The following is a 56,325-nucleotide window of genomic DNA, read 5'->3' on the forward strand; positions in this document are numbered from 1 at the left end:
CAAGCATGCCCCCGAACGCGCCGCCCATATCGGCTTCACCTACGCCGACTCCCGGCTGCTCATCACCGTCAGCAATGACGGCCCGGCCACCGCCACCGCCGTCAACGGGACGTCCGGCGGTTTCGGGTTGCGGGGCATGCGGGAGCGCGCCCAGTCCATCGGCGGCGACCTGTGCGCGGGGCCCCGCCCCGAGGGCGGTTTCGAGGTCACCACCGCGCTGCCGCTGCAAGCGTCCGCCGCCGTCGTCGAAGGAGAGTCCCCATGACCGTGAAGGTGCTGCTCGCCGACGACCAGGCCCTGCTGCGGGCCACGTTCCGCATCCTGATCGACTCCTGCCCGGACATGGAGGTCGTCGGGGAGGCGTCCAACGGAGCGGAAGCGCTGGAGCTGGCCCGAACCCACCACCCGGACGTGGTGCTCATGGACATCCGCATGCCCGGGACGGACGGCCTGTCCGGCACCGCGGGGATCTGCGCCGATCCAGAGCTGGCGAGCACCCGGGTGCTGATCCTGACCACCTTCGAGACCGAGGACTACGTCGCTCAGGCGCTGCGGGCCGGGGCCAGCGGCTTCCTCGGCAAGGACGTCACCGCGGACGCCCTGCTGGTCGGCATTCGTACGGTGGCCTCCGGGGAGGCGCTGCTCTCCCCCGGCGCCACCCGCACCCTGATCACCCGCTTCCTCACCTCCCCGGCCCCCGGCACCGACCTGGCACCCCCGGAACGGCTGGCCGACCTCACCGGACGGGAACGGGAAGTGATGGCGCTGGCGGCCGAAGGCAAGTCCAACGCGGAGATCGCCGAGCTGCTGGTGGTCAGCCCGCTGACGGTACGGACGCACATCCACCGCGCGATGACGAAACTCAACGCCCGCGACCGGGCACAGCTCGTCGTCATCGCATACCAGACGGGCCTGGTGCAGGCGGGAGGGGACAACGGGGCCCCGCCGAGGCACAGGGGCTCCAGTGCACCTGACGGGATTCCTGGCTGACGGCGCGTCGGTACCGGACCGTTGCAGGTCAGAAGACTGTTGACGGTGGTGTGCGGGTCCGCAACCGTCCGACGTGCTCAACGTCAGCGACACCGTGGCCCGAGGCGACGCCGTCGCCCTCCCCCTCGCGGTTGTCCCGGCGCTCATGGTCGGCCATGTCGCCGCCCGCCAGGAGTGCCGGACGGCTGATGGCTCCCCCGCCTCTGTGAGGACGTATCAGTCCATCGCGTCACGCATGACCAGCAAGCTCCGGCGGTCTCCGACCCTTCCTGCCCCCGCTGCAGCCTCGCGCGCCGGGGTTCGGCGGCCCGCACGGCCGGGCGTGACACCGTCCGCTTCGGCCCTTTACAGCGGAGCATCCGTCTGCGCGCGTGCGGGGGTGGAGAAGGCGGCGAACGCAGCGTCCAGCAGGTCGCCGAGGTCTTCTTGGCCGCCGCTCGCGCTCCACTGCCCGAGGGCGATCCACAGGCATTCGAGTGCCGCTGCGGCGCGCACGTGGGCGATGACCGGTGACCGGTCGGCCGGGGAGGCCGTCTCCTGCAGCCGGGCGACGATCTTGGGTCGCCATTCGGACTGCTTCTCGCGGAGCCGTGCGCACAGGGCCGGGGTCTGGTCGACGAGGTCGAGGATCGTCGCGAGGTGCTGGACATCGCGTACGAGGAAGGTCGCGGCTGATTCCAGGGCGTTGCGCAGCCTGCTCCAGTCGTCCTCGTTGGCTCGGTCGGCGTCGAGCGCGTCGGCAATGGCGTCACCGAGGGGGTCGAAGACGAACAGGACCACATCCTCCTTGGTGCCGAAGTAGCGCAGGAAGGTGCTCCGCGACACTCCAGCCGCCTCGGCGAGGTCGGCGAAGGTGACCTGGTTGAAGCCGGTGAGGCAGAACCGGTCGAACGCCACGCGGGCCAGCTCTGCCCGTACCGCGTGACGGCCGATCTGACGGGTACCGCCGGGTGCTGCACTCATGGAGCCGAGTGTACTCCGCCACACTCAGTCGCTTTTCTGATACTCGATCCATAACCTGATACTCAGTGTCATTCATGACGCCGGGAGTCGCTACTCCTGCCCGCCGCGGCACAGCCATACCCCCGGCCCTCATACGAAGTGGAGCCATCCCATGAGCTACGACGACCTCTCCGCCCTGACGATCGACGTTTTGGACGGCGTCGCGACGGTGACCGTCGATCACCCGCCGCTCAATCTGATGGACGCGGTCCTGCTGCCGTCCCTGCGAGCCTTCGTCGCGCGGGTGCGTGACGACGCCGACGTCCGCGTCATCGTCTTCGAGAGCGCCGACCCGGAGTTCTTCATCGCGCACGGCGACATGGCCTACCTCACCGACCCGGACGCGTTGCCCGCAGCCACCAGCGCCGCGATCGCGGCCGCACCGGACACGCCCCTCCCCGAAGGCCTGAACATCCTCCAGGCACTGAGCGAGGAGGTCCGCTCGCTCCCCCAGGTCACCATCGGCAAGCTAGCGGGCTTCGCGCGCGGCGCGGGCAACGAGTTCTTCATGTACCTGGACATGCGCTTCGCAGCGATCGGCAAGTCGGGGCAGGGGCAGCCGGAGTCCTTGATGGGGATCCTCCCCGGAGGCGGCGGCACGGTGAACATGACGCGCCTGACGGGCCGAGCCCGCGCACTGGAGCTCATCCTCGGCGCCGAACTCGTGGGCGCGGAACTCGCGGAACGCTACGGCCTGATCAACCGTGCGCTGCCCGCCGAGGAACTCGACGCGTTCGTCAGCACCCTGGCCCGGCGGATCGCCGGCCTGCGACCGGAGGTCGTCTCCATCACCAAGGCCGCGGTCGACGCGATCGCTCCTCCGATTCCCCACGCGGCATACGCCGTGGAGAACGAGGGCTTGTACGCGGCGTTCGGCAACGACGTCACCGAACTCGCCCACAAACTGCTCGCCGCCGGCATCCAGACCCGTGAGGGCGAACGGAACCACGAGCGCATCGCCAACAGCATCTGACACCCGAGCTCTCGCCGTCGGTGCGCAGCCGCCTGACAAGCCATTCAACGAACCGGGCCGCGTTGAGCGCCCCACGCGGAACGGGCCGGTGACCTGCTGCTTGGCCTCGGCGGCGTCACCGGCCCGAGTCATACGCGGTCGCCGGCCTACTCGCTGCGAAGCGGCCGGTGCCGAGGGCGACCAGCCGACATGAGGCCGGTCCGTACCCAGATGGCCTTTCCATCTGGGCCGGCTGAGGACGGCGCTGAACAGGGGTCGGGCGGAGCGCCCTCGTATTCGACAACGAGGCAGGCAGCCGGCGCCCGACCCCCGGGCAGGGAACGCCGGACCACCACCGGCGATGCCCTTCAGCAGCCATGGGACGTATACCAATGGCCGAGCCCAGAAGGTCGGCCATCGCAGACTGCCGGCCCGCGACGAGTAGGCTGATCGTTCGACATCGGACCAGGGAGGTCGACGTGGACTATGGCGACAAGCTCTTCTGGCTCGCGGTTGTGATTCAACGCAAGTACGCACAGATCTGCGCCGAGTTCGATCTGACCCCCTCGCAGGCCACGCTGCTCTGCGCAGTCAGGAACGAGCCGCGACAGATGGCCGACCTCGCCGCGTCGTTGGGTATGACCAAGAACGCATTGAGCCAGCTGGTCGATCGCACCGCGCGGCGTGAGCTGGTCGGCCGGGCAAGCTCGGCGCAGGACCGACGGGTCGTCATGCTCAGTGCGACCCCCACGGGGAAGGTGCTGGGTGAGGCCGTTTACGCCGAAATCGCCAAGCGCCTGCCCGAGATCGCGAGGAACCTCGACGCCGACGACCAGCGCGACTTCGCACGCTTGGCCACCGCCGTCGTGGACACCTCGGACCTCTCTCCGCCCACCTCGGCCTGACCCGTCACGCCGTGAGGTCCCGATGCATCCATGCCTTGACGCAGTTCATGTCGTGAACTAATTTCGTTCACGACATGAACCAGTGAAGGGTGGCAGCGATGAGCACACAGAAGACCGGCACGATCGCAGTCTTCGGCGCGACGGGGCAGCAGGGCGGGGCGGTGGTCGATGCGCTGCTGGACCACAAGGCGCGGGTGCGGGCACTGGTCCGCGACCCGCAGTCCGGCCGGGCTCTGGCCCTGGCCGCCCGCGGCGTCGAGCTGGCGGCCGTCCGGGCCGACGACCCGGCGTCGCTGGCGACCGCGCTGGCGGCGGTCGAGGGGTTCTACTTCATGACCCCGGAGGCGAACAGCCTCGAAGAGGTCGAGGCGGAGATCCGCATCGGTACCGCACTCGTCGACGCGGCGGCCGGGGCGGGCGTCCCGCACGTCGTGTTCAACTCGGTCTTCGGAGCGGACCGGGAGTCGGGTGTGCCGCACCACGACTCGAAGCACGCGATCGAGGAGCACCTGAGGAAGTCCGGCCTCAGGGCCTCGATGGTTCGCGCGACCGCGTTCATGGAGAACTTCACGAACGTGATGGCACCGAGCCTGGAGCAGGGAGAGATCGTGCTGAGGCTGCCGCTGCCGGAGGACGTCCCCCTGAAGATGATCTCGGTCAGGGACATCGGCCGGGTCGCCGCCGCGCTCCTGCTCGACACCGCGCAGGCTCCCGGCGGAGCCGTCGAGCTCGTCGGCGACGAGCTGACGGGCCCCCAGATCGCCGCGGCGTTCGGCGCGCGCAGCGGGCTCCCGGCACGATACGAGGTCCTCCCGTTGAGCGTGCTCCCCACCGACCTCGACAGGGTGATGTTCCGCGAGTTCGCGAAGGCGGCCGAACACCCCTCGGGCCCGTCGGTGGTGCGCTCGATCGAGCCGGCCACCCTGGATCTGGCCGAGTGGATCCGGGCTTCCGGCTGGACCGCGCCGACCAACGTGGCTGGTTCCTGAGCCCCGGCCGCGACGCACGCCCCGCGATCGTGCCCACGCTCTCGGCGCTCTGGGCGCGGCAACGCATCCGCCAACGGTTGTGGACCAACGGCGTGCTCGTGGCGGCGCGAGGGATCCACCAGAGCTTCGGTTTCACCCCCGCCGACGTGGAGCGCCACCACAGCTACGGCCATGACCTCGTCGGCCAGAACTGAACCCTCGGCCTGCACCCCGACACGCCGGACTCTTCCGCGCGCCGCACAGGGCCCAGGAGAGCCGCCCGTGAACCGGCCGGCTCTGCCGGAGACGCCGCCACCGACCCGCCGCGACCCCGACGGCGGTCTCCCGCTGCACGGCCGGCGTTTCGACGACCCTGTCACGCTTGTCGACTCCGTCGACAACACCGCCCAGGGCCTGATCGACCTCTTCACCGAGCACGGCCGGTGAGCCCGTGACCGACGCGCCGCCTGGGCCTGCGCCGGGCAGGTCAAGCGCGTCCGACTTGCCATCACCGCAAGGTTCCGTGCCAAGCGCGAAGCTCCTGGCAAGACTGCCGGCCCAGGCGTCTCGCCACTGCTCCGCTCTCCTCAGGATGAGAAGCACATGATCACTGCACAACGACCGCCGTGCCGCGCCCTCCGCACCACGCACCCGGTGGCAACCGTCGTCCTCGCCTTCCTGCTCATCCTGGCCACCGCGGCCTGTTCCACGCCGACGACACGTCAGGACGTTCCCGCCCACGCCGCCGCCACACAGGACGATCCCCGCTTCGAGGGCACCTTCCGTCACGAGTTCGCCGAGGTCGACGCGTCCGCATGCACTACGTGACGGGCGGCAGGGGCACACCGGTCGTGTTGATCCACGGCTGGCCGCAGACCTGGTACGGCTGGTGGGCGATCATGCCGGAACTCGCCGAACACCAACGGCGCCGGGGGCGTCCGGGCCTTCAGAAGTTCATGCAGGAAATGGCGGAGGGGCTGGCCCGCCGCGCCGAGGAGTTCCGCGGCGACTGAGCGAAGCCTGGGCCGCCGGGCCCGCCGGGGCTCAGCCCACCGGCTTCGCGCCCTCCTCCGCTCGCCGCTGCGCCGGTGTCCTGGAGCGAGCGAGCCCCTCCTGCTCGTCCGGACACAGGCACTCGATCAGGTAGTCGCCCGTGTCCGGGGCACGGGTCACTCCGTGGGTCTCGCTGCCGAAGCCGGGGAAGCGGCGGTCGAAGGCTTCCAGGGCGCCGAGATAGCGCAGGAGGGGCCCGTTCTCCTCTCCCACGCTCTCGCCCGGCATGAGGACCGGGATGCCGGGCGGCGTCACCGTGACCATCGCCGCGGCGACCCGGCCCGGTGCGTCCGCCAGGCGGATGCGTTCCGTGCCGCCACGGATCAGCCGCTGGTAACAGAGCTGGGGCGGGGCCACCGGCTCCGGGAGTCGTCGAAAGGCAGTGTCGAGCAGCTCGACCAGGCGGGTCTCGCGCAGGTGGTCGTGCATCTCCTGGCAGAGGTCGCGCAGACTCCGCCCGGAGTAGCGCCCCGGGTAGGTGGCCACCGACGCGGGCAGCACGCGGTCCAACGGGGCGCCACCGTCGTAGAGATCCTTGAAGTCCATGAGGGCGTCCAGCAGCGTGCCCCACTTGCCCTTGGTGATCCCCATGGAGAACAGCACCAGCGCCGTGTAGCTGTCGGTCTTCTCCACGACGATGCCGCGGGTGGTCAGGTAGGCGGTCAGCACCCGTGCCGGGATGCCCCAATCGGCCATCGTCCCGGTCGCGTCGAGCCCCGGGCACGTGAGGGTGACCTTGATCGGGTCGAGCATGCAGTAGCCGTCGGTCAGGCCCGGGAAGCCGTGCCAGTCCGCGTCGGGTGCGAGGTGCCAGCAGGACGGCTCGGTCCGCAGCAGGTCCGCCGGAGCCTCGTCGAAGGGCAGCCGCGACCCGCTCCCGGGATCAGTCACCTCGTTCGGCTGCCACACACCGAAGAACCACGGCGGCCGGTCTCCGGCAGCCTCGATCCGACGCCCGATCCGCACCATCTCCTGGCGGAACCGGACCGCCTCCGACACCGCTTCGTCGACCAGCCACTGTCCTTGAGGACCGTCCATCATCGCCGTGGCCACGTCCAGTGAGGCGATCATCGGATACAGCGGTGACGTCGTACCGTGCATCATCAGCGCCTCGTTGAACCGGTCGTGCTCCACCGGTGCCCGCGGCGCGGTCCGGACGTGCACCATGGCTCCCTGCGACAAGGCCGCCAACAGCTTGTGGGTGGACTGGGTCGCGAACACCGTCGGCCGGTCGGGGCCGGGGAAGGACTCCTCGTTCACCGACATGCCGTACCGGCCCGCGTACAGCGGATGGAAGCGGGCGTACGCGAACCATGCCTCGTCGAAGTGCAGCCGGGGTGTGCTGGCCGCGAAGGCCCGGGCTGCCGTGATCGCGTCGTAACACAGCCCGTCATAGGTGGAGTTGGTGAAGACCGCGTACTGGGCGCGGGACGAGACCGCATCCCTTGCGAGGAGGCTCTCGGCGCTCCGCGCCGCCACCGAGTCCGCCGCGATCTCGGCCGGCGGCAGCGGCCCGGCCAGCCCGTAGCCGTTGCGGGTGGGAACGAGGTACACCGGGCGGGCGCCGGAGACGACGAGGCCGTGCAGGACCGACTTGTGGCAGTTGCGGTCCACCAGGGCGATCTCGTCGCCGGTCACGCTGAAGTGGCCGACCAGACGGTTGCACGTGGAGTCCCCGTGCAGGACGAAGTACGTGTGGTCGGAGCCGAAGACCCGCGCGGCATTGCGCTCCGCCTCGCCGATCGGGCCGGTGTGCTCGAACAGCGAGCCGAGCTCCTCCACCGAGATCGACAGGTCACTCCGCAGCAACCGCTCCCCGAAGTAGTCGTGGAAGGCCCGGCCCACGGGCGACTTGAGGAAGGCGACACCGCCGGAGTGCGCCGGAGTGTGCCAGGAGTACTCGTGCGCGTCGTCGAAGCGCCGCAGTGCCTTGAAGAACGGCGGAAGCAGGCCGTCCTGGTAGGCACGCGCGGCTGTGGAAACACGGCCCGCGATGAACGCCGGCGTGTCCTCCAGCGGCCACACGTAGCCCACCACGGCTTGGGACACCCACAGCGGCAGCTCACGCAGTCCCTCGCCCGCCATGACCAGGAACACCGGCAGGTTCTGGAAACGCCGCGCGATCCGGCGCAGCACCACGGCTCCGCCCGGCCCGTCCTCGGCCCCGGGCGGGAGCTCCCAGGCGACCATCGCTGCGGCCACGCCGGCCTCCGTCCTGAGCACCGCCTCGGCGTCGAGTGCGCTCACGGCCCGGCGGACCTGCAAGCCGCGGTCCCGGATCCCTTCGGCGATGCGCGCCAACTGCCCAGCGCCTGCGCCTCCTTCGTCCGGCCCTTCCGCCACCGCCATCAGGACCATGCCGTCGGTCATGCCGCCCTCCCCTCCCCCGGTGGCCCACGCCACCCGGGAACCAGTGTTCGCGCACCTGCTCACGCGAATCACCGACAGCCGGCCCAAACCACCCCATCAGGGCCCAGCGCGGACTACCGCTTGACGGGCGGATCAGTGTCGTCGAACGCTGCCGGCCCGACTTGATGGGCAAGTTGCTACTTGCCCATAGTGGCGTCGTGGCCGACGATCGCGGTCCTCGATCCCGGCGACCATCACCACCACGGCCACGAACCGTCCCCACAGGTCACGGGATACGGGGTCGCCGGAGCCGACGGTCGTCGCGGTTTCCACGGACCACCACGGGGCCCGCGGAAAGGTGGTCAGCTGCGCCCCGGCGCACCGCGCTCGGCGAGGACGGTGACGAATCCGGCCAGGAGAGACCGGACAGCATGCGCGGCGTGCTCCGCCACCGGCCGGATCGACGGTGCGGCAACGCGCCGGTGTCCGCCGGACCACCCGAACAGCGGGTGTCAGGTGGCGGGGCCGTGGTGGGTGTGCCTTCCCGCCCGAGATGCGGGCGGTGCAAGGCTTGCCTAGCGTCAGTGCGAGATCGGCTACGCGCGCTGGGAGAGGTCCATGACGGACGAGCAGTTGGAGCGGTTGGCGACGCAGGCGTGGCTGTATGGCTATCCGCTGGTGACCGCGGCGGTGACCAAGGACGTCATGACGGCGGTCGCCGCACGGGACGACGAGCGGCGCAAGGCCCCGGTCAACCAGTTCTGCTACATGCGCCACACGCCCGACGCCACCTTCACCGAGGTGGTCTCCCCGAACGCCGACACCCTGTACTCCAGTGCCTGGCTGGACCTCTCGACGGAACCGCTCGTCCTGAGCCTGCCGGACTTCGGGGACCGCTACTGGATGGTGCCGATCCTCAACGCGTGGTCCGATGTCGTCGGCGCGCCCGGCTGCCGGCAGGACGGGTCCACCGCCGGGCCCTTTCTCCTGGCCGGCCCCTCCTGGTCGGGCCAGGCGCCGCAGGGCATGACCGTGCTGAGGTCGTCCACGGCCATCAACTGGATCATCGGCCGCTATGCCACCGCCGGCCCCTCGGACGACGCGGCCGTCCATGTGCTCCAGGACGGCACCCGGCTGACTCCCTTGTCGCGGTGGACCGGAGATCCGCAGGAGTACACCCCTCCCTCCGACGTGAGCGTCGCCGGCGGGTTCGACGCGGTCACCGCACCCGTCAGCCAGGTCCACCGGCTCAGCGGTCGTACCTATTTCGCGCGGCTCAACCAGCTCCTGGTGGACAACCCGCCGAACCCCGCCGACGCCGCCTTCGTCGAGCGACTGTCCCGGCTGGGCATCTCCCCCGGAGCACGCCTCGACGACCAGCCGCAGGACGTGCTCGCCGCGCTGGACGCCGCGGCCGCTTCGGGCCCCAGGACGCTGCGGGGCTTCAAGTCGCAGGCGGAGGACCCCCAGAACCAGGTCAACGGATGGACCGTTCACCGCGGCCTGGGCGACTACGGGACCAACTACGCCAAGCGCGCCATGGTGACGTGGGTCGGCTACGGCGCCAACCTCGACGTGGACGCGCTCTACCCCCACGCCACCAACGACGGTGACCGCCGGCCCCTCGACGGCGCTCACCGCTACGTCCTCCACTTCGACGCGGGCCAGACCCCGCCCGTGCGGGGCTTCTGGTCGCTGACGATGATGAACGACCGGCAACTGTTCGCCGACAACCCTCTGGACCGCTACGCGATCGGCGACCGCAGCGGCATGCGCACCCACTCCGACGGTTCCCTGGACATCTACGTCCAGCACGACAACCCGGGACCCGAGCGCGAGGACAACTGGCTTCCCGCGCCCGAAGGGAGCTTCAACGTCTTCCTACGCCTGTACTGGCCGGACGAAGCGGCCCTCGGCGGAGACTGGACCCCGCCGCCGTTGCGACGAACCGACTGAGCGGAACAGGGCGCGCGGTCATGGTCCTCGATCTTCTGGTGATCGGTGCCGCCATCACTCTGGGGCCGCTGCACAACAGCGCTTTCATCCTGCTGCTCTCCTCACGCCGCGGTGTGCGCCAGGGTCTGGCGTTCCTCCTGTCGTGGCTGGCCAACCTGATCGTGGTCATCGCCTGCGTGCTGCTGTTGACCGGTGGCCGGCCGCCGGAGCACCACAGTGCGCCCTCCACCGCCGCGATCGCCGCGAAGCTCGCCATCGGTCTGGCGCTGGTGCTCTACGGCGCGCACCGACACCGGCGACCGCGGACCCCGCGCAGGCCGCCTCGCTGGGCCGCCCGCATCGACGACGCCTCCCCGGCCACGGCCGCCGGCCTGGCATGGGTGCTGCAGCCCTGGGCCCTGGTCGGCGCCGGTGCCGCCACCGCCGTCGACGCGGACCTCCCCACCTCCGCCGACTGGCTCGCCCTGACCTGCTACTGCCTGCTGGCCACGTCGAGCCTCATCGCCATGGAGCTGTACGCGCTCAGGTCGCCGCAGGCCGCGGGGGCCCGCCTGCGGGCCCTGCGCAGGTGGGTGGACCACCATCAGGAACGGCTGATCGTCACGCTCTCCCTGCTGGTGGGCCTGTGGCTGACGGTTCGCAGCGCCTACGAACTGGCGACGTGAGCGGAGCCGTCGGACCGGCGGTCATGTGAGGGCCCGACGCGCTCGCCCGATCGCGCCGCGCACGCCAGGTCGCGCAGGCCGTGGAACCGCAGGCTGTGGAACCGCCCAGCATCGGGTACCTGACCCGGTCGACGGCGACGTTGCGCCGGTAGTCACGGACCGCCCCCGGCCAGCGCGTGTCCTGGCAGATCACGGCGAACCGCGCGGACATGAGATTCCCCAGGTCCGCGGGCAGCTCGGGGAGAAGCAGGTGTCCGCCCGTGTCGACGGCCTCCCAGAACTCGGCGACCCCCCGTCACGGCGGTCCGTCGGGCGTGTAGCGCAGACCCCCTGCGCCGTGGAGTGCGGTCACAGCAGGTCCCGCGGCACCGTTTCGTTCCAGGTGCGGGAGAACACCCGGCGACCCGCCTCGTAGCCGTCGAGGGTGGCGTCCACGAAGAAGCTCTGTTCGTCGCAGCTGAGCCGGGTGTGGGTCACCACGCTGACGTCCCAGTCGTCCCGCCTGAAGCGCATGGTCCAGGTCGACTCGCCACGCGCCGAGGTGAAGTCGTCCGCCGTCGCCGCGTACCTTTCGTGGGCCCGGCGGCCGACGTCCAGGCCGATGTCGTCGCAGCGGATCAGACCTCGGTCCTTGACGATGTCCAGTTCGGCGTCGTAGCCGATCAGGTCGCGCCTCACCTCCCAGCGTTCCTCCGGAGGGGTCAGCGTGGTCGTCGTCAGCGGCGGTGTCCCCTCCGGGACGCCGAACGGGTCGGCAGGTGTGTCGTCGGGGCGGTGCGTCGGCCGGACGGGCAGAGTGAGGGTGCTGGAACGCTCGTGGACGCTCAGCTCGGCGGGCCTGGGCGGCGGCCAGGCGAGCGGCCAGTAGGAGGTGGACAGGGACAGCCGGATCCGGTGTCCGGGCGGGAAGGACTGTGCCACTCCGTTGAGCTGGACCGTGGCCCGGTAGCGGCGGCCGGGTTCCAGCGGCTCGGGCTGCTCGGTGCTCTCGCAGCGCGTGAGGTTGAGCAGCCCGTAGGTCACCCGGGTCGCGGCGCCGTCGGGGCGCACGTCGGACAGGCGAGCGGCCACCATGGCGACCGGTTCGGCGACCGACAGGTCGAGTTCCACGGTCGGTGAGCCGAGGATCTCCAGCGGTTCGGTGAGCGGATCGGTCTCGAAGACGAGGGAACCGCCGTCCTCTTCGCGCTGGTCGTAGGGCAGGTCAGGCGGCGCGTTGTAGGAGGCCCACTTGCCGGCGAACTGGCCGACGGACAACGGCGACCGCACGGTCAGCACGTCGCCTGCCGCGGCCGTCTCGCCGCGGTGGGACGGCTGCTCCACCGGGTCCTCGATGCGGTGCCGGCTGAGCGGGTGCGTGACCGGGTGGACGTTCGGCGAGGGCCAGGACGGCTCCGCCACCCAGCGTCCCGGCCGTTCCTCGTACGACGTGGACGGCGGCACGCTGTCCTGCATCCAGGTGCGCAGCATGGGGCCGTCCATGACCCCGTTGTCGACGCCCTTGAGCCAGTGGTCCCACCAGCGCACCACCTCCTGGAGGTAGCCGATGGCGGGGCCTGGTTCGCCGAGGTGGGGGAACTTGTGCGACCAGGGGCCGATCAGCCCCTTGCGGGGCGCGTCCAGGTTGGCGAGCAGCCGGGTGACGGCGTTCGAGTAGCCGTCGGCCCAGCCGCTGGAGGCGAGGACGGGGCACTGTACGGCGTGGTGGTCCTCGGCGACCGAGGCGTGCCGCCAGTAGTCGTCGCGGCGCTGGTGCCGGAGCCATTCCAGTACCCAGGGCCGGGTGTGTTCCAGGCGTTCGTGCCACATCTCGCGCCAGCGGTCACCGACCACGGCCGGGTCGGGCGGGCAGGTGGCGTAGGCGAACATGGTGCCCGCCTCGGCCAGGTTGTCGGACAGCATCGCGCCGCCCATGTAGTGCATGTCGTCGGCGTGCCGGTCGTCCGTGAAGGAGGCGATGACGATGGCCTTGAGGCTCGGCGGCTGCCTGGCCGCCACCTGGAGGGCGGCAAAGGCGCCCCAGGAGATGCCCATCATCCCGGTGCTGCCGTCGCACCAGGGCTGGTCGGCGAGCCACGCCAGCACCTCCTCGGCGTCGCGCTGCTCCCGTTCCAGGTACTCGTCCCGGAGCACCCCCTCCGACTCCCCGGTGCCGCGCAGGTCGACGCGGACACACGCGTAGCCGTGCCCGGCGATGTAGGGGTGGTGGATCGAGTCGCGGACGGCGGTGAGGTCCCGCTTGCGGTAGGGGATGTACTCCAGTACAGCCGGCACGGGTTCGTGGTCGGACGACAGGGGCCGCCACACACGCGCCGACAGGCGGACGCCGTCGGACATCGGGATGACGACGTGCTCTTCTTCCTTCGTCTCGTGGGGCAGTCGGGTCACGTAACGCACGGGGGGCGTACTCCTTATCGTCGCGCTCCGGCGTCGGGCTCGTCGAAGGTGAGCCCGAGGGCCGCCACGCAGTGGTCGTACTTCTCGCGCAGCTCCTCCTCGCCGTTCCCGCCGGTGAAGATGTGCGCGACCTCGTAGCTGTAACTGTCCTGCTGGGAGAGGTCGGACAGCCGCTGGCCCTCCTCCGGCAGGACGTGGATCCGCACGCCCGGTGTCTCCCGCTCGATCCGCGCGACCGTCTCCGGCGAGGGCACGTTGCCCACCACACCGTCCGTGAACCAGCGGTAGTACCACTTCGCGGCCATCGCGTAGGGCCCCTTCCGCTGCGGCATGGTCGGGTCGTTGCCCAGGGCGAGAGCCAGCATGGGGTGATGGTTCGGCACCCCGTCCACGTACTGGAACAGCTCTGCGTGCGACTGGGAGTGGCGGGGGTTGATCTCGAGTAGGCTGATCCTCTGACTGCTCGGGTCGTAGAAGTACTCCACGCTGAAGGTCGCCGAGTCGAAGCCGATGCGACGCATCACGCGCTCGGTGACGTCGTGCAACCGGTCGATCACCTGCGGGGGAAGGGTGGAAGGGTACTGGTGGCGCAGGAAGCACGCCGAATCCGGATAGTCGATGGAGTCAAGGGTGCCGTAGACGGTCACCTCTCCCTGGTGCACATAGCCCTCCACGGCGACCTGGATGCCCGAGCACTCCTCCTCGGCGAGGCACACCCGGCCGCCGACACCGTCCATCTCGGGCGGGAGGTCGATGCGCTCGAGGATGCGCTCGAAGGGGCGGCCGACGCGGGAGATGCCTTCCCGGATCTCCGCGACGGCCTTGCGGAACTCCTCGTCGTCGCCCACTCCGAAGGCGAGTTCGGAGGAGTAGGACAGCGCGGGCTTGAGCCACATCGGGAAGCGCACGCCGTCCGGTGGACGAGGCGGGTCGGCCCGCAGGTCGACGCGGCCGAAACGCGGGTGACAGTCGGTGACCTCCCGCTGTTCGAGCCGGCTCCAGTACTTGTGCTCGCACTTGACCACCGACTCCAGGCTGGTGGTGCGGGTGCCGTAACGCTCGCCGAGGATCGGCACGAGGGTGCTGCCCGGGAAGTCCCAGTACCCCACGATGGCGTCGATGCTGCCCTCGAAGGCATCCAGCTCCCGCTGGGCCTTCTCCAGGATGTCGGGCACCGAGACCTCACCGTCCTGGAGCTCCTCCACCGTCAACAGGCCGTGGAAGCGCAGTGACTGGGCGCCCGGGACGGCCTGGAGCGTCGGCAGGTTCGCCTCGTCGAGACCAACGACGAAGACGTTCTTCACATTCTCTTCAGACACGGTTCTCCTCTCAAGATCGACTGGGTACCCGTCCGCGCCCAGGACAACCTCCGGCCATCGCCGCCCGATACGTTTTTGCACCTTTCAAGCCCTTTGCCCATATGACCAGAACGTGCATATCGGCGAGGTCCGGTTCACTGGCTCGCGGAGTCCGACTCGACCGGTTCCCGCGGGGTACCGGCCCACGTACGACCGACGTGGTGCAGGCGGATCGTGGGGATTGCCGACGGGATCAGCACTGCTGCTCGGCGCGGTGACCGGGTTCGGGGTACGGGCGTCGCAGAAGGATCGCCACGGTGATGGCCTTCGACGCCTTCGGTCAGACCCGCATCCGGCTACGCCCGTGCCGTCCGATCACCCGAGGCGTCGCGGTACTGCTTGGGCGAGGAACCGACCACTCGCCGGAAGGCCGTGCTGAAGGCGCTCTCGGACTCGTAGCCGGTGGCGACGGCGAGTTGGGAGATCGAGCAGGTGTTGCGGCGCAGTGCGTCGCGGGCCAGGCTCATACGCCACTGGATCAGGTACTCCCCGGGTGGGGTGCCGAGCTGCTCCTTGAAGGCGGCGGCGAACGCCGAGCGGGACATGCGGGCGATGCCGGCCAGTTCCTGCAGGCTCCAGCGGTGTGAGACGTCGGCGTGCATGGCGCGCAGGGCCGCACCGACGCCGTCGTCACACAGGGCCCCCAGCCAGCCGACGGGATGGTCGGTCTGGTCGGCGTACGCGCGCAACACGTGCACGAGGAGAATCTGCACGAGGTGGTCCAGCACCAGGACGCTGCCGACGGTGCGGTTCTTCGCCTCGGCGCTGAGCAACCGGGCTACCTGGGCGAGCTGCCGATTGCGCCAGTGGCCGGCCCTGACGTGCACGAGCCGTGGAAGCACGTCGATCAGCATCGCGGCGTTGGCCTCGTCGAACCAGAAGCGCCCACCGCACAGGCCGAAGTCCGCATCCACCTCGGCGCCGATGCGTGCCTGACCCTTCACCGCGCTCTCCCACAGAACCTGTGCCGATGTCGGTTCGACGCCGAGGGAGCTGGCCAGCCGGTACACCGGCGGTTTGACCAGCAGAAACAGGTCACCCTCGCACAGGCGCACCGGTGCGCTGTCGTCCTCGAACACCAACCAGCACTCCCCCTGATCAACGCCCCCGATCGTCACATGCTCAAACGCCTCGAAACGAAGGGCCCACGGCCCGGCCGCCCTGAGGTCTGGGTAGACCTCCGTGCGGGGCCGCAGCAGGCCGATGGCACCGGCAATCGGGTCGCTGGACCACTGCGGCGACCGATTGCTGGACGATACGTAAGACTTCATGGACTTCACATTATGGATCGTACAGCCATGGGGGTTCACCATCGTTCTCATGACCACGCACCAGACCGCGCTCGTCACGGGCGCCAACAAGGGCATCGGCTTCGAGACCGCCCGCCAGCTCGCCCAGCAGGGGTTCACCGTCTGGCTCGGATGCCGTGACCAAAGCCGAGGCGAAGCGGCGGCGAAGGAACTGGCCGCCGACGGTGACGTCCGCTTCGTCCGCCTGGACGTGACCGACCTCGCCAGCATCCAGGCCGCCCGGGAGCACATCGCCGAGCAGAACGGCGCCTTGGACATCCTGATCAACAACGCCGGCATCGCCCTCGGGGATCAGGAGGGCCCGCCCAGCACTGTGGGGTCCGAGACGATCAAGAAGACGCTGGACGTGAACTTCTACGGCACGCTGCACGTCACCCAGGCATTCCTGCCGCTCGTACGCAAGGCTGACGCCGGGCGCATCGTGAACCTCGGCAGCTCGATGGGCTCGCTCACCCTGCTCACCGCCCCCGAGCAGCCGCTGGCACCCTTCGGCATGAGCTACGCCTACGCCACGTCCAAGACCCTCGTAAGCACCCTCACCGGCTGGTTCGCCGCCGAGCTGAAAGACACACCAGTGAAGGTGAACTCGGTGTGCCCCGGGTTCAACGCCACCGACCTCAACGGCAACACGGGAACACAACACCCGTCCGAGGGCGCGAAGGTCGTCGTACACGCCGCCACGCTGCCCGCAGACGGCCCCAGCGGCAGCTTCTTCGACGCCGCCGGCCCGGTGAGCTGGTGACCTCGACGTCGTGCAGGGCCCCAGGTCGGCTGACGTGAGCGGGCGGGGCGGAGTTGTCGGTATGTCGCGCCAATCGAGTTGAAGACTGCCGTCCGGCCCGGTGACAGGAGGCGTCGGATCGGCTCGGCAGCTGACTTCGGGGGCTGGATCGTGGAGCTACCGGCGGCGGAGCTGGCCGAACCGTTCACCTTCGTGGCCGTTATGGACGGTGTGCTCCGGCCGGCGCCGCGACGACGCGAGCACGTGGCCTGTGCCGGCGGAGACACGGTCCTCTGTGCCGGCGAGATCAGCTACACGCGCGAGGCAGGCCGGTGGGCCGAGTCTCCCCGCTGCCCGACCGCGGCCAGGGGGGAGGCGGGTGAGGATGCGGTGCCAGGTGCCGTTTGGCTGCCATCGGCGGAAGAGGGGGTGCTGGAGTCCGCGGCCTGGGAGTTGCAGCACCGCGGCGACCCCGGCCTGACGGACCTCGTCGACCATCTCGCCGAAGTGTTCCTGGACAGTGCCGAGGCGGGCATCGTCGACGTCGCCGTGGAGACGGGTGACGCCTCCCTCCTCGCGGCGTCCGCACACCGCTGGCAGGACATGGTGGCCTTCCGGACCTCGCTGACCGGCGGGCTCGGCTCGCGCCAGGTGGGCGAGGTGTTCGGCGAGCGGTACGAGCTGCCGCCGGACCTGTCGTACAACGAGACGCGCGCGTCGGCGGCGAGCATCCAGTGGAGCTGGCGGCTGCTGCTCGCCACCGGACAGGCCCGCCACGCCGACCTCATCGAGCGCACGCTGTACAACGCGTTCGCCGCGGCGCGCTCCGCCGACGGCAGGACGTACTACAAGGGGAACCCGCTGCAACGGCGCCCCGACCACGCCGAGGCGGTGGGTGAGGTGATCCGCGCTGCCGCGAGATCACGGTCACCGAGGCCCCCGCCGGGCCGTGGGCGCTCGCGCTGCGCGTCCCGCCGTGGAGCACGCGGACCCGGGTGGACACGCCGGAGGAGAAGGGCCTGGCGGTCACCGCCGATGAGCAGAGGTACGCCGTGCTGCGCCGGTCGTGGCACCCCGGCGTACACCGTCGTACTGCCTGGACCTGACGCCCCGGCTGACCCTGCCGCACCCGCGGCTCGACGCCGTGCGCGGCTGCGCGGCAGTCGAACGCGGCCCGCTGGTCTACTGCTTCGAGCAGATCGACCAGCAGGTCGGCGTCCCGGTCGACGAGCTGGCGCTCTTCCGGAACGCCGTGTTCGAGGAGGTCACACACTCCGATCTGGACGGCCTCGGCCCGACCGTCGCGCTGCGCACCCGGGCGGCAGCGGTCACGGGTGAGCACGCGGCGGGGCTCCCCTACCGCACCGCCGACGGGCCGCACGCCGCGGACACCGACGCCCCCGTCACCGCGGCGCCCTACTTCCAGTGGGACAACCGCGGCGACGGCGCGATGCGGGTGTGTATGCCGCTACTGGGCGGCTGACCGCAGCCGGTACCGGCCGTTCGGGCGCGTGCCGAACGACACGACGCATTCCTCCGGACGGTCGGCCTCGGCACCCTCGACCTCCACCGGGTGCGGGGTGCGGATCCGCAGCGGATTGCCGAGCAGGGAACGCACCTCGGCGTGTGCGACCCCGCCCGCCGTCCACCCCAGGTCGACCTCGAAGCCGCCGCGGGCCCGCAGACCCCGGAAGGAGCCGGAGGGCCACGCGTCGGGCAGGGCGGGCAGCAGGGCGACCTCGCCGGCGTGGCTCTGCAGGAGCATTTCGGTGATCCCGGAGGTGCCGCCGAAGTTGCCGTCGATCTGGAAGGGCGGGTGCAGGTCGAACATGTTGGGCGCGGTGCGGGCGGGGACCAGCAGGTTGGTCAGCCGCTTGTACGCCTCGGCGCCGTCGAGCAGCCGCGCCCAGAAGTTGATCTTCCAGGCGAGTGACCATCCCGCGCCCGCCTCACCGCGCAGCTCGAGCGTACGCCGTGCCGCCGCGGCCAGTTCGGGACGGGTGCGCGGGTTGATCTCCTCACCGGGGAACAGGCCCCACAGGTGCGAGATGTGCCGGCTGCGCGAGAGTGCAGCGTCCCCTTCGTAGTCCTCCAGCCACTCCTGGATCTGACCGAGGTGACCGACCCGTGTGGGGGCGAGCCGCTTGCGTGTGGCGGAAACGGCACGCCGCATGTCCGGGTCGACGCCCAGGGCCTCGGCCGCGCCCTCGAACGCGGTGAAGAGCTGCCGCAGGATCTGCATGTCCATCGTCGGGCCGGCGCTCATGCTGACGTTCTCGCCGTCGACCTCGTGGTGGCCCACCTCGGGCGAGTGCGACGGATTGGTCACCAGGTGGCCGGACTCGGGGTCCTCCTGCAGCGTGTCGAGGAAGAACTCGACGGCGCCCTTCAGCATCGGGTAGTGCTGCCGCAGTGTGCGCTTGTCGCCGGTGTAGAGGTAGCGCTCCCAGATGATGCCCGCCAGCCAGGCACCACCGGTGGGCCAGACCCCGTAGAAGGCGAAGTCGACCGGCGCGGTGCCGCGCCAGCCGTCGGTGTTGTGGTGCACCATCCAGCCCTTGGCGCCGTACATCTTCCGCGCGGTCTCGGCACCTGTCTCGGACAGGTCGGAGACGAGGTCGAACAGCGGGTCCCAGCACTCCGAGAGGTTGGCCGGCCCGGCGGGCCAGTAGTTCATCTCGAGATTGATGTTGAGCGTGTACTTCGACTCCCAGGCAGGATTGAGGCTGTCGTTCCAGATGCCCTGCAGATTCGCCGCGTATCCCGGGCTGCGCGAGCTGGAGATCAGCAGGTAGCGACCGTACTGGAAGTACAGGGCGGCCAGCGACGGATCGGTGTCCGGCTGCTTGCGCGCGATGCGCTCGTCGGTGGGCAGCAGGGCGGCCTCGGAGGTACCGAGGTCGATGTCGACCCGGCCGAAGAGCGCCGTGTAGTCCCTGATGTGCGCCTCGCGCAGCACCCGATACGGTTTGGCCGAGGCGCGCTGGAGATGGCGTCCCGCGGGCGTCTCCTGGTCGCCGTCCGCGTCGCGATAGCTGCGGTAACTCGTCCCCATGGAGATCAGCAGGGTCACCGCGTCGGCGCCGTCGACGATCAGCCGGCCTCCCTCGGTGCGCACCGTTCCGCCGTCGGCCTCCGCGCGGGCGCGGGCCTGGAAGCGCACCGCGCCCGGGCGTCCCTCCCAGGCGGTGCTGATGCCGTCGAGCCGGATGGTGGCGGCGCCGGCGGATCCGGTCGTGCTGTCCTGCGGGCTGGAGAACTCCGCCTCGAACGAGACCGAGGCACGCCGGTCGGCACTCAGCCGCATGACGACGACCTGGTCGGGCAGGCCGGCGAACACCTCACGGGTGTGACGCACCCCGTCCCTGACATAGGTCACCTTCGTGATCGCCGTGGTCAGGTCCAGCTCGCGGTGATAGTCGGTGTACTCCCCCGTGCCCGGGAACACCAGTCGCAGGTCGCCCACCGGCTGATAGGGCGCCTGTTCGCTCGGGGTGCCCATGAAGGACTCGTCGGCCAGCCGCTGCGCCGCACCCCACTGGTCGTCGAAGACCAGCCGTCTGATCTCCGGCAGCGCCTCCAGCGCACCGGTCGGGTTGTAGTCGTGCGGGCCGCCGGCCCACACACTGTCCTCGTTCAACTGCAGGCGCTCGGTGGCCACTCCGCCGAAGACCATGGCGCCGAGCCGACCGCAGCCGACCGGCAGCGCCTCCAACCACTCCTCGGCCGGGGCCCGGTACCACAGCCGCAACGGGTTGGAGCCGTGACCGGTTCCCGGCTCGCCCGGTGCGGGGTCCACCGCGTCCGGTGCGGCGTGCGCGGTACCGGCGTCCAGCGCGACCGCCGCCGCGGACGCTCCGGCCGCTGCCAGGACGTGTCGTCGGGACAACTCGGACATGGGGGTGCCTCCAAGTGCGTCGTGAGAGCTGCAGTACTCGTGCTGTCGGCGCCATCGGCCCGAGTGCGACGGTGCCGGTCCCGCTCGGGAGCCCGCGCGGGACGCGGACGTGTCATGGATCCGACGTGACATCGATTTGGGGCGTGCACACCATCTAGTGGGTCACTGATCGAGCAACGATAGTTAATATGTTCGTGCCAATGTGCCGTCAATATGTGCGGCTGAACCTGAAGTTGATGACCGTCCGCGACGCCTGCGCCCAGGTGTCCGAGTCACAAGTTCGCGCATCCCAGGAGGTGCGGCGCATGACCGTTCCCGATCCCCCGGCGTTCGTCCAGCTCAGTGCGGAGGACCGGGCTGCTCTGGTCGGCTCCTCGCAGCAGCCGCCCGGCGCGGTCCGGCTGCGCAGCCGCATCGTCCTGGCCTGTGCGGAGGGGCTGACCAATGCCGAGATCGCCCAGCGACTCGGGGTCAGTCCCGCCACGGTGGCCAAGTGGCGAGAGCGCTATCTGAGCCGGGGCATCGCCGGCCTGAGCGACGCCCCTCGCTCGGGGCGCCCGCGCAGCGACACCCGGCAGGAGGCGGAGGCCCAGGTCGCGGCCGTACTCGAACAGGCCCGGGACGGCTCGCCCGTGCCCTCCACCCGCGCCCTGTCCGACGCCCTGGGCCTGTCCCAGTCGACGGTCGCCCGGATCTGGCGGGAGCAGCAGGACAAGCTGCCCGAGCCGGCCAGGCCACGCAACCGACGGCCCCGTCAGGAACCCGGCCGGGCGGGCGACGGCCCCGTTCCGGGCGCGCCCCGCGTGCCGCGCCAGTTGCTGTCCGACCATGTGTACACCCAGCTGCGCGACTGGATCGTCGGCGGGCAACTCGCCCCGGGCCGACGCCTGGTGGAGGCGGAGATCGCCCGGGGGTTCGGCACCAGCCAGGCCCCTTGCCGCGAGGCGATCAAACGGCTGGCGTACGAGGGCCTGGTCATCTCCCAGCCGCACCGCGGCACTTATGTCGCGCGGGTCTCCGAGCGACAGGCGCAGGACGTCCGGGACATCCGGGTCATGTTCGAGGAGTACGCGGCCCGCCGGGTGGCCGGCCGCCTGGACGCCGAACACACACGGCTGCTCACCGAGGACGTTCACCGACTGCGCCGAGCCGCGGCCGAGGACGACATCGGCGCCTTCCGCGACGCCGACATGTCATTTCACCGCCATGTGTGCGAAGCTGCCCGCAACGCGGCGCTGATCCGCCTGTGGCGCATGATCGAGTCCAGCCTGTGGGACCTGCACGTCCTGGGCGACCCGCGCTACGCCGGCGGCTGGGGCGCGATGGCCGAGCACCACGCCGAACTCCTGGACGTCCTGCGCTCCGGCGATCCCGACGTCGCCGGGCCGATGTTCGCCGACCACGCCGCGGGCGAGGCAGCACGCTACCTGCCCGACCCGTCCGGGTCCGGCGCTCCGCCCGGGCCCTGAAGCGACCGGCCACCACCTGCGCACCACTTCACCGAGGGGCAACAGCATGGGTGATCCGGCACGCAGACAGCTTCTCCGCCTCGGCGCCCTCGCGGCCGCCGCCGTACCCCTGCGAGGTGACCTTCCAGTACGCCGGCGGGACGGGCGGGGAGCAGCCGGCCGAGGTGTCCGGTCTCTCGGCGGAGCGCTGGTCGGTGGGCGGCCGCTGCGAGTATCCGGTCCGTGTCCGTGCGCTGCCCGACGCACCGGTCAACGGTGTCCGCCTCGACCGGCTCACTTTCCAGGAGGCCGCGCAGGACATGCTGCTGGAGTCCGTCGGGGACCTGTCGGTGCACCGCGTGACGGTCAACGGCCGACCCGTGGGAGGTGCCGCATGACGAAGGCCCGTCCAGCCCGTGCCGTCGTGGTGGGCACCGGTTCCGGCTCCCAGCTGTTCACCACCGCCCGGGCGGGACGCCGGCGCTTTCGGGTGGTGGCCCTGTGCGACCCGAACCCGGCCCGGATCGCCCATCACCAGCGGCTGCTCGGTCAGGCGGGCAAACCGCAGGCCGCGGCCTGGCGTCCCGGTGACTTCGAGCGGCGGCTTCGCACCGAAGGCATCGACGAGGCCGTGGCCACCACGGTGGACGCACAGCACGACACGTACATCGTGCCGGCGCTCGAGGCCGGATGCCGGGTGGTGACGGAGAAGCCGATGACGACCGACGCGGCCCGCTGCCGCACCATCCTGCGCACGGTCGAGGTCACCGGCGGCGACCTCGCCGTGGCCTTCAACTACCGCTACAACCCGGTGCACACGCGCGCGCGACTGGACCATGGGCCGCCACCGACGTCGCCGTGCACTCCTGGTCCGGAGGCGAGCTGAGCCCACGTCAGGAGCTCAGCCTTGTCGCGGCCGTGAAGGCGGGCACGGGCTTCGCCGGGTGGCACGGGGGCGTCATCGGGACGAACGTCCGCAACGCCGACTACCTGCGGATGGTCGGGGGCCGGTCGCTGTGGCACCGGGAGGGTTTCCAGGAGTTCACCGTGCGCATCGTCGCCATGCCGGACCGGGACGGGGTGATCACCAAGGGCATCGAGGACTACGACGTCGTCACCGAGCACTACTGGGTGCTGACGGAGCGTACAACTCCGTCCTGGCCACGTCCGTGCTCGTGCCCGAAACCGCCGACGCGTGGGACGTCGCGGTCGAGTTCCCCGTGGTGTGGACGCGCCGCTGGGGCGCTGGACGGATCTTCGTGTGCACCCTGGGCCACCGCGTGGCGGACCTCGAGGTGCCGCAGACGGCGACGATGGTCGACCGGGGGCTCAAGTGGGCGGCGCGCACATGAAGTACGCGCAGTCGACGGGGGTAGCCATGCGCAGCACGGGGTTGTCGGCCGCCATCTGTTGCTCGGTCCGTTCGGCCGCCTCCTGATCCGATGCGCGGCGGGCCCCGTTTGGCGTAGGGCCGCGCGCGCGACCGGCGTGCTCGTCATTGGATGGTGCTCATGGCCGCAGCGGCGCGCGGGCCCGCCGAGCGGTGACCCTGATGCCGACCGGGGAAGGGGTACGAGGTGATGGCACTGCTCCGGCGGACCGATGTTCTGCCCCGGGTCCGGCGGGCGCCCGGTACGGGGTGCCGGTGATGGGCTCGGAGAGAGCTCTCGACGTGCGGCTCTTCGACGAGACGGTGGCGGCGATCGCCTTGTTCGAGGGCTCTGAGCACCGGTTGGTCTACCAGAACGACGCATGTGCCAGGCTGCTCGGTGCCCGGCCGGTCGGACTGCCCGCGAGGGAGGCGTTCCCCGAGGCGGACGCGGAGGAGTTCCTGACCGTGCTGGACGAGGTGGTGGCCACCGGGCGACCCTGCAGGCTTCCCGAAGCGCGCGAGCCCGACGCCGGCGCCCCGGAGCAGGCCCGGTACTTCGTGTACTCCTGTACGCCGGTCACGATGGCCGAAGGTCGCGGCGCGATGGTCGTCGCGCTGGACACCACGGCCGAGACGATGGCACTCGAACGGTACGAGGCGGTGGTGACGGCCGTCTCGCAGATGGTGTGGGTGCTGCGTGCGGACGGATCCGCGCAGGAGCTCGTCCCCGGCTGGCAGCAGCTCACCGGGAGCCCGTGGCACGACCGGATGGACGAGCGGTGGGGTGCCTACATCCATCCCCGTGACCGGGCTCGCCTCGGGCGGGAGTGGCGTGCCGCCCTCGCCCAGGAACCCCCGAGGCTGTTCGAGACCACGTTCCGGGTGAGGGCCGCCGACGGCTCGTACCGTCATATGTCGACCCGGTGTGTGCCCATCCTGCGCAACGGCCGCGCCGAGGAATGGATCGCCGCGACCGACGACGTGGAGGACACCTGGAGCGCCTCACTGCGCGAACGTCTCCTCGCAGAGATCGCACAAGTGTCCGGTGAGGGTCTGGACGAGTCCTTCGCCGCAGTGGTGAAGGCGATCGTTCCGGAGCTCGCGGACGCCTGCGTGATCATGCTTCTGGACAACGAGGAGTGGCCCCTGCCCGAACACGTACCCGTCACGGCCAGACGGGCCGCCTCCTCCACCCGCCACGGCCTGCCGGCCGGGCCTCCGCTGCGGGATCAGACGGTCGTCATCAGCGACACGGTCCGGGACGTGCTGGCGAGCCGCACCCCCCGCACCCTCCGTCTGCCGGCGGGCGAAGGAGTGCCGCCGGGCATCGTCCCGGCGGTCACCGAGCAATGGCTCAGAAGCGCGGACGCCACCAGCGTGACCCTGTACCCGCTGGTCGCCGAGGACATCGTTCTCGGCTATGCCGCCACCAGCGCGAACGGGGACGCCCCCGCTCCCGGTCCCGCCGACACCAGACTCATGCAGAGGATCTTCCGTTCCTCGGAACGACCCATCCGCAAGTCCCTCGACCTGCAGCGGGCACGCCGCACCGCTCTGCGCCTCCAGCACGCTCATCTCACCAGCCCGCCGGACGTTCCCGGTGCGAGCCTGGCCGCCTGCTACGAACCGGCCAGCTCCGCGAACGAGATCGGCGGCGACTGGTACGACGCCGTCATCCACGCCGACGGCACTCTCGTGCTCGACATCGGAGACGTCTCCGGACACGACCTCACCGCCGCCACCGCCATGGGACAGCTGCGCAGCATGCTCAGGGGACTCGCCTGGAACAACGGCCCGGAGTGCATGCCCTCGACCGTCCTGGCCATGCTCGAGGACGCGGCAGAAGGGCTCGACATCGCCTCCTTCACGACCGCCATCCACGCCCGCCTGCAACGTCGCCCCGCCGGCGCCTGGCACATGACCTGGTCCAACGCAGGACATCCGCCGCCGCTGCTCGTCCCCGCCCGGGCCGATCCCTACTTCCTCACCGGCGCACACGTCGACCCCCCACTGTGCGTCGCCCCGGTTCTCCCCCGAACCAGCCACCACCACACCATCGCCCCCGGAGACACGCTCCTGCTCTACACCGACGGCCTCATCGAAACCCCCACCGCGTCACTCGACGAAGGCCAGCACAGACTTCTGACCGCGGCCGCGCACCAACGCGGCAGTCCTCTGTCCGATCTTCTCGATTCCCTGCAGCGCAGCCTCTCCGACAACCGCGACGACATCGCTCTGATCGCCTTCCGAGCCGATCCACCAAGCTCGGAGACCGAAGACCCGCCGCCCACCCCACGGCGCACCTCGCCTTCGCGGGGATAGGCCCGGCTCCCCACGTCGCGACTCCCGCATCTCGCGGGTGTGTCTCCGCGGTCCAGGGGCGACCGCCCGTTTCGATGAGCGCATGACCCCCGATCGGCTCATGTACCGCGTCAAACGGCGACTCCTCGGGCAGCCGCTCACCACCGAACGTGTCAGCGAGGAAAAGCTGAGCAACCGGACGGCGCTCGGTGTGCTCGCGTCCGACTGCATCAGTTCGTCGGCCTACGGCTCGGAGGAGATGCTCCGCGTCCTCGTTCCGGTCGTCGGAGCTGCCGCCTTCACACTGGTCATGCCGGTCACCGGCGCTATTCTGCTGGTACTGCTGCTCCTGACGCTCTGCTACAGCGACGTCGTCACGCTCTACACCCGGGCCGGTGGCTCCTATGTGGTCGCCCGGGAGAATTTCGGGCCGAACGTCGCGCAGGTCGCCGCCGTGGCTCTGCTGGTCGACTACGTCGTCACCGTCGCCGTCCAGACCTCGGCCGGCACCAACGCGCTGATCTCGCTCGCCCATCTGGCGGGCAACGGCTGGACGGGGCTCGACCACCTCCAGCTGCCGGTCTCCGTGGCGGTGATCGTGCTGCTCGCGTACGGGAACCTGCGCGGCGTCCGCGAGGCCGGCCGGATGTTCGCGCTCCCCGCCTATCTCTTCATCGCGGCGATGGGCCTGGTCTTCCTCGTCGCGGCGGTGCGCGCACTGTCGGGCGAGCTGCCGCACGCCGACCTGACCGCTCCCGGGGTGGTTCCCCTGGGGACTCCCGGCGACGGCTGGCTGTACGGCGCCTCCCTCTTCATCGTGCTGCGCTCCTTCGCCAACGGCGGCTCTTCCCTCACCGGACTCGAAGCGATCTCGAACGGCATCTCCGCCTTCCGCGAACCCCAGGGCCGCAACGCCCGGCACACCCTGATCGCCATGAGCTGCGTGCTCGCCGTCCTGGTGCTGGGCGTCTCCACCCTCGCGCACTTCACCCACGCCGTCCCGTACACCGACGGAACCCCCACCGTCATCGCGCAGGAGGCGAGGCTCGCCTTCGGCGACGGAACCGTGGGGACGACCGGCCTGGTCTTCGTCCAGCTGGCGACCGCCCTGGTCCTCTACACCGGTGCCAACACCCCCTTCACCGGCTTTCCGTTCCTGGCCAGCTTCGTCGCACAGGACCGGTTCCTGCCGCGGCTGCTGACCCGGCGCGGGCACCGGCTGGCGTTCTCCAACGGCATCGTCACACTCTCCGCCCTCTCGCTGGCCCTGCTGCTCGTCACCGGCGCCAACGTGGACAAACTGGTGGCCCTCTACGCGATCGGCGTGTTCACCGCCTTCACCATGGCCGGGGCCGGTCTCACCGCCTACCACCTGCGCAGGCGAGAGCCACTGCGCCGGGTGAAGGGCGCGGTCAACGCGCTCGCGGCGACCGTCTCCGCCGCCGTCGTGCTGATCTTCGCCGTCACGAAGTTCACCGAAGGCGCCTGGCTGGTCGTCGTGGTCTTCCCGCTCGGGGTCTGGGTACTGATCCGGATCAACCGCGAGTACCGGCGCGAAGCCGCCGCGCTGGAACGGCTGCCCACGGGCGCGGACCGGCCCCGTACCCGGCGCCACCAGGTGTTCGTCCTGGTCGAGATCCTGGACCTCGCGGCGCTGAAGGCACTGCGGTACGCCCACGAGCTGCGGCCCGACAACGTGAGGGCAGTGCACTTCGCCATCGACGAGGCACACGCACACCGGCTGTCCACCCTCTGGGCGTCGACGTCCGCGACCTCGGTCGAGCTGGAACTCGTGGCCTGCCCCGACCGCCGGCTGCGGCACGCGATGCGGGAACTGGCCGCCCGGACCACGCACGACGGGGACACGTCCCTGACCGTGCTCGTGCCCCGGCGGATGTACGCCAACGCCCTCGGCAAGCTCCTCCACCGCGGTACCGGCGAGAAGATGTCGCGGGCACTGGAGCAACTGCCGCACGTCGCGGTCACCATCCTGCCCTTCAACGCGTCGCACGCCATCCGGGCCCTGGAGTCGGGCCGCCTGCCCGACATCGACTGAGCCACCGCCAACCGGGAGACACAGGTCGAAGCAACTGGTGGAATATGCCTCGTTATCCGACCTCCCCACCAACCCCAACGAACGACCACCCTCCTGAAGAAGCCTCGAAAGGAATCCGATGACGTTCATCAGGCGCTTCGACCACGTCGGCATCACCGTCGCCGACCTCGACGCCGCGACGGCGTTCTTCGTCGGCCTCGGCCTGGAGGCCGATCGGAAAATGCCCGTCGAAGGCGAATTCCTGGACACGGTGATCGGCACGACCGACGCCCGCACCGAGATCGTCATGCTGCGACCGCCCGGCGGAGGCACGACGCTGGAGCTCTCCAGCTTCACCCGACCGGACCACCTCCCGGGCTCGCCCGCCGCGCCGGCCAACGAGCTGGGCCTCCGCAACGTCGCCTTCGAGGTGCACGACCTCCACGCCGCGGTCGACCACGCCGCAGGCAAGGGCTACGGCCTGGTGGGAGGCATCGGCGAATACGAGGGCATGTGGCGGATGGCCTACGTCCGCGGGCCCGAAGGAATCATCGTCTCGCTGGCCGAACGTATCGAGAAGTAGGGAGCCGTCATGAGCACGAGCGTGACCGACGAACAGATCCGGGCCCTGGCCATGTCCGCGAAGCCCTACAGCCTGGCCCTCCTTCAGTGGGGGCCGCAGCGGACCATGGACGGCGCGGACGCCATCGAACTCGAACACCAGCGACGCATGGTGTCGCTGCGCGCCGACGGGGTGATCGCGGTCCTGTGCCCGGTCGCCTCCGACACCGTGGCCGGCGTCGCGATCATGACCGTGCCGGCCGAGGAAGCCGCGGAGATCATGGCCCAGGACCCCTGCGTGCGCGCCGGGATGATGCGCTGCGAGGTCCACCCGTGCCACGGCTTCCCCGGAGACGTTCTCCCCGCATGAACGATCCCGGCCGCCAGGCCCTTGGTCCGGGGCTCGGCCGTCCCCGCCGCGCTCGGAGCCGACCGTCCCGGGCACCGGCCGAACGGCACGCCGAGCAGGGGCAGGGAGCTTCCACGGATCGCTGTACGCGACACGTTCCGGCGCGGCAGGATCCTTACGACCGAAGGAGCGGACGGGCGGCAGCGGGCGGAGACGAGGAGGCAGAGCCTGTGAAGCACCCCGTCCTCAGAAGAAGTGCTTGCGTCCACCGACCGCGCGACCGGTCGCACCCAGGATCCACAGGATGGCGCCCACCAGGATGAGGACGCCACCGACCGTCGTCAGCAGACCCAGACCGGCCAGCAGGCCGATGATCAGCAGAATCAGCCCAAGAATGATCATTTCAAACCCCATCCTCAATCGCGTCTCAGACGCGTGCGCGTACAGGTTCCCCGACGGCCCGTGTTCCGCCGTCAGTTGGTTGATCCGTACCGGCCTCGACCGTCAGGACCTCGGTGCGATAGCCCTTGTGCCCGGTCGCACGGTGTTCACGCTTCCCGGGAAACATCACTGACGAGACTCCCAGGCGACCCCGGACGGTCACTGACGGACACTTCCGTCTGGCGCGATCGTGACTTCCTGCTGTGGGGCAGCCAGACGGTCAGCGAGACGGCGGCGCCGATCACCGTTCTCGCGCTGCCGTTGGTCGCCGTCGTGCTCCTGGACTCCTCCGCGTTCCAGGTCGGCCTCCTGGCTGCTGCCGAGACGAGCGCGTATCTGCTGCTGGAGTGGCCGGCGGCATGACGTCCCGGTACCTGGCCCGTAAGGTCGGCTCGGCGCGGATCAGCCGGATCGCCGTGACCCTGCTTTCGCTGACCGGCCTGCTCATTCCGCTGGCCGGACCCGGGTGGTGGGTGCTGCTGTTCGGCTTCGGCTGGATCTCGTGGACCCTCGCCTCGACCGTCGCGGGCGTGGGTTCGGGCCGGGATCTCACCGGCCGAGATGGGATCACCATGCCTTGCTCGGCCGGGCTCCCCTGGAGCGCGGACGCCGGATACCTGTGTTTCGCGGCGGTCGGCCGCAGTCCAGGCCCTTGTGGCTCGGGGCCACCGGAACGAGTCAGCCGATCGGCCCCGCCCCCGTAGCCGCGACGGAAAGCCCCCACAGCCGTTCGGCCGAGGATTGGTCGACGGCGTAGCTGCGGACCTAACCGTCGCCCGTCGGATCGTCCTCGTCGGTGACCCGTGCGACCTCGCAGTCCTCGAGGTAGAGGCCGCCGTGTCCCGCCAGGAGTGGCGAGGTGGCCGCCCACAGGCCGGTGGCGGCACCCTGTGCCGGGGTCTTGAAACCCTCGCCGATCACGGCGCCCTGCTGGTCCACCCAGCCCAGTTCCACCTGCTCACGGCGCGTCAGCTCCCGCTGGAGGCCGGTGATGATGCTCCCCGGGTGGAGGGCGAACGCCTGGACTCCGTCGCCGCGGCCGAGGGCGTCGAGGTGGACGGCGAACAGGACGTTGGCCGTTTTGGCCTGGCCATATGCCTGCCAGCGGTCGTAGCCGCTGCGGAAGTGCGGGTCGTGCCAACGGAAGTCGGTGATGCCGTGTCCGCCGGAGCTGTATACGACGACGCGGGCACCCTGGGCATCGCGCAGGAGCGGGTACAGCTCGCTGACCAAGGCGAAGTGCCCGAAGTGATTGGCGGCCAGCTGGTACTCCCAGCCGGGCCCGACACGCCGCTCCGGCGTCGCCATCACCCCGGCCACAGCCATGAGGAAGTCGAGCCGGTCGACCGTTTCCCGGATGCGCGCGGCGGCGGCACGTACGCTGCCGAGGTCGGCGAGGTCCATGGGGACGATCTCGCAGGGGGCGCCATGGAGCCCGGAGAGCGCCTCCCGGGCGGATTCCGGCCGACGTGCCGGGACGATGACACGGGCCCCTGCACCCAGCAGCGCCCGCGTGGTCTCCAGGCCGAGGCCGGAGTAGCCGCCGGTGACGACTGCGGTCCTGCCGGAGAGGTCGACCCCGGCGACGACCTCCTCGGCGGTGGAGGCCGCAGAGAAGGGAGAGTTGATCGAGTGTTGCGCGGTGACGGTCCGAGTGTTCATGCCCGGAACGCTACGAGCTAGAGGCGGGTCTAGATCAAGCCCTAAAGTGACCTCATGGCGATGATCGAAACCGTCACGGAATCGCTCGGCATCGGCGAGGTCGCCGACCGCACCGGCCTGAGCGTCCACGCCCTGCGCTTCTACGAGCGCGAGGGCCTGCTGATCGGCCCGGTCCACCGCACCGCGGGCGGCCGCCGGCGCTACAGCCCCACCGACGTCGACTGGTTGGGGATCTGCGTCCGGCTGCGGGAGTCCGGAATGCCCCTGGCCGAGCTGAAGCGATTCGCCGAGCTCGTGCGGCAGGGACCGGGCAACGAGCCGGAGCGACTGCGGCTCCTCGATGCCCATCAACACCGCGTCGAGGACCAGATCCGCGCCCTGGAGGAATGCCGCTCCATCATCGCCGTCAAGGTGGGCGTCTACGCCGAGCACGTTGCGCGCGGTACGGCCGCCGGACTGTGGGACCCGACGGCGACCGAGGGCTAGGGGCCCGTTGCGCTCACGGGGCTCCTGCCGGCCGGGCGGCGATCGCTGTCACATCGGATCCGGTCGTCCCAGTAGTGCTGCTCCGTGCCCGGGATGACCCGCACGGTCGAGTCGATGGATCACACGGCCACCCTCTACGCTGTCGCGATGACTCATGGGCAGGAAGTGGCTCAGCCGTCGGGAGTGTGGGCCACGGCTGTGGGGGTGGCCAGGGTGCGGGCCCTGGAGACCGAGCGGGAGAACGCTCTCTTCCGCGACCCACTGGCACGGGCCTTCGCCAACGCCGGCGGCCTGAGGTCCTCCTCACCTCCGCCCGAGGACGAGGCCGAGCGACGGCGTCGGCTGGCCGTGACGTTCTCCATCGTCGTCAGGACGAAGTTCCTCGACGAACTGTTGCAGCAGGCCTCCGCGTCCGGCATCCGGCAAGTCGTGCTGCTCGGCGCCGGGATGGACAGCCGGGCCTTCCGAATGGACTGGCCCGAGGGCACCCGGCTCTTCGAGGTCGACACCGCCGCGCCACTGGACTTCAAGGCTGCGGTGCTGACCAAGGAGCGGGCCGTCGCACGCTGCGAGCGGATCGCCGTCGCCGCGGATCTGCGTGCCGACTGGCCGAGCGCGCTGGTCGCCGCAGGGCACGACCCGGCCGCGCCGACCGTGTGGATCGCCGAGGGACTGCTGATCTATCTGCCCGATGACGCCGTGGAGCTGCTGCTGGACCGGATCGGCGCGCAGTCGGCGGCAGGCAGTCGAATGGGGCTGACGTTGGGCTCGCGCGGCGTGATCGAGCGCTTCGGCGCGGAGGCCGAGCCTGGTTCGGCGGCGTCCATGTGGGTCTCGGAGATGCCCGACGACCCGGTGGCCTGGCTGGCCGGACACGGCTGGAAGGCCACATGCCACACCTTGCGCGAGCGTGGTGCCGCATACGGCCGCCCGATCGGCACCCCGCCGCAGCGCGAGGAGCGACCCGGTGGACTGATCTCGGCGATCCTCCGGTAGCTGTCGGCGCCGGTGGCTCGTTCCAAGTCCATGGTGGGAAACGGACCCCACGACGCACCCTGCGCGACGACGCTGCCTGGCGCTCGCCCTGCACCGGCTGCGCATCGCGGAGGCGGCCTGTGCGCAGTTCCGTACGGACCCCGACCTCCGGGCGGACGGCGAAGGCCCGGACTGGCTCGCCGCGCTCGACTACGGCTCCCGCGTGCTCAACGCCGACCTCTGGTCAGTACGACTTGCCGACCTCGTGGTCGCAGTCCTACCGAAGGCGTCAGCCCACCTGCTGCTCGGCGTCGTCAAGCTGGTCATCGGCCGCGAACCACGCACCGCCTTCAGCGAAGTGTGACCTGTTTGAGCCACGCCGGGTTCGGGCACCGCAAGACGGCAGAGGTCAACGCTCCCCTCACACCCCCTCCCTTCCGGCTGCATCGCTGCGGGTCTGCGGCATCATGCTGGTGCATGACGTACTCACCTGGTACCGCGACCGCCTGGGACGCACTCGGCGGGGACCCTGCCCTGCTGTCCCGCATCACCTGCCGCAGGCGGGCGGGTGCGCTGCCGGCGCGCCTGCCGGTGATCGAGCTGGCACGGGCCTGCGTGGGTGTGTGCGCGCTGGCGGGTGCGGAACTTGCGTCCCTGCGCTCGGGGCGTCCCCTGGGCAGGGTGCAGGTGGACGACGGTGCGGTGGCGGCCGCCTTCACCAGCGAGCGCCATCTGCGCATCGACGGACGTGCCCCAGTCAACTTCGCGCCGCTCTCCCGGCTTTGGCGCGCACAGGACGGCTGGGTGCGGACCCATGCGAACTATCCGCACCATCGCTCGCGGCTGTGCGCGGCCCTGGGACTCGGACCGGATGCCGCGGAACGCGAAGCGGCAGAGCTCATCGCCGCATCACCGGCGCAGGAGGTCGAGGAGAAGGTGTACGCGGCCGGCGGGCTGGCTGTCGCACTGCGTACGCCCGCGCAATGGGCAGCCCATCCACAGGGCGCCGCGGTGGCCGCCCGCCCGCTGCTGACCAGACAGCGTCTGAACGACGCCGCGGCGCCTGCCAGGCAGGACGTCACCCCGCCTCGCGTCCTGGACCTCACCCGGGTCATCGCAGGGCCGACGGCCACCCGCACCCTCGCCCTCCTCGGTGCGGACGTCCTGCGCGTGGACTCGCCGCATTTGCCGGAGGACCCCTATGCCCACGCCGACACCGGTTTCGGGAAGCGCTCGACGCGCCTCGATCTGTCGCACAACGCGGACCGGCGAACCTTCGAAGAGTTGCTCGCCGATGCCGACGTGGTGGTCGTGGGATACCGGCCGAGGGCACTCGACCGATTCGGACTCGCCCCGCAGGCACTCATCGAGCGGCGGCCCGGCCTCGTGGTGGCGACCCTGTCCGCCTGGGGCGACTACGGTCCCTGGGCCGAGCGGCGCGGCTTCGACAGCCTCGTCCAGGTGGCGACCGGTATCGCGGCAACGGAGGGCTCGCCCACGAAACCAGGTGTCCTGCCCGCGCAGGCGCTCGATCACGGCACCGGCTACCTGATCGCCGCCGGTGTGCTGCGCGCCCTCACCGACCAGGTGCGGGAAGGCGGTTCGCATGTCCTGCACCACGCCCTCGCACAGACGGCCCACTGGCTGCAGTACAACGTACAGCCCCAGACCGGAACGGCCCGGGACGCGGTCGACGACGCTGCCTGGCTGACCGAGACCGACAGCGCACTGGGCCGGCTCCAATACGCTCTGCCGCCCCTGTCGTTCACCGGCGGGCCCACCGACTGGGCACGGCCGCCCGGCCGGTGGGGAGCCGACGAACCGGTGTGGACGTCGCCGTGAGCAGGTCTGCAGGGGGTCGTCGTGGGGATCACTTGCCCGGGATGCCGTCCTGGAGGGTACGTCTTCGCCGCCGCAGGGCGATCTGCGCCCAGTTGCCGGACCTCGCCGTCACCGAGCGCGTGGTCGGCATCCGCACCGGGAAACGGATGGGACACCTTCCGGATACCGGGGGACGGCGCGCCGGGTTCCGTCCGATCCGGCCGTGGTGAGACCGCCGGACCGCCGTCGGAGTGGTCCTCGCCGGCCGCGTCGTGGCATCGGGCGAGACCCGTCGTAGCACCGAGCACGGTCGAGCGACGTGCCGCACGGGAGGACGTCGGGCGCATTGACGTCCCGTCGGCGTCGCAACTAGGGTCTCGACGATTTCACGAACAGCGTTCGAAATTGCGAACACAGCAGGCTCTCCGTCCGCCCTGCCCCCTTCACGGAACGCAAAGGTGGTTTCATGCCCGCTCCCCTCAGCAGAAGGCACGTCCTCCAGTTGGCCGGGACGACTGCCGCCGCAACCGCCGTCGGTCCCCTAGTCGGCGGCTCCCACGCCCACGGAGCGGCCCTCCCGCCGGCCCGGACCGACATCGGGGCCCTTGCCTTCCCCTTCGAACCAGGCGGGGTCAGGCTGACGTCGAGCCGGTGGCTGGACAACCAGAACCGCACCCAGGCGTACCTGCGGTTCGTCGACGTCGACCGACTGCTCCACAACTTCCGCGCCAACCACCTCCTGCCCACGGGCGGCGCGGCCGCGACCGGCGGCTGGGAGGCCCCCGACTTCCCCTTCCGCAGTCACGTGCAGGGCCACTTCCTCACCGCCTGGGCGCAGACGTACGCCGTGACCGGGGACACCGCCTGCCGGGACAAGGCCCGTTACATGGTGGCCGAGTTGGCCAAGTGCCAGGCCAACAACGATGCCGCGGGCTTCGGTGCCGGTTACCTCTCCGGCTACCCCGAGTCCGACTTCGCCGCCCTTGAGGCGGGGAGGCTGAGCAACGGCAACGTTCCGTACTACACGATCCACAAGACCCTCGCCGGCCTGCTGGACGTGTGGCGGCACCTCGGCAGCGCGCAGGCCCGTGACGTACTGCTCGCCCTGGCGGAATGGGTCGACCGGCGCACCGGCCGGCTGAGCACCACGCGGATGCAGGCCGTCCTGGGCACGGAGTTCGGCGGCATGAACGCCGTCCTGACCGATCTCTGCCAGCAGACCGGCGACACGCGCTGGCTCGCCGTCGCCCAGCGGTTCGACCACGCCGCGGTGTTCGACCCTCTGGCGGCGAACGAGGACCGGTTGGCCGGGCTGCACGCCAACACACAGGTGCCGAAGTGGATCGGGGCCGTACGCGAGTACAAGGCCACCGGCGCCACGCGCTACCGGGACATCGCCACCAACGCCTGGAACATGTGCGTCGCCACCCACACCTACGCGATCGGCGGCAACAGTCAGGCGGAGCACTTCCGTGCCCCTGACGCCATCTCCGCATACCTCGCGAACGACACCTGCGAGAGCTGCAACACCGTCAACATGCTCAGTCTGACCCGGGAACTGTTCGCGCTGACACCGGACCGGGCCGAGCTGTTCGACTACTACGAGCAGGCTTGGCTCAACCACATGATCGGCCAGCAGAACCCGGCCGACCCGCACGGCCACGTCACCTACTTCACCCCGCTCAAGCCCGGCGGCCGACGGGGAGTGGGCCCGGCGTGGGGCGGCGGCACCTGGAGCACCGACTACACCACCTTCTGGTGCTGCCAGGGCACCGGTCTGGAGATGCACACGCGGCTGATGGACTCCGTCTACTTCCACGACGGCGGTACCACCCTGACCGTGAACCTCTTCGTCCCCTCGATCCTCACCTGGACCCGGCGCGGCATCACCGTCACGCAGACCACCTCGTACCCGGCGAGCGACACCACGACGCTGCGGGTCAGCGGCAACGTGGGCGGCACCTGGGCGATGCGTGTCCGCGTTCCCGGCTGGACCACCGGTGCCGTCATCAGCGTCAACGGCGTCAGGCAGGACATCGCCACCACGCCGGGGACCTACGCGACCGTGGACCGATCCTGGACATCCGGGGACAGCGTCACGGTCCGCCTGCCGATGCGCACCCTCGTGCGGCCCTCCAACGACAACCCGGGCGTCGGTGCCGTCACCCACGGTCCGGTCACCCTGTGCGGTAACTACGGGGACACCGCCCTTTCCGCCCTCCCCGCCCTGGACGTCGCCTCGATCAGGCGGGCCGGTTCCACCGGGCTCGCCTTCACCGCCACCGCGAACGGTTCCACCGTGGACCTCGGTCCGTTCCACGACGCCCACGGCCACAACTACACCGTCTACTGGAACACCAGCGGTCTCGCCTCCGTCCGCATCGCCAACGCCGCCGGTGGTGGTCTGGTGCTGGGCGTCCAGGACATGGCCACCACCGACGGCGGTCGTGCCCTCCTCTGGACCGACTCCGGGACCGCCGACCACGACTGGGAGATGGTGCCCGACGCAGGCGGCACCCACCGGCTGCGCAACGTCCACAGCGGCAAGGTTCTGGGCGTGCTCGACATGTCCACCGCCGACGGTGCCACGGTGCTGCAGTGGACGGACAACGGCACCGCCGACCACCGGTGGACGATCCAAGACCAGGGCGACGGAACCTGCACGATCCGCAACGCCCACAGCGGAAAGCTGCTCGCCGTCCAGAACGACTCCCCCGCGGTCGGCGCCTTCGTCGTCCAGGACGCGGACGACGGTACGGCCGACAACCGCTGGCGCATCCTGCGCTGACCCGGCGTCGGCTGAAGGCAGTGGAGAGCAGACCCGGTACTGTGGCGGTGCCGTGCCCGGCTACCGGCTACCGGCTACCGGCTCGACCGCCCGCCATGCAGTCCCCGACGCGTCCAGGCCGTTGCCGGCCTCGGACCGCCTGTCCCGGGTCGCGGTGAACTCCGCGTCGAGTTGCCGTCCGGCGGCTACGGATAGGGCGGCGTTACGGAAGCAGCGCACACGGACGGGGGCCGTTCGGCGACAGCGGTCTCCGCTCCGGGCCGCCCCGGTCGGAGCGGCGCGGGCGACGCCGGCCGCTCACTCCGACCACACGCCGGCCAAGCAGGACCTCAGCCACGCAGAGCCAGGTAATAGGCGCCGACCTCGGACAGGTAGCCGGGGTCGGCCGTCTCGCTGTCGGTGGCGAAACGAGGAGCGGCCTTGATCTCCTCCCGCGACGGTGTGACATGCACCTTCTGCGCCTCGGCGTCGATGCCGGTGACGGCGCCGGCCGGGATCAGGACACTTCTGCCGAACTTCCACACTCCGGTGTCGACGACCAGGTGCTGCATGCCGGGCTCGTCCTGCTGGCGGTCCACGTGCCCGATGACACCGTCGGCAGCCTCCACGGTGAATCCCACCATCGACCGCCCGGCCCCGTACCCGATCTCCGGCGCGTACATCCACACACTTCTCACGGATCCCTCTCCTTACCGTCGGCAACCGGCACGGCGGCGCCCTTGTCAGACCTCTGCGCTTCCCTTTTCCCCGGTAACTGCCTCACAACCAAGGGGGAAGCCGACATCGCAGGTCCGCCGACAGCCGGGGCCGCGGCGATGTCGGGGGCCGAGCTGACCGGCATGTCTCCTGCCCGTCGGGGGACAGCGGCGCTGCCGGCACCGCCCCCGGTTCGTTCTCCGCCCTCGGCCTCGGCCGGACACCCGGCGCTAGAGTCCTGGTTCGGCGTCCTACTCCGGTACTTGGAAACCGCCGATGGCCCGTTCGAGCAGTTCGGCCAGACGCAGCGGCGTCCGGTCCTCGAACATCGGGCCGATGAGCTGCACTCCCACCGGCAGGCCGTCGGGAGACAGACCCGCCGGTACGGCGGTGGCCGGCAGGCCGGGCATGGTGGCCAGACCCGCCCAGACGAGCTGGTCGAAGAACGGATACGCGACACCGTCGATGTCGATCCGGCGTGCCAGCAGATCGGGGTCGTGATCGTGCGGGAACGCGGGCGTCGGCGTGATCGGGCACACCACGGCGTCGAACTCGGCGAAGAACCGGCGCCAGCCGTGACGATGAAGCTCGCGGCGATCGTTCGCCCCGATCCAGTCGCGGTGGCTGAACACCATGCCCCGCAGGCGCGCCGCGGCGAGACTCCGGTCGTCCGCGCTCAGTGCGGCGGCGCGGGTCCGCAACTCCTCGTACGCATCGACGGGAAAACGCGCGACGGAGCCCGAGAACAGCAGCTGGGTGTAGAGCGTCGCGGCTTCGGCCAGATCGGGCAGCAGCGGAGTACGCCGTTCCACGTGGGCGCCGGCCTCGGCGAGCGCGTCGGCCACCCGGTTCACACCGGCGCGCACCGCAGACCCGGTCGCGATGAACGGATGCTCTTCGAGGACCAGGACCCGGAAGTCGCTCAACCGAGCGTGGCGCGCGGGCGGCAGCGCCAGCTGGTGAGCCACGCCGTACGTCAGCGGATCCGGCCCCGCCATGACGTCGAGGAGAAGCGTGAGGTCGCGAGCCGTACGTGCCATCGGACCCACGACGGCGAGCTCGGGGCCGACCGGATACGCCGGCACGGTCGGCGGGACCATACCGCGGTCCGCCACCAGCCCGAGCGTCGGCTTGTGGGCGTACACACCGCAGAAGTGCGCAGGAGTGCGCAGCGAGCCACCGATGTCGGAGCCGATGGACAACGAGCCGAACCCGGCGGCCAGGGCGGCCGCCGAGCCACCGGACGATCCGCCCGACGTGCGCGCATGATCCCAGGGGTTGTTGGTGGTGCCGTAGATCGCGTTGAAGCTCTGCAGGTCCTGCAGCCCCAACGGCACATTCGTCTTGCCCAGTATGACCGCGCCGGCGGCCCGGAGCCGGGACACCTGAACCGCGTCCTCGGCCGGTACGTAGTCCCGGTACTGCGGCATGCCCCAGGTCGTGGGCAGCCCTGCCACGTTGTAGGACTCCTTGACGGTCACCGGGATGCCGAGCAGGGGCCGGTCCTCGCCCCGGGCGCGCGCCTCGTCGGCACCACGCGCGGCGGCCCGGGCACGGTCGAAGTCCGGCACGCAGATCGCGTTGACCGCCTTGTCGTCCCGCTCGACACGGGCTATCGCCTCCTCGGTCAGCTCCATCGATGTCACCTCACGTGCGCGCAACGCGGCCGCGAGTCCTTCTGCGCTCTGAAAGCTCCGCTCCATGAACGCGACCGTACCGACCTGTGGAGGAGGCCATAAAACGCCGATTCGCACAACGGGACGGACCCAGTACCAGTGGTCCCGGGGCGCGGCGAGCAGTCGAGTGGATTTCGCAGCACTCCGCAGAGCGATCGATGAGATTGCGGCTCCCGGCCGGTCCAAGATTGTGACACCCAAGAAAGGACACAGCCATGTCGGAGCTTCTCGTCGACTTCATCACGTCCCTCGACGGCTACGCATCGGGAGAGGGATGGCCCGGGTTCTGGGGCCTCGAGGGCCCCGAGTATCTCGCTTGGCTCACCGAGCAGCCCGAGGTCACCTACCTGATGGGAGCGAACACCTACCGCCTGATGTCGGGCTTCGCCGCAGGCCAGGTCCCGTCTGGCCAAGACGAGTTCAGGCCCGAGGAAGAGTCGTCCGTCGACGAACTCTCGCAAGCGTCCAAGGTGGTCTTCTCGTCGTCGCTCGAAGAGCCGCTGACCTGGGCCAACTCCACGCTGGTCCGCGACGACGCGGTCGAGACGGTCCGCGCCATGAAGTCGAGTGGCTCGGGGCTCCTCAGCACAATCGGCAGCCTCAGCCTGTGCCGGTCCCTGCTACGAGCCGGCCTCGTCGACCGCTTCCGGGTCGTGATGTTCCCCGTGATCACCGGGGCCACGGGCCAAGAACGCATCTATGACGGCTATCCGGACGTCGCTCTCGAGATGGTCGAGCACCGCACCTTCGACGGCCGCATCCAACTGGTCGAGTACAAGCCCCGCGTCCTCGACCACCCGCCACTCGGCGTGCCTGCGTGACATCGCCCCGTCGGCGCCGGTCCGGGCGGGCGGCCAGGCCGACGCCGACGGGCGTGGAGGCAGCGCCCTGAGCATCGCCTTCAGGAGAGTCACGGGGGACGGCTCCCGGCGCCTACCGCAGCTGAACGTATCCCGAGTGTTGACGTCCCCGTCCCCGGGAAGCTGCGCACAATCGCGCAGCGGTGCCGTTGAGGAAGCACGGGGACAGAGACGGGGACGGTGCGGGCCGCGCAGGGCCGTCAGGCACCCGAGCGGTGCAAGTCGGCGGCGGTCTCCCGCAGCAGGTCCATCACGGCGCCGGCACGGGCGGTTTGAGTCACCCCCGCCATCGAGGCGAGCTGGACCTCCAGCGCGGGGCTCCCGTCCCGCAGCTCCAGTTCCACCACCTCGCCCCCACCGTACGTCTGGCTGGTGGCCGGCCGCTGGTTCAGCACCGAGTAGCCGAGGCCCCGGGCCACCAGGGAGCGCACGGTCTCGTAACTGCGGGTCCGGTACCGGACGTCGGGGGCGGTACCCGTGGCGGTCACCAGCGAACGGAAGTAGTCACGGCTGTGCGGCAGGTCGAGCAGGACGAGCGGCTCCGAGGAGAGTTCGGCCAGCTCGACTCCGTCCCGTCCGGCCAGCGGATGGTCGGTCGGCACGAGGACGTACGCCGGGGCGCGGGCGATCGTCTCACTGTGCACGCCGCCCTCGGCCGAGAGGCCGAGTCCGTAGGTGAGGGCGAAGTCGATGCGCCCCGCGCCCAGGGCCTGGACGAGTTGATCGGTCTCACCCTCCACCACGTCGATCTCGATGCCGGGGTAGCGTGCCGTGCACTCGCTGAACAGGGGCGGCAGATAGTACGGGGCCAGGGTCACGAAGCACCCCACGGTGACCGGCCCCGAGACGGTCCCGCCGTCGCCCCGGGCCTCCCGTTCGACTTCGCGGGCGCGGCCCAGCAGCTCACGGGCCTGCTGTCGAAGGCGCTCCCCCGCGGGCGTGAGGGTCAGGCCCCTCCCGCGGCGTCGGATGAACAGCTGCACGCGCAGGTCGCGCTCCAGGTTGTAGACGGCCGCGGAAACGGCGGACTGGGCCATGTGCAGCTCCGCCGAAGCCTCCGTCATCGAGCCGTGCTCCGCGGCGACGAGGAAGTAGCGGAGCTGAACGAGGGTGAATCCCACCGGTGACGTCATGCCTGTCCCTTGCGCCTGCTGAGCCGTGTCCGGGCCCTCGGGCCCCTGTGGGGCGAGCCTAACCGCGCTCGGCAGGTGCCTCTGAGACGTCCTCGGGGCGCAGCAGGACGGAGCCCGCCGTCTCCTTCAGGGACAGCGCGGCGACGAGGCCGCCGACGGCGAACAGCATCATGTACGGACCGGGCAACAGGGTGCTGCCGGTCGCGGAGATCAGCACGGTCATGAGGTAGGGCACCGTGCCCGCGAAGAGCGCCGCGGTGATGTTGTAGGCGATGGACAGGCCGCTCTGCCGGGTGCGGGTGGGAAAGACCTCCGCCGACCAGACGGCGTAGGTGCCCAGGATCGCCGCGAGGATGGTGCCGAGCAGCAGTCCGGCGATCCAGGTCCCCGCGAGTCCCGTCCGCATCAGCCAGAAGGCGGGGGTGGACAGGACCAGGAGAGCCGCGGTCGCGCCGACGAACACCGGCTTGCGTCCCACGCGGTCCGACAGCATGCCGAACACCGGCACCAGCACCAGTCCGAGCAGTGAGATCACCGTGGAGAGCAGGGCCGCGCTGTCGGCGGAGTGGTCCAGGTGATCGGTCTCGTAGGTGACCAGGTAGGTCAGCACCATGTAGAACGGCACGTGCATGGCCGCCATCAGGCCGGCCGCCTGAAGCACCTGCCGCTTGTTGGTGCGCAGCAGCTCCCGCACCGGGCTGCGCGGCACCGTGTCGTTGGCCTCCAGCGCACGGTATTCGGGGGTGTCCTCGATCTTGTTGCGGATGACGTAGCCGATGACACCGAGCGGGGCGGCGACCAGGAAGGGGATGCGCCAGCCCCACGAGATGAGCTGGTCGTCGGTCAGCCCCGTGGACAGCAGCAGGAACACGAAGGACCCGGCGAGGAATCCCAGCAGGGAGCCGACCTCGAGCCAGCTCACGCCGAAACCGCGTCGGTGCCGGGGCGCGCTCTCGGCGAGGAAGCTGGCCGCGCTGCCGAACTCGCCGCCTGCGGCGAAGCCCTGGATCAGGCGCAGCACCACCAGCAGCAGGGGCGCGGCGATCCCGATCGAGCCGTATCCGGGCAGCAGCCCGATGGCCAGGGTGGCACCGGACATCATGAAGATGACCAGGGAGAGGGTGCGCTTGCGGCCGATCCGGTCGCCCAGGGGCCCGAACACCATCGCACCGACGGGCCGGATGCCGAAGGACACCGCGAACACGCCGAACACGGCGAGCAGCCCGGTGGTGCCGTCCTCGTCCGGGAAGAACACGTCCGCGACGGTACCGGCAAGATAGGCGTAGGCGGCCCAGTCGAACCAGTGCACGAACACACCGATGGCTCCTGCGGCAACGTTTCGGCGCAGGGCGGCGGTGTCGGTGGCCACCTCGGGCCCGGTGGTCGCGGCTTCGGGGTTACTGGTGCGCATACGCACCTCCTTGGGGAAGGGAGGACCTCGGTCAGGAGACCGCGCCCGCGGATCAGGTCCGGCGCAGGTCTGCCGCGTCGTGCACCTCCGGGGAGACGAGCGCGGGGATCATGCGGTCACCTCCTCGGTCTGGCCGCGGTCCACTCCGGTCCAGGCCAGCGCGACCGCACCGTCGAGCAGGGCCCTCTCGGCGGTGCCACCGACGCAGTGCGCGGCGAACTCGCGCTGGTGGTTGGTGGCGGGCAGGGAGCCGATGCCGATGTAGGGGTGGATGGCGGGCACCACCTGGGAGACGTTGCCCATGTCGGTGGAGGCGCGGTTCATCCGGGCGGCCTGGCCGGGCGGCGCGAACCTGCGCCCCAGGGCGAGGGCGTTGGCCCGGTAGTGCGCGAGGGCCTGCTCGTCGGTGCGGAACTCCGCGTACGGCTTGCTCTCCGGCTCGACCTCGAGCTCGCAGCCGGTGGCCAGGGCGCCCGCCTCGAAGGCCCGCATGACGCGGGGCTCCAGCTCGGCCAGTTCGGCGAGTGTCTCGGCCCGGACGTACCAACGCCCGGTCGACCGCTCCGGGATGGCGTTCGGTGCGTCCCCGGCGTGTGTGACGATGCCGTGCACGCGCGCCGAGGAGGGCAACTGCTGGCGCAGCAGTCCGAGGGCGACCTGGGCGACGGTGAAGGCGTCGGCGGCGTTGACCCCGGCCTCGGGGTAGGCCGCGGCGTGCGCGGACTTCCCGGTGTAGGAGATCTTCGAGTGGCTCACCGCGAACGGGCGTGCCTCGGCGACGTCGACGGGCGCCGGGTGAACCATCATCGCCAGGTCCGTCCCGGTGAAGGCACCCCGTTCCAGCATCTCGATCTTCCCGCCGCCGCCCTCCTCCGCCGGGGTTCCGTAGACCTCCACGGTGAGCCCGATGCCGTCGGCGACGGCGGCCAGGCCGAGGGCCGCGCCGACCGAGGCGGCCGCGATGAGGTTGTGCCCGCACGCGTGCCCGAGACCGGGCAGCGCGTCGTACTCGGCACACAACGCGATCCGTACCGGACCGCTGCCGAACCGGGCGTGGAAGGCGGTGTCGAGCCCCAGGTAGGACGAGGTGACGTCGAACCCGGCGCGGTCCAGGAGTTCGGGTACGGCGGCCGCCGCCCGGTGTTCCTCCCAGGCGGTCTCCGGGTCGGCGTGCAACCGCTCGGATAGGGCGATCAGCTCCTCGGCGTGCTTCTCGACCGCGCGGCGGGCGGTGTGTTTCGGCGTGCCCATCAACGGTCGCCCGGAACGCCGTAGGAGGGGGCCGAGGCGGGATCGAGTCCGCGGCGCACGTAGTCGTCGCGCTGCGGCAACCAGAGGTCGAGGAGGTCACCGAGCCTGTCGATCGGGTCCTCGGCCCAGTCCACGCGCAGGTCGGTGACGCGCCAGTCGACGTCCGCGACGACCGCCAGGCCCGCCGAGTGCACCGGCCCCTCCTCACCGCCGGCGTCGACAGCGGCCTTCATGGCGGTGACCAGGCGTTCCTCCAGTTCGCCGGTGGCGGCGGCGTACGCGTCGAGGAGCACCCGGGGAATGTGTCCGCCGCAGAGCATGTTGCCCGCCGCCACCGCGCCGTCGGCGGTGGCCGACGCGTGCTGGCCCAGGGTGTGCGAGCCGCTGAAGGCGAAGCCGGGGCCGGAGCGCCCCAGGACGGTGAGCTGCCGGTAGTCGATGTGATCGGCCGTCTCGGTGACCTCGGTGAGTGCCCGCCGGGCGTCACCGTGTTCGGCGAGCCCGTCCAGCAGCCGGGTCCCGAGGGTCGGGTCGGTGATGTTCTGCGAGGCGGCGGCGCCGACGCCCGGCCGCAGGTGCGCGACGCGGGCGAAGACGGCCGGACTCGACGAGCTGGCCGCCAGACCGAACCGGTCGCCTTCGCGCACGACGAGGGAGAAGGTCATGCTCGGCCCTCCCCGGGTATGACGGCGACCGCGTCGATCTCGCACAGCCACTCCGGTCGGGCCAGGGCCGAGACGACCAGCCCCGTGGAGATGGGGTGCACTCCCCTGGTCCAGCGGCCCACCGTGCGGTACACCGCCTCGCGGTAGCGCGGATCCACCAGGTAGATGGTCAGCTTGACCAGGTGTTCCATCCGGCTGCCCGCCTCTTCGAGCAGCATCTTGATGTTGGCCATGGCCTGCTCGGCCTGCGCCTCGGCGTCTCCGATCCCCACGGACTCACTCGTGTCCAGGTCCTGACCGATCTGACCGCGGACGTACACCGTGTCGCCCGCGACGACGGCTTGGCAGAGGTCGTTCTCCAGATGCTGCTCCGGGTAGGTGTCGCGGGTGTTGAACGGCCTGATGCGGGTGTGCCCGCCGGTGACGATCGGCCCCCTCGGGGGACGTCCCTTGCTCGCGGATGTCATCAGCTGCTCCCTCTACTTCTCGCTGTTGGTCGCGGTGTCCGTGCTGCCGTAGGAGAGGTAGCCGCGGCGGGTCGCCATGTGGTCGGCGACGTACCTGGCGTCGTGCCACACGCCCCAGATGAAGCTCGACCCCCGGCGGGACAGCCAGGGGAGCCCCAGGAAGTACACCCCCGGCTCCTCCGCCACGCCGCGCCGGTGCCTCGGACGACCCCGCTCGTCGAAGGTGTCGACCTCCAGCCAGCCGTAGTCGGCGGCGAAGCCGGTCGCCCAGACGATCGAGGTCACACCGGCCTCGGCGAGGTCGAGCTCCAGTCGGGGGTCGGTCACACACGTCGGATCGGGACCCAGCACATGCGCCTGCGGCTCCTCGGGCAGTTCGAGCCCGTTGCGCTCGACGTAGGCGTCGGCGGCCCGCAGCAGCTCAAGGTACTTCGCGTCGCCCATCGAGATGTTCGCAGCGAGGTCCGGTGCGAAGCGCAGCACGCCTTGCTCGTAGGCCGCGGTCATACCGACCAGTTCGACACCGTCGGCGGCCAGGGCGCGGAAGTCCACGGTGTGTCCGCCGCGCGCACCGCTGACGGCGATGGTGACGTGTCCGGCGCCCTGCGGCGGGGTCTCGGCGTCCCAGCGTCCCAGGACACCGAGCCACCAGCAGAAGTCGCGTCCGCGGTATTCGCGGGGCGGGCGGTCGTGCGGACCGACGGAGAGCAGGACCCGGCGCCCGGACCGTCGCAGCTCGTCGGCGATCTGGACTCCGGAGGATCCGGCGCCCACCACGAGCACCGCTCCTTCGGGCAGTTGCCGCGCATTGCGGTACTGGCTGGAGTGCATCTGCACCCGTACGGCGCCGTCCGGGACGACGGGCGGAATCACCGGCCGCTGGAACGGGCCCGTCGCCGCCACGACGAAGCGTGCGTCGATCGTCCCTTCCGACGTGCGGACCTCGAAACCGGACCGGCCCTCGCGCCTGCGTACGGAGGTGACCTCCACACCGGTCCTGACCGGGGCGCCCATCTTCTCTGCGTAGGCGACGAAATAGTCGGCCACCTGCTCCTTCGAGGCGAAGGCGTCCGGGTCGACACCGGGGAACTCCATCCCCGGGAACCGGTCGTGCCACGCAGGCCCGTTGGCGACCAGCGAGTCCCACCGCTCCGACCGCCACCGCTCGGCGATGCGGTGCCGTTCCAGCACCACGTGCGGGATGCCGTGAGCGCTCAGGTGCTCGCTCATCGCCACGCCTGCCTGACCCGCCCCGACGACGACTGCTTCGGTCTCTTCCTCTGACATCCAAGCCTCCACTCGAGCGGTGATCCGTCCGGTGTCGCGTCGACGTGGCCACCGCAGGAACATCCTTGGCTCGGGCTGCTTTTCTGTCCAACAGTTGTTTCCGTGGAGAGCGATCGATTCAATCGATGCAGCGCCATCGTCTAAGGGCGGTAGGGCTCCCACTGGCGGCCCAGGGTGTCGTACACGTACCGGGGCAGGCCGTCGATGGCGCTGGTGCGGAACGGGCGGCCGTTGTCGTCCATGCGTACGGTGCCCGTGCGGCCCTGGGAGGACCAGTCCAGTTCCAGGTACCAGCGGCAGTCGCACGAGCTGGTCTCGGCCGTGACCAGCAGCACCTCGGGATCCTTCGCGGAGACGCGGTAGGGCATGCGCACGGCCGGGATCGGTGTGCCGGAGTCGTTCCCGGCAACGGCGCGGGCGATGGGGCGGTCCTTGTCCAGGTCCACGGCGAAGTACCGGGGGGTGAGCGAGCCGCCGCAGCCCTGGTCCATGGCGTAGGCGTTGCCCTCGGCCGGCGCCGTACGGCCGACCACGCGCACCCGCAGTGCCTCCAGGACGACGGCCGTGTCGCTGCGCCCCTGCACCGACAGCTGCACGAGCGTCTCGCGACCGTGCACCGCGTTCTGCGTCGCCGCCCAGGGCGCCGCGTCCTGGGGGGCGGGAGGAGGCGGGACCTGGTTCGGCGGCTTGGCGACGACGTAGTCGTGGCCGCAACCGAGTTTCCACGCCTGGGAGTTCACCGACCAGGTGAGCGGCGGCCCAGCGGGCTGTTCCCCGGGGGGCGGGGCGGACGTCGCGCCGGAGGGGCGAGGGGCGTCCGGTTTCCTCTTCGGGGTCGCGGAGCCCGAGGGCCGCTCGGTGGTGGGGGTGGCGCTCGGGCCGGGTGAGGTGGCCGGTCGCTCGGGCGCCCCGGACTCGGTCGTACCGGACGCCGCCGGGCCGGCGGCCCGGGCAGGACCGTCGGCCGACGCCCGCCGCCCCTCCGGCGGCGCGGCCAGGGCACCGAGCGCGGCGAGCACGGCACAGCCGCAGGCCAGCGACGCCATGACGCGTCCCCGGCGGTACCACGGGCGGCGGGCGGTTTCCGTTTGGGCGACCGGGCTGCAGGTGGTCTCCGGTGCCGTGTCCGGTGGGGCGGCCGGGCCGCCGTCGGCCTTCGGCGCCGTACTCGGTCCGGTGGTGTCCTCCCCCGCCGGGTCCGGTCCCTGCGCCGCGTCGTTCACGGTTTGCGCCGCCGTGGCGTCGGGCGCGTCCTGCGTCGCGCCCTCCGTACGAGGCCGGTGGCGGGCCGCCACCGCCAGCAGCCAACGGCGGTGGAGTTCCAGGCGTTGTTCCGGGCTCGCCCCGCACAGGGCGGCGAAGCGTTCCACGGGGGCGAAGTCGAGCGGCACCGCGTCGCCCGCGCAGTAGCGGTGCAGCGTCGAGGTGTTCATGCCCAGACGGCGGGCCAGCGAGCCGTAGCTCCGGTCCGTGCGCTCCTTCAGTGCCCGCAGCAGCGCCGCGAACCCGGCCACCGCGTCGATGCCGTCGCCGTCGTCCTGTGCCGACACAGGTCCACCCGTCCTCGTACGACCCACCCGGCCCGGGACGGCGTCCCAGGCACTTCATGTACCTGCACGTCAGACGGGCTGGGATGGTTCCACCGGGTGTGATCCGCCGCCGGCTGTTGCGCCCGGGCGCCGTGACCGCCGATGCTCTTGGTGCCGCTCCGACCAGGCCCGGGACGACCAGCCGGCCTCGCCACGGCATCCACGTCCACGCACTCGTCCACGGGGGAACGCCCATGTCCATGCGCATTCGAACGAGCACCGTCACCGCACTCACCTGCGCCGCTCTCGCGGCCGGTGCGGTCCTCACGGCACCGGCCGCCGGCGCCGCGCCGCGGACCGCGGAGCCCGCCTTCCTGTCGGCGTCCCAGATGCCGCCGCACCCGACGTCGTCCTGGACCGCCGGGCCGGTCACCGACGGGTTCTCCGACGAACTCGGTCTGTGCTTGAGCACGGAGGGCGTACCCGTCCACGACTACCGGCACCGGCGGTTCTGGACCGACCTGGACACCGGCGCCGTGCAGTTGACCGTCGTGACGGGCAGCGCGGCTCAGGCCAGGGCTCTGGCCAAGCACTACGACGACCTGATCCGCACCTGCGCCGACCGCATCGAGGAGTCCTCGGCCGACGTCGAGGCCGAGGGCCGCGACTACGGCACGCTGCCGGTCGAGGAGGGCGCCCACGTCCGCGGCCTGCACACCGAGACGTCCTGGGGCGCGACCGACATCGCCCTGCTGTCGGTCGGGCGGGACGGCAGGACCGTCACCGTCGTCAAGTGGGGACAGATGGGCGACTTCCGGAACGCGCCCGTGGCCGCTTTCAAGAAGACCACGCGCACGGCCGTCGACAAGCTGTACTGACCCGACGGCCGCCAACAGGCCGGGTCCGTCCTCCCGCCACGGGGGTCGGGAGGACGGACCCGTATCGGTCGCACCGGGGGCTCCTTGCTCGGAGCCGGCGGACACGTCAGAGGAAGCGGGAGCTGGAGACCGGTCCCGCGGACGACAGACCGGCCCGGTCGGCCCGCAGCCAGGTGTCGCGGACGGCGGACACGAAGTCGGTGAGTCCGCCGACCGGGTCGGCGGGTGCCGAGCCGTCCCCCTCGTCAGGCGTGGCGTCGGCAGCCAGGATGTCCGCGGCGATCTCCTCCTCCGGCCTGCCGTCGGGCGCGCCGCACTCCACGTCGCCGTCCTCGCCGGCCCGCAGCTGCCCCTCCCAGGGCGCCGTCGCCGACTGGTGCAGCAGGGTGGCGCTGTCCGCGGTGACCACCGGTGGGTCGGTCCAGTTGCTCGCGTGTTCGTGCAGGATCTGGCCCGGCGTCCGCTCGTGGAGCCGGTCGAGCATCCCGGGGCCCTGCTCGGCGTCGGCCACCTTCGTCAGGTCGTACGCGACGACGAGCGTGTCCTCGCGGTCGGGTGCGAAGGGCTGCGCCGGCAGGTCCAGCAGTCGGGCCGCCGCGAGTCCGAGGATGCGGCTGTCCCGGTCGGGCAGGAGGGACACCGACGTGGGATCCGCTCCGGCGGCGTCGAGGACCGCCTTCAGTCGCACCAGTCCGCGCAAGCACTGGTCGTGGGTGTCCTGCAGCCAGGCGTACCGTCCGGTCATCCCGGCGTCGAACCCGTACGGGGACAGGGTGGTGAGCACGGTTCCGCCGATGACGTACTGCCAGCCCCGCAGATCCGTGGTGTCGAGCGGGCTCGCCCCTGCGACCCCGGCGGCCCGCTCCAGCATCGCGCGCTGGCGGGCCCGCGCGGGCAGCCACATCGCCTCCTGCGGATCGGACAGCCGCGCGTCGTGCCGGCGGGCCAGGGCGAGGTCGCCGGCCATGACGGCGTTGAAGACCAGCAGATAGCGGTCCGGCCAGTCGAGGAGTCCGCTCTCGTGGGCGACGAGCGCGTCGACGGCCTCGCGGTGCCGGCCCTCGCGCTCGTACGCCGCAACCAGTTCCCGCAGGATCCCCGCGGCGTCCGGCGCCTGCCGCAGCGCCTCACGCAGGGCGGGTATCGCCAGGTGGGGCACGCCGCGCTCGATGCACGCGTACCCGAAGTCGTAGAGGACGGGGGCCTTCGGGGCTCGGGCGGCCAGGGCGTCGGATGCGACACGCAGATCGTCGAAGCCGGCGCTTTCGGCGGCCCGGGCCACCACGAGGGCCAGCTCGTCGAGCGGCAGGTCGTCAGTGCCGTGCCGCAACTGGCGCAGGGCGCCCGGGACGTCACCCTCGTCAAGGGCCTGCCATGCCTGGAGGAGTTCGGGAGTCTTCGGGCGGCGATTCCTGCGCGAGAACATGCCTCGGATCTTCACCGATGGTCCGCCTCCTCCTCAACCGCATTACGCGGGTGGGCCCGAGCGGGTTTGCAGGGGGGCTCCTGTGGGATACCCGACTGCCGAGCGTGCCCCACGTCCTCAGGAGGCTCATGAGCATGCAGAACAATGACCGGACCGCAGGCACCGACCCGCAGACCGACGCCGAGCCGAAGCCGCCCTACCCCAAGCAGCGGCAGCAGGCCCCGGGCCTGGAGCGTGACATGCGCCCACGGCCGCGCTACGAGGCGAAGCGCTACCGTGCGGCGGACAAGCTCCGCGGCAAGGTCGCACTCGTCACCGGCGGTGACTCGGGCATCGGTCGCGCCGTCGCGCTGCTGTATGCGCGCGAGGGCGCGGACGTGGCCATCGTGTACCTGCCCGAGGAGCAACCGGACGCCGAGGAGACCTGCGACGCGGTGCGGGCCGTCGGGCAGAGGTGCCTGCTCCTGCCCGGCGATCTCGCCGACGCCGCCTTCTGCCGGGAGACGGTCGAGCGGACCGTACGGGAACTGGGCGGCCTGAACATCCTGGTGAACAACGCGGCACATCTGAACAGCCAGACCGACCTGTCCCAGCTCAGCTTCGAGGACTGGGACAGGTCGTTCAAGGTCAACGTGTACGCCTACTTCCACCTGGTGCAGGCCGCACGCCCGCACCTTCGGGCCGGCGACGCGATCATCGCCACCGCCTCGGAAGAAGCGCTCCGGGGCAGCGACACCATGATGGACTACGGGGCCTCCAAGGCCGCGCTGGTCAACTTCACCAAGTCCATCGCCCAGCATCTCGCCAAGGACGGCATCCGCGCGAACGTGGTCGCGCCCGGCCCCACCTGGACGGTGCTGAACGTCGCCGACCCGAACATGCCGCAGGAAGGTCTGGCCCACCTCGGCACCGAGGGCCCGCTCGCGCGTGTCGCGCAGCCGGAGGAGATCGCGCCGGTGTACGTGTACCTGGCCTCCGACGCCGACTCCAGCTTCACCGTCGGCGAGATCATCGCCGTCACCGGCGGCATCACCACCACCGACTGACCGGGCGCCGCGCGCGGCTGATGGACGTGTGAGAGGTATCGGGCGGTGGGGTTCCGGAAGGGCCCGTTGACGGCTTCCGCCCTGTCTCAGTCGTCGTCGGTGATGAAGGCGGTCAGCGCGGCAGCGACGGCATCGGGCTGTTCATCGGGGATGAAGTGTCCTGCGCCGGGCACGACGATGCCGGTGGCGCGGTCGGCCCAGGGCCTGATGGACGCCGCCATGTCGGGGATGGAACCGTCGCTGCCGGAGATCCCCAGCACCGGGACCGTCAGGCGCTGTTGTGCCAGCACTTGGTGGTTCTTCCGCGCCGACTCGGCTGCGTCCCGGTAGTAGGCAAGGGATGCCCGGAGACCGCCGTCGGCGGCCACGGACGCGGCGTACTGCTCGATCTCCGCGTCGTCGAAGGTGTCGCAGGAGAGGGACTTGGCCTTCAGGAACCAGCCGACGTACTCCCGTTCGCGGCCGGCGAGCAGTGTCTCGGGCAGGTCGGGCACGAGGTGGAAGGCGAAGTGCCAGGTCTTCCACGCCTGTTCGGGGTCGGTCGGAATGGCGTCGGGGAGTGTGATGCCCGGGATGCCGGCGTCGAGCAGCGCCAGGCCGCGCAACCGACTTGGGTGCTTCAGGGCGAGGGAGAAGGCGACCCACGCGCCGATGTCGTGGGCGACCAGCCAGTACGTCGAGACTCCGAGCGCCTCGACCGCCGCGTGGACGTGCGCGGCGACCGTGTGCGTGTCGTAGCTGACGTCCGGGCGCTCGGAGTGGCCCTGGCCCGGCAGGTCGATCGCGACGACCCGGCATCGGACGGCCAGCTTCGGCATCACCTTGCGCCATGCCCACCAGGTCTGCGGGAACCCGGCGAGCAGCACGACGGCCGGGCCGTCCGGCCGACCGCCCTCCACCGCGTGGAGCCGGACGCCGTCCGCGTCGATCCAGCGGTGGGTGAATCCGGCCAGGTCGGGCAGCGGCAGGTCGCGGACCGGGTTGCCGGGGACGCGCGGGGCGCTTGCGGGGTCATGCATGACTTTCCTCCACTGATCGGGCGACATGTCCGGCCGCCCTCATGTCTGCACCCTAACTCATCTTGAACTATCTGGTTCAAGATGAGTTAGGGTGCAGACATGGCAGGCAAGAAGCAGTTCGACGTCGCCACGGCGCTGGATGCCGCGATGATCCAGTTCTGGCGGGCCGGTTACGCGGACACGTCGGTGGACGACCTGTCCCGGGCGACGGGACTCAACCGCAGCTCCATCTACTCCTCCCTCGGCGACAAGGACACCCTCTTCCTGCGCTGCCTGGAGCGCTACAGCACGCGCTACGGGGACAAGTACGACGCCGCGCTGTCCGGCGCCGCCGACCGGCCCCTGGCAGCCGCACGGGCGTTCTTCGACGTCACGCTGGAGCGCATCGCGGACCCCGGCCTGCCCGACGGATGCCTGGTGGCCCAGACCGTCATGGCGACTCCGGTACTGAGCGCGGCCGTCGCGGCGCGTGCACGGGAGGCGATCGGCCTCCAGCACACCCGGCTACGGGACGCGCTCAAGGCCGGCCGACTGCACGACGGGGCGGCCGACTCCTTCGCCGCCCACCTCGCGGCCGTGAACCAGTCGCTCGCCGTGATGAGCAGAGCCGGAACGAGCACGGAGCAGCTGCGCGCCGTCGTCGACGTGGCCCTCGGCGCACTCGCGCAGAGTCTCGGCGCGCGGGACTGAGACGCTCCGACGGCTGCCCTATCCCCTGCGCCGGGGGGCCGGCGGGGCGCCGACCTTCCGTACGGCGTCGGCTATCCAGGCCATGGCCTCGGGCACGTCGTAGTTGCCGGCGTGCGGCTGGTTCCAGGCGAGCCGGTAGTCGAGGTTCGTGACCTGCTTGTCGGCTGCCAGCGCCCGGTCGAGGTTGACCGAGACGGTGAACGCGGTGTCCCGGTCGCGGGTGCCGTGGCGGACGTACCAGTTCGGTGCGGTGTCGGCGCGGGTGCCGACGAAGTCCATCGGGTTGATCAGGTGGACCTGGTCGTCGACAGTGGCGCTCTGCTTCGCGGTGTACTGCTTCCAGGTCAGCCCGGTGTCGTCGAGGCCGCTGCCGTCGCCCGCGACGTCGTTGTGGCTCCAGCCGTATTCCGTGTAGTTCAGGTACTCCTGGGTCGGCGGGCCGAAGAGGTTGGTCTCGGTGCGGCCGGCGGTGTTCCCGTTGACGCCCACGGCGTCGAAGGCGGGGGTCGTCTTGAGCGTGGCCTGGGTGGCGACGAAGGCGAGGTACCTCGTCATGTCGACGGAGCGGACCTTGCCGGTGGCGGTGTCGACGTCGATCCAGTCGTTGACGTACGACTTGGTGGCGGGCGGGCCGCCGGACGTGATCTCGAAGGTGCCGCCCAGCGGGGGGATCGTGTGCGCGGGATCGGCCTCGAGGTAGGTCTCGGCGGAGCGGACTACCTCCTTCTCGATGGTGTCGAGCAGGGTGGCGGCGGTGAGCCGGGTGCCGTCGGGGTTGCGCAGCCCCAGGCTCCTCTCGTATGCCGCGAAGCGCTCCGCGATCGCCGCGGCGTCGGCGGGTGAGGGGTTGGAGCCGGTGGCGTCGCGCGTACCGAGGACGTTGTAGAGCCACTCGTAGACGATGTCGGCGTTGCCGAGGTCGGTGATCGGACAGTACGCGTTGACGGCGAAGACGTCGTCGCGCAGTGTGCTGCGGCCCTTGGCGTCGATGCCGGCGGCGCCGATCGCGGCGAGGTGGGGGGCGTACTCGGCGCTGTTGCCGGACGCGCCCAGGATCGACGCCAGCGCGCCGCCGCCGCTGGTGCCGTTGACGACGATCCGCTCGGCGCTGCCGGGCATCGCGGCGTCGTTGAGGCGCAGATAGCGCACGGCCGCCTTGGCGTCGACCGCGGCCGCGGGGGCCTTGCCGGGGGACGAGCCGTCGGCGCCGACCAGCCCACGGCTGCGGTTGGCGACGTCGACGAAGACGTATCCGGCCTTCAGTGCGGCGCCGACGTTGCTGGTCGAGCTGTCGTAGGAGGCGCCCTCGGTTACGCCGGCCTTGACGTAACTGGCCATCCAGCCGCTGTTGTTCACCGCGAAGTACACCGGCGTCCGCTGGTCGCCGAAGGCACTCTCGGGGACGAAGACGTTCATGCCCTGGTAGCCGCAGGCCGTGTTGGAGATCGTGGTGGTGCCGCCACCGGGCCCGCCGGGCTGCTGGGCCGCCGCCGCGACCGGGTTCGCGACGTAGCAGATCTCCTTGTACCAGCGCACGTTCACCGGCCGGTCGTCCACCGTGACGGTGATCGTGGTGTACGCGGAGGAGTCGAAGTCCAGCTCGGCGTCCTCCGGGTCCGCGGCGTGACCGCGGCCGGCGGAGGGCGCTGCCAGTGCGACGGAGGTCGGCATCGCCACCGTCGCGAGGACCAGGGAACTCGCGAGCGCCACGCTCCTCAGGAGGCGGTCGCGGGACGCGGGGCGGCCTGTGCCTTTCCCCGCCGGGTGAGTGAAGGCGTCACGTCCGAAAGACGCAGAGAGCCTCTGCATGGGTCTCCCCTCATCGAGCACCGAGTGCTTCGCCCAAGGCCCCGGGACCGAGGCGTGACGCACGCTACAAGAGTGTTGACAATATGCCCAGCAATCTCGCAGACAACTTCTCGCCCCTGGTCGGGGACGGCGCCGCTGCTCAGGCGTCCGCGATCCAGCTGCCGTGGAATCCCAGCGGTACCCGGCCGGGCAGCTGGATGCGGGCCAATGGGTGGCCGCCGAAGTCCTGGGCCGAGAGGATCACCAGGTCGGTCGCGCCGCGGTCGGGGTCGTTCACGTACGACAGGACGTAGCCGTCGTCCTCGTCCCGCGCTCCGCGTCGCGGGACGAACACCGGCTCGCTGACCGCCGCGCCGCCGGGGAACCGATGGAGCTGCCTGCGGCCCCGCAACATGTCGTGCTTCACCAGGTAGTTGCCGAGCTTCTCGTCCGGGCAGGCCCCGTCGACGGCCTCGTACGCACGCCACATCTCGGCCGCGCTCGCGGTGTAGGCATAGCGGTGCCGTCGGGCGACCAGGGACTCGTTGATGCGAGGGAATTCCTGCGGACGGTCGTCCAGCCGCGTGCTGCGGACCCGGTCCGCGCGCAGGTCGATCGTCCATCGGTCGAGCGTCGGGGATCCGGTCGCGGTGGGTCCGCCCATGCCCCGCCCGGCGGCGTGGAACGGCGCGGGGAATCCGATGTACTCCACCACCACGGTGTCGCCGTGGTCGTAGGCGTTGAGGGTGTGCGAGTAGTACACGGGGTCGATCTCGAACCAGCGCGTGGTGCCGCCACCGCGCGGCAGCAGTCCGATCCGCATGGGGTGGCTGTCGTTCCACACGTACGGCACGATCGCGCCGGCCTCCGCGGCGGCACCGTCGAAGGTGATCGGCACGTCCACGATCACCACGTACTTCTCGGTGAGCGCGAAGTCGTGCATCATCGGCGCGTCCGCGACGGGGATCCGCGTGGCCGGCCCTGCCCTGCCGGTTCGATCGATCACGATGTGACGCACGTGGTCCCAGGTGGGGTAGTACGCGATCGCGTGCAGTTCGTCGGCCGCCTCGTCGTACTTGGTGTGCGCGGCAAGGGCGCCGTTGAGCGTGGAGCGGAAGTCGTACGGGCCCACGGTGCCCAGTTCGCCGTCCAGTTCGTACGGCAGCGGCCCGCCTTCCTGCATCGCCAGGATGCGGCCCTTGTACGGGATCACGTGCGTGTTGCACGCGAAGTCGTCCGGCGGCACCCGGCCCGGGTAGGTCTCACCCAGCTTCGCCGTCACCTGCGAGGACCGCACCCAGCGGTTGCGGTACCACTCCGCGCGCCCGCCGCGCAGCCGGACGCCGTGCACCATTCCGTCACCGATCATCCAGTGGTGTGCGCGGACGTCCTCGACGCCGAGGGCGTTCGGTCCGTTGCGCAGGTAACGGCCGTCCAGGTCGTGCGGGATGCGGCCGACGACGTCGAGGCCGAAGGTGGTCAGCTCCTCGGTGACCGGCGCGAAGGCGCCCTCCAGGAACGGGACCGCCCCGGTCGCGCCGCTTCTCGGTGCTCGGCAACTCGCCTGCGCCTCGGCCCTGAGGAAGCCGGGCCCGAGGCCGCTCCCCACCACACTGCCCGCTGCCGCGACCGCGGCGCCCTTGAGGAGTGTGCGCCTCGTGTGACTGGCCATCATGCTTGCCCGTTCCGTGGGTCGGTGTCCGGCTGTGACCGGATTCGTGGTGACGGTTCAACCCTCCT

At 70.7% G+C, this 56,325-nt stretch carries 52 protein-coding genes and 4 pseudogenes (1 of these 56 cut by a window edge); 34 read left to right on the forward strand and 22 right to left on the reverse strand.

From position 1 onward, the window contains the following. Positions 1–265: the end of a sensor histidine kinase gene (locus IE258_RS12335; protein WP_189742759.1), read on the forward strand. Its footprint begins 980 nt before the window's first position; only the last 265 of its 1,245 coding nucleotides appear in the window; its start codon lies off the left edge, out of view; its stop codon occupies positions 263–265. Then, positions 262–990, forward strand: a complete 729-nt coding sequence (locus IE258_RS12340) for a response regulator transcription factor (protein ID WP_189742761.1) — start codon at positions 262–264, stop codon at positions 988–990. The genes IE258_RS12335 and IE258_RS12340 overlap by 4 nt, the downstream gene beginning before the upstream one ends. A 345-nt stretch (positions 991–1,335) precedes the next feature. On the opposite strand, the gene IE258_RS12345 is transcribed toward IE258_RS12340, so the two are convergent. Beyond that, positions 1,336–1,953 (reverse strand): TetR/AcrR family transcriptional regulator, encoded by a 618-nt coding sequence (locus IE258_RS12345; protein ID WP_189742763.1) that lies wholly within the window; start codon positions 1,951–1,953, stop codon positions 1,336–1,338. A gap of 151 nt (positions 1,954–2,104) precedes the next feature. On the opposite strand from IE258_RS12345, the gene IE258_RS12350 reads away from it, so the two are divergent. The 7 genes from IE258_RS12350 (at position 2,105) to IE258_RS41895 (ending at position 5,830) form a co-directional block, all read left to right on the forward strand. Then, a complete protein-coding gene (locus tag IE258_RS12350) occupies positions 2,105–2,965 on the forward strand; it encodes an enoyl-CoA hydratase/isomerase family protein (RefSeq protein WP_189742765.1) in 861 nt (286 codons plus the stop codon). A 458-nt stretch (positions 2,966–3,423) separates the two neighbouring features. Continuing rightward, positions 3,424–3,849, forward strand: a complete 426-nt coding sequence (locus tag IE258_RS12355; protein WP_189742767.1) for a MarR family winged helix-turn-helix transcriptional regulator — start codon at positions 3,424–3,426, stop codon at positions 3,847–3,849. Between the two features lie 98 nt (positions 3,850–3,947). Beyond that, a complete protein-coding gene (locus IE258_RS12360) occupies positions 3,948–4,838 on the forward strand; it encodes an NmrA family NAD(P)-binding protein (RefSeq protein ID WP_189742769.1) in 891 nt (296 codons plus the stop codon). A gap of 29 nt (positions 4,839–4,867) precedes the next feature. Then, a complete protein-coding gene (locus tag IE258_RS12365; protein WP_189742771.1) occupies positions 4,868–5,032 on the forward strand; it encodes a hypothetical protein in 165 nt (54 codons plus the stop codon). Between the two features lie 67 nt (positions 5,033–5,099). Beyond that, positions 5,100–5,264, forward strand: a complete 165-nt coding sequence (locus IE258_RS12370; RefSeq protein ID WP_189742774.1) for a hypothetical protein — start codon at positions 5,100–5,102, stop codon at positions 5,262–5,264. A gap of 156 nt (positions 5,265–5,420) precedes the next feature. Continuing rightward, positions 5,421–5,645 carry a hypothetical protein gene (locus IE258_RS41890; protein ID WP_308434163.1) on the forward strand — a complete coding sequence of 75 codons (225 nt, stop codon included), beginning with the start codon at positions 5,421–5,423 and terminating at the stop codon, positions 5,643–5,645. After that, on the forward strand, positions 5,633–5,830 hold the full coding sequence (locus IE258_RS41895) for an alpha/beta fold hydrolase (RefSeq protein WP_308434164.1): 198 nt from the start codon (positions 5,633–5,635) through the stop codon (positions 5,828–5,830). The genes IE258_RS41890 and IE258_RS41895 overlap by 13 nt, the downstream gene beginning before the upstream one ends. Before the next feature lie 31 nt (positions 5,831–5,861). Here the strand turns inward: IE258_RS41895 and IE258_RS12380 are convergent, their stop codons facing one another. Together IE258_RS12380 and IE258_RS41900 are read right to left on the reverse strand one after the other, a co-directional pair. Then, positions 5,862–8,240 (reverse strand): Orn/Lys/Arg family decarboxylase, encoded by a 2,379-nt coding sequence (locus IE258_RS12380; protein WP_189742776.1) that lies wholly within the window; start codon positions 8,238–8,240, stop codon positions 5,862–5,864. A gap of 132 nt (positions 8,241–8,372) precedes the next feature. Further along, positions 8,373–8,717 carry a potassium channel family protein gene (locus tag IE258_RS41900; RefSeq protein ID WP_308434165.1) on the reverse strand — a complete coding sequence of 115 codons (345 nt, stop codon included), beginning with the start codon at positions 8,715–8,717 and terminating at the stop codon, positions 8,373–8,375. A 120-nt stretch (positions 8,718–8,837) separates the two neighbouring features. On the opposite strand from IE258_RS41900, the gene IE258_RS12390 reads away from it, so the two are divergent. Beyond that, the gene (locus tag IE258_RS12390) at positions 8,838–10,175 is read left to right on the forward strand and encodes a DUF1254 domain-containing protein (RefSeq protein WP_189742778.1); all 1,338 of its coding nucleotides are present in this window, start codon (positions 8,838–8,840) and stop codon (positions 10,173–10,175) included. Between the two features lie 20 nt (positions 10,176–10,195). Next, positions 10,196–10,840 carry a GAP family protein gene (locus IE258_RS12395; protein ID WP_189742780.1) on the forward strand — a complete coding sequence of 215 codons (645 nt, stop codon included), beginning with the start codon at positions 10,196–10,198 and terminating at the stop codon, positions 10,838–10,840. 348 nt (positions 10,841–11,188) lie between these two features. Here IE258_RS12395 and IE258_RS12400 read toward each other — a convergent pair whose 3' ends face one another. The 3 genes from IE258_RS12400 to IE258_RS12410 all read right to left on the reverse strand — a co-directional run bounded on the left by IE258_RS12400 (position 11,189) and on the right by IE258_RS12410 (position 15,866). After that, positions 11,189–13,237 carry a CocE/NonD family hydrolase gene (locus tag IE258_RS12400; protein ID WP_189742782.1) on the reverse strand — a complete coding sequence of 683 codons (2,049 nt, stop codon included), beginning with the start codon at positions 13,235–13,237 and terminating at the stop codon, positions 11,189–11,191. Positions 13,238–13,251: 14 nt separating this feature from the next. Then, positions 13,252–14,556 carry an ATP-grasp domain-containing protein gene (locus tag IE258_RS12405; RefSeq protein ID WP_189742784.1) on the reverse strand — a complete coding sequence of 435 codons (1,305 nt, stop codon included), beginning with the start codon at positions 14,554–14,556 and terminating at the stop codon, positions 13,252–13,254. A 335-nt stretch (positions 14,557–14,891) separates the two neighbouring features. After that, positions 14,892–15,866, reverse strand: coding sequence for an AraC family transcriptional regulator (locus IE258_RS12410; protein ID WP_189742786.1), 975 nt, complete (start codon positions 15,864–15,866; stop codon positions 14,892–14,894). Positions 15,867–15,915: 49 nt separating this feature from the next. Between IE258_RS12410 and IE258_RS12415 the strand changes: the two genes are divergently transcribed. From IE258_RS12415 to IE258_RS12425, 4 genes and pseudogenes are all read left to right on the forward strand, one after another. Next, complete coding sequence (locus IE258_RS12415; RefSeq protein ID WP_189742788.1) at positions 15,916–16,647, forward strand: SDR family oxidoreductase; 732 nt, start codon at positions 15,916–15,918, stop codon at positions 16,645–16,647. Positions 16,648–16,725: 78 nt separating this feature from the next. Continuing rightward, positions 16,726–16,971, forward strand: a pseudogene (locus IE258_RS41175) (hypothetical protein); the annotation flags it as partial. Between the two features lie 162 nt (positions 16,972–17,133). Further along, positions 17,134–17,502: pseudogene (locus IE258_RS42030) on the forward strand (beta-L-arabinofuranosidase domain-containing protein); the annotation flags it as partial. A gap of 190 nt (positions 17,503–17,692) precedes the next feature. After that, positions 17,693–18,109, forward strand: a complete 417-nt coding sequence (locus IE258_RS12425) for a hypothetical protein (RefSeq protein WP_189743626.1) — start codon at positions 17,693–17,695, stop codon at positions 18,107–18,109. Here the strand turns inward: IE258_RS12425 and IE258_RS12430 are convergent. Further along, a complete protein-coding gene (locus tag IE258_RS12430) occupies positions 18,095–20,524 on the reverse strand; it encodes a glycoside hydrolase family 95 protein (RefSeq protein WP_189742789.1) in 2,430 nt (809 codons plus the stop codon). The genes IE258_RS12425 and IE258_RS12430 overlap by 15 nt on opposite strands. Positions 20,525–20,829: 305 nt before the next feature. Here IE258_RS12430 and IE258_RS12435 point away from each other — a divergent pair, with 305 nt between their 5' ends. The 9 genes and pseudogenes from IE258_RS12435 (at position 20,830) to IE258_RS12470 (ending at position 28,611) form a co-directional block, all read left to right on the forward strand. Next, positions 20,830–21,993 (forward strand): GntR family transcriptional regulator, encoded by a 1,164-nt coding sequence (locus IE258_RS12435; protein ID WP_189742791.1) that lies wholly within the window; start codon positions 20,830–20,832, stop codon positions 21,991–21,993. A gap of 50 nt (positions 21,994–22,043) precedes the next feature. Further along, positions 22,044–22,370 carry a hypothetical protein gene (locus IE258_RS12440; protein WP_189742794.1) on the forward strand — a complete coding sequence of 109 codons (327 nt, stop codon included), beginning with the start codon at positions 22,044–22,046 and terminating at the stop codon, positions 22,368–22,370. Next, positions 22,367–22,858, forward strand: coding sequence for a Gfo/Idh/MocA family protein (locus IE258_RS12445; RefSeq protein ID WP_189742796.1), 492 nt, complete (start codon positions 22,367–22,369; stop codon positions 22,856–22,858). The genes IE258_RS12440 and IE258_RS12445 overlap by 4 nt, the downstream gene beginning before the upstream one ends. Continuing rightward, positions 22,831–23,049, forward strand: a pseudogene (locus IE258_RS41700) (ThuA domain-containing protein); the annotation flags it as partial. The gene IE258_RS12445 and the pseudogene IE258_RS41700, both read left to right, overlap by 28 nt. A 98-nt stretch (positions 23,050–23,147) precedes the next feature. Further along, entirely contained in the window at positions 23,148–23,324 is a 177-nt protein-coding gene (locus IE258_RS41705; protein WP_189743628.1) for a ThuA domain-containing protein, read from the forward strand. Positions 23,325–23,620: 296 nt separating this feature from the next. Further along, positions 23,621–25,666 carry a SpoIIE family protein phosphatase gene (locus IE258_RS12455; protein WP_189742798.1) on the forward strand — a complete coding sequence of 682 codons (2,046 nt, stop codon included), beginning with the start codon at positions 23,621–23,623 and terminating at the stop codon, positions 25,664–25,666. An 82-nt stretch (positions 25,667–25,748) separates the two neighbouring features. Further along, complete coding sequence (locus IE258_RS12460) at positions 25,749–27,701, forward strand: APC family permease (protein WP_189742800.1); 1,953 nt, start codon at positions 25,749–25,751, stop codon at positions 27,699–27,701. A gap of 118 nt (positions 27,702–27,819) precedes the next feature. Next, positions 27,820–28,263, forward strand: a complete 444-nt coding sequence (locus IE258_RS12465) for a VOC family protein (RefSeq protein ID WP_159323512.1) — start codon at positions 27,820–27,822, stop codon at positions 28,261–28,263. Positions 28,264–28,272: 9 nt separating this feature from the next. Beyond that, positions 28,273–28,611, forward strand: a complete 339-nt coding sequence (locus IE258_RS12470; RefSeq protein WP_189742802.1) for a YciI family protein — start codon at positions 28,273–28,275, stop codon at positions 28,609–28,611. Between the two features lie 225 nt (positions 28,612–28,836). Here IE258_RS12470 and IE258_RS12475 read toward each other — a convergent pair whose 3' ends face one another. Continuing rightward, positions 28,837–28,992, reverse strand: a complete 156-nt coding sequence (locus tag IE258_RS12475; protein WP_127891769.1) for a hypothetical protein — start codon at positions 28,990–28,992, stop codon at positions 28,837–28,839. 398 nt (positions 28,993–29,390) lie between these two features. Here IE258_RS12475 and IE258_RS12480 point away from each other — a divergent pair, with 398 nt between their 5' ends. Continuing rightward, complete coding sequence (locus IE258_RS12480) at positions 29,391–29,735, forward strand: hypothetical protein (RefSeq protein WP_189742804.1); 345 nt, start codon at positions 29,391–29,393, stop codon at positions 29,733–29,735. Here the strand turns inward: IE258_RS12480 and IE258_RS12485 are convergent. Beyond that, positions 29,710–30,693, reverse strand: a pseudogene (locus tag IE258_RS12485) (SDR family NAD(P)-dependent oxidoreductase). The gene IE258_RS12480 and the pseudogene IE258_RS12485 overlap by 26 nt on opposite strands. 54 nt (positions 30,694–30,747) lie before the next feature. On the opposite strand from IE258_RS12485, the gene IE258_RS12490 reads away from it, so the two are divergent. The 5 genes from IE258_RS12490 (at position 30,748) to IE258_RS12510 (ending at position 36,763) form a co-directional block, all read left to right on the forward strand. Next, on the forward strand, positions 30,748–31,179 hold the full coding sequence (locus tag IE258_RS12490) for a MerR family transcriptional regulator (RefSeq protein ID WP_189742806.1): 432 nt from the start codon (positions 30,748–30,750) through the stop codon (positions 31,177–31,179). Between the two features lie 147 nt (positions 31,180–31,326). Further along, positions 31,327–32,175, forward strand: a complete 849-nt coding sequence (locus IE258_RS12495) for a class I SAM-dependent methyltransferase (RefSeq protein ID WP_189742808.1) — start codon at positions 31,327–31,329, stop codon at positions 32,173–32,175. A 202-nt stretch (positions 32,176–32,377) separates the two neighbouring features. Next, entirely contained in the window at positions 32,378–32,518 is a 141-nt protein-coding gene (locus IE258_RS12500) for a hypothetical protein (RefSeq protein WP_189742810.1), read from the forward strand. Between the two features lie 113 nt (positions 32,519–32,631). Then, positions 32,632–33,996, forward strand: coding sequence for a CoA transferase (locus tag IE258_RS12505; protein ID WP_189742812.1), 1,365 nt, complete (start codon positions 32,632–32,634; stop codon positions 33,994–33,996). A gap of 445 nt (positions 33,997–34,441) precedes the next feature. Beyond that, the gene (locus IE258_RS12510; RefSeq protein ID WP_189742814.1) at positions 34,442–36,763 is read left to right on the forward strand and encodes a beta-L-arabinofuranosidase domain-containing protein; all 2,322 of its coding nucleotides are present in this window, start codon (positions 34,442–34,444) and stop codon (positions 36,761–36,763) included. Positions 36,764–37,092: 329 nt separating this feature from the next. Here the strand turns inward: IE258_RS12510 and IE258_RS12515 are convergent, their stop codons facing one another. Then, positions 37,093–37,425, reverse strand: coding sequence for a PRC-barrel domain containing protein (locus IE258_RS12515; RefSeq protein ID WP_189743573.1), 333 nt, complete (start codon positions 37,423–37,425; stop codon positions 37,093–37,095). A 285-nt stretch (positions 37,426–37,710) separates the two neighbouring features. Beyond that, positions 37,711–39,162 (reverse strand): amidase, encoded by a 1,452-nt coding sequence (locus IE258_RS12520; RefSeq protein ID WP_189742815.1) that lies wholly within the window; start codon positions 39,160–39,162, stop codon positions 37,711–37,713. Positions 39,163–39,350: 188 nt separating this feature from the next. On the opposite strand from IE258_RS12520, the gene IE258_RS12525 reads away from it, so the two are divergent. Further along, complete coding sequence (locus IE258_RS12525; protein WP_127891765.1) at positions 39,351–39,956, forward strand: dihydrofolate reductase family protein; 606 nt, start codon at positions 39,351–39,353, stop codon at positions 39,954–39,956. Between the two features lie 239 nt (positions 39,957–40,195). Here IE258_RS12525 and IE258_RS12530 read toward each other — a convergent pair whose 3' ends face one another. From IE258_RS12530 to IE258_RS12560, 7 genes are all read right to left on the reverse strand, one after another. After that, positions 40,196–41,128 (reverse strand): LysR family transcriptional regulator, encoded by a 933-nt coding sequence (locus tag IE258_RS12530; protein ID WP_189742817.1) that lies wholly within the window; start codon positions 41,126–41,128, stop codon positions 40,196–40,198. A gap of 58 nt (positions 41,129–41,186) precedes the next feature. Next, positions 41,187–42,539, reverse strand: coding sequence for an MFS transporter (locus IE258_RS12535; RefSeq protein WP_189742819.1), 1,353 nt, complete (start codon positions 42,537–42,539; stop codon positions 41,187–41,189). Positions 42,540–42,647: 108 nt separating this feature from the next. Further along, entirely contained in the window at positions 42,648–43,790 is a 1,143-nt protein-coding gene (locus IE258_RS12540) for a M20 family metallopeptidase (protein WP_189742821.1), read from the reverse strand. After that, entirely contained in the window at positions 43,790–44,455 is a 666-nt protein-coding gene (locus IE258_RS12545; protein ID WP_189742823.1) for a DUF1028 domain-containing protein, read from the reverse strand. The genes IE258_RS12540 and IE258_RS12545 overlap by 1 nt, the downstream gene beginning before the upstream one ends. Beyond that, positions 44,452–44,922 carry a RidA family protein gene (locus tag IE258_RS12550; RefSeq protein WP_189742825.1) on the reverse strand — a complete coding sequence of 157 codons (471 nt, stop codon included), beginning with the start codon at positions 44,920–44,922 and terminating at the stop codon, positions 44,452–44,454. Before IE258_RS12550 ends, IE258_RS12545 begins: the two co-directional genes overlap by 4 nt. 12 nt (positions 44,923–44,934) lie before the next feature. Continuing rightward, positions 44,935–46,209: a flavin-containing monooxygenase gene (locus tag IE258_RS12555; protein ID WP_189742827.1), complete on the reverse strand. Its 1,275-nt coding sequence runs from the start codon at positions 46,207–46,209 to the stop codon at positions 44,935–44,937. Positions 46,210–46,349: 140 nt separating this feature from the next. Then, complete coding sequence (locus tag IE258_RS12560) at positions 46,350–47,759, reverse strand: transcriptional regulator (RefSeq protein WP_189742829.1); 1,410 nt, start codon at positions 47,757–47,759, stop codon at positions 46,350–46,352. A gap of 233 nt (positions 47,760–47,992) precedes the next feature. Between IE258_RS12560 and IE258_RS12565 the strand changes: the two genes are divergently transcribed. Beyond that, positions 47,993–48,616, forward strand: a complete 624-nt coding sequence (locus tag IE258_RS12565) for a hypothetical protein (protein WP_189742831.1) — start codon at positions 47,993–47,995, stop codon at positions 48,614–48,616. A 106-nt stretch (positions 48,617–48,722) separates the two neighbouring features. On the opposite strand, the gene IE258_RS12570 is transcribed toward IE258_RS12565, so the two are convergent. After that, positions 48,723–50,042, reverse strand: a complete 1,320-nt coding sequence (locus IE258_RS12570; RefSeq protein ID WP_189743575.1) for a tetratricopeptide repeat protein — start codon at positions 50,040–50,042, stop codon at positions 48,723–48,725. Positions 50,043–50,176: 134 nt separating this feature from the next. On the opposite strand from IE258_RS12570, the gene IE258_RS12575 reads away from it, so the two are divergent. Continuing rightward, positions 50,177–51,088 (forward strand): SDR family oxidoreductase, encoded by a 912-nt coding sequence (locus IE258_RS12575; protein ID WP_189742833.1) that lies wholly within the window; start codon positions 50,177–50,179, stop codon positions 51,086–51,088. Between the two features lie 86 nt (positions 51,089–51,174). Here IE258_RS12575 and IE258_RS12580 read toward each other — a convergent pair whose 3' ends face one another. Next, positions 51,175–52,107 carry an alpha/beta fold hydrolase gene (locus IE258_RS12580; RefSeq protein ID WP_189742835.1) on the reverse strand — a complete coding sequence of 311 codons (933 nt, stop codon included), beginning with the start codon at positions 52,105–52,107 and terminating at the stop codon, positions 51,175–51,177. A 99-nt stretch (positions 52,108–52,206) separates the two neighbouring features. Between IE258_RS12580 and IE258_RS12585 the strand changes: the two genes are divergently transcribed. Then, complete coding sequence (locus IE258_RS12585) at positions 52,207–52,797, forward strand: TetR/AcrR family transcriptional regulator (RefSeq protein WP_189742837.1); 591 nt, start codon at positions 52,207–52,209, stop codon at positions 52,795–52,797. A gap of 18 nt (positions 52,798–52,815) precedes the next feature. Here IE258_RS12585 and IE258_RS12590 read toward each other — a convergent pair whose 3' ends face one another. Both IE258_RS12590 and IE258_RS12595 read right to left on the reverse strand, forming a co-directional pair. Beyond that, positions 52,816–54,507, reverse strand: coding sequence for a subtype B tannase (locus tag IE258_RS12590; protein ID WP_189742839.1), 1,692 nt, complete (start codon positions 54,505–54,507; stop codon positions 52,816–52,818). Positions 54,508–54,745: 238 nt separating this feature from the next. Beyond that, positions 54,746–56,257, reverse strand: a complete 1,512-nt coding sequence (locus IE258_RS12595; protein ID WP_189743577.1) for a carotenoid oxygenase family protein — start codon at positions 56,255–56,257, stop codon at positions 54,746–54,748. Positions 56,258–56,325 lie beyond the last annotated feature (68 nt).

Source organism: Streptomyces tendae (genome assembly GCF_014650435.1).
Lineage (GTDB): Bacteria > Actinomycetota > Actinomycetes > Streptomycetales > Streptomycetaceae > Streptomyces > Streptomyces tendae.

What these genes read in the sequence shown, in the direction of transcription:
- IE258_RS12340 (WP_189742761.1), top strand. Translation starts at nt 262, where the DNA reads ATGACCGTGAAGGTGCTGCTCGCCGACGACCAGGCCCTGCTGCGGGCC.
- IE258_RS12345 (WP_189742763.1), bottom strand. Translation starts at nt 1,953, where the DNA reads ATGAGTGCAGCACCCGGCGGTACCCGTCAGATCGGCCGTCACGCGGTA.
- IE258_RS12350 (WP_189742765.1), top strand. Translation starts at nt 2,105, where the DNA reads ATGAGCTACGACGACCTCTCCGCCCTGACGATCGACGTTTTGGACGGC.
- IE258_RS12360 (WP_189742769.1), top strand. Translation starts at nt 3,948, where the DNA reads ATGAGCACACAGAAGACCGGCACGATCGCAGTCTTCGGCGCGACGGGG.
- IE258_RS41890 (WP_308434163.1), top strand. Translation starts at nt 5,421, where the DNA reads ATGATCACTGCACAACGACCGCCGTGCCGCGCCCTCCGCACCACGCAC.
- IE258_RS41895 (WP_308434164.1), top strand. Translation starts at nt 5,633, where the DNA reads ATGCACTACGTGACGGGCGGCAGGGGCACACCGGTCGTGTTGATCCAC.
- IE258_RS12380 (WP_189742776.1), bottom strand. Translation starts at nt 8,240, where the DNA reads ATGACCGACGGCATGGTCCTGATGGCGGTGGCGGAAGGGCCGGACGAA.
- IE258_RS12390 (WP_189742778.1), top strand. Translation starts at nt 8,838, where the DNA reads ATGACGGACGAGCAGTTGGAGCGGTTGGCGACGCAGGCGTGGCTGTAT.
- IE258_RS12395 (WP_189742780.1), top strand. Translation starts at nt 10,196, where the DNA reads ATGGTCCTCGATCTTCTGGTGATCGGTGCCGCCATCACTCTGGGGCCG.
- IE258_RS12410 (WP_189742786.1), bottom strand. Translation starts at nt 15,866, where the DNA reads ATGAAGTCTTACGTATCGTCCAGCAATCGGTCGCCGCAGTGGTCCAGC.
- IE258_RS12415 (WP_189742788.1), top strand. Translation starts at nt 15,916, where the DNA reads ATGACCACGCACCAGACCGCGCTCGTCACGGGCGCCAACAAGGGCATC.
- IE258_RS12430 (WP_189742789.1), bottom strand. Translation starts at nt 20,524, where the DNA reads ATGTCCGAGTTGTCCCGACGACACGTCCTGGCAGCGGCCGGAGCGTCC.
- IE258_RS12435 (WP_189742791.1), top strand. Translation starts at nt 20,830, where the DNA reads ATGACCGTTCCCGATCCCCCGGCGTTCGTCCAGCTCAGTGCGGAGGAC.
- IE258_RS12445 (WP_189742796.1), top strand. Translation starts at nt 22,367, where the DNA reads ATGACGAAGGCCCGTCCAGCCCGTGCCGTCGTGGTGGGCACCGGTTCC.
- IE258_RS12455 (WP_189742798.1), top strand. Translation starts at nt 23,621, where the DNA reads ATGGGCTCGGAGAGAGCTCTCGACGTGCGGCTCTTCGACGAGACGGTG.
- IE258_RS12460 (WP_189742800.1), top strand. Translation starts at nt 25,749, where the DNA reads ATGACCCCCGATCGGCTCATGTACCGCGTCAAACGGCGACTCCTCGGG.
- IE258_RS12465 (WP_159323512.1), top strand. Translation starts at nt 27,820, where the DNA reads ATGACGTTCATCAGGCGCTTCGACCACGTCGGCATCACCGTCGCCGAC.
- IE258_RS12470 (WP_189742802.1), top strand. Translation starts at nt 28,273, where the DNA reads ATGAGCACGAGCGTGACCGACGAACAGATCCGGGCCCTGGCCATGTCC.
- IE258_RS12475 (WP_127891769.1), bottom strand. Translation starts at nt 28,992, where the DNA reads ATGATCATTCTTGGGCTGATTCTGCTGATCATCGGCCTGCTGGCCGGT.
- IE258_RS12480 (WP_189742804.1), top strand. Translation starts at nt 29,391, where the DNA reads ATGACGTCCCGGTACCTGGCCCGTAAGGTCGGCTCGGCGCGGATCAGC.
- IE258_RS12490 (WP_189742806.1), top strand. Translation starts at nt 30,748, where the DNA reads ATGGCGATGATCGAAACCGTCACGGAATCGCTCGGCATCGGCGAGGTC.
- IE258_RS12495 (WP_189742808.1), top strand. Translation starts at nt 31,327, where the DNA reads ATGACTCATGGGCAGGAAGTGGCTCAGCCGTCGGGAGTGTGGGCCACG.
- IE258_RS12505 (WP_189742812.1), top strand. Translation starts at nt 32,632, where the DNA reads ATGACGTACTCACCTGGTACCGCGACCGCCTGGGACGCACTCGGCGGG.
- IE258_RS12510 (WP_189742814.1), top strand. Translation starts at nt 34,442, where the DNA reads ATGCCCGCTCCCCTCAGCAGAAGGCACGTCCTCCAGTTGGCCGGGACG.
- IE258_RS12515 (WP_189743573.1), bottom strand. Translation starts at nt 37,425, where the DNA reads ATGTACGCGCCGGAGATCGGGTACGGGGCCGGGCGGTCGATGGTGGGA.
- IE258_RS12520 (WP_189742815.1), bottom strand. Translation starts at nt 39,162, where the DNA reads ATGGAGCGGAGCTTTCAGAGCGCAGAAGGACTCGCGGCCGCGTTGCGC.
- IE258_RS12525 (WP_127891765.1), top strand. Translation starts at nt 39,351, where the DNA reads ATGTCGGAGCTTCTCGTCGACTTCATCACGTCCCTCGACGGCTACGCA.
- IE258_RS12530 (WP_189742817.1), bottom strand. Translation starts at nt 41,128, where the DNA reads ATGACGTCACCGGTGGGATTCACCCTCGTTCAGCTCCGCTACTTCCTC.
- IE258_RS12535 (WP_189742819.1), bottom strand. Translation starts at nt 42,539, where the DNA reads ATGCGCACCAGTAACCCCGAAGCCGCGACCACCGGGCCCGAGGTGGCC.
- IE258_RS12540 (WP_189742821.1), bottom strand. Translation starts at nt 43,790, where the DNA reads ATGGGCACGCCGAAACACACCGCCCGCCGCGCGGTCGAGAAGCACGCC.
- IE258_RS12545 (WP_189742823.1), bottom strand. Translation starts at nt 44,455, where the DNA reads ATGACCTTCTCCCTCGTCGTGCGCGAAGGCGACCGGTTCGGTCTGGCG.
- IE258_RS12550 (WP_189742825.1), bottom strand. Translation starts at nt 44,922, where the DNA reads ATGACATCCGCGAGCAAGGGACGTCCCCCGAGGGGGCCGATCGTCACC.
- IE258_RS12555 (WP_189742827.1), bottom strand. Translation starts at nt 46,209, where the DNA reads ATGTCAGAGGAAGAGACCGAAGCAGTCGTCGTCGGGGCGGGTCAGGCA.
- IE258_RS12565 (WP_189742831.1), top strand. Translation starts at nt 47,993, where the DNA reads ATGTCCATGCGCATTCGAACGAGCACCGTCACCGCACTCACCTGCGCC.
- IE258_RS12570 (WP_189743575.1), bottom strand. Translation starts at nt 50,042, where the DNA reads ATGTTCTCGCGCAGGAATCGCCGCCCGAAGACTCCCGAACTCCTCCAG.
- IE258_RS12575 (WP_189742833.1), top strand. Translation starts at nt 50,177, where the DNA reads ATGCAGAACAATGACCGGACCGCAGGCACCGACCCGCAGACCGACGCC.
- IE258_RS12580 (WP_189742835.1), bottom strand. Translation starts at nt 52,107, where the DNA reads ATGCATGACCCCGCAAGCGCCCCGCGCGTCCCCGGCAACCCGGTCCGC.
- IE258_RS12585 (WP_189742837.1), top strand. Translation starts at nt 52,207, where the DNA reads ATGGCAGGCAAGAAGCAGTTCGACGTCGCCACGGCGCTGGATGCCGCG.
- IE258_RS12595 (WP_189743577.1), bottom strand. Translation starts at nt 56,257, where the DNA reads ATGGCCAGTCACACGAGGCGCACACTCCTCAAGGGCGCCGCGGTCGCG.